Genomic DNA, 57,671 nt, shown 5'->3' on the forward strand with positions numbered 1-57,671 from the left:
CGCCCGTCACACCACGAGAGTTTACAACACCCGAAGTCGGTGGGGTAACCCGCAAGGGAGCCAGCCGCCGAAGGTGGGGTAGATGATTGGGGTGAAGTCGTAACAAGGTAGCCGTATCGGAAGGTGCGGCTGGATCACCTCCTTTCTATGGAGAATCGTTTCCTGCGATGGAAACATTCAAATATGAAGCGTAAGCTTCAAAAACTACTCACTCGTTGCTCAGTTTTGAGAGCTCAAACTCTCAAAAAAAGCTGGTTGTTTACAGCTTTGCACCTTGAAAACTGGATACCGAAACGAAATTGCGTTTTAGAATATTCCTTTAAGCTGATCTTGTGTAAACAAGTGAAATAAAGGTAGCTGCCTTGAATTTCATTCACACGTAAGTGTTGAACCGAAATTCAAAGCAAATCGTATTTACGATGTAAATACTAGGTTAAGCTACAAAGAGCACACGGAGGATGCCTAGGCGCCAGGAGCCGACGAAGGACGTGGCGAACAACGATAAGGCCTCGGGGAGCTGTAAGCAAGCTTTGATCCGGGGATGTCCGAATGGGGAAACCCGGCTGTCTTCATCGACAGTCACTACTCACTGAATTCATAGGTGAGTGAGAGGCAGACCAGGGGAACTGAAACATCTAAGTACCCTGAGGAAGAGAAAACAATAGTGATTCCGTCAGTAGCGGCGAGCGAACGCGGATTAGCCCAAACCAAGGAGCTTGCTCCTTGGGGTTGTGGGACGTCTCATATGGAGTTACAAAGGAACCGGTTAGATGAAGAGGTCTGGAAAGGCCCGCCAGAGAAGGTAAAAGCCCTGTAGTTCAAAACTTGTTCCCTCCGAGACGGATCCCGAGTAGTGCGGGGCACGTGAAACCCCGTATGAATCCGGCAGGACCATCTGCCAAGGCTAAATACTCCCTGGCGACCGATAGTGAAGCAGTACCGTGAGGGAAAGGTGAAAAGCACCCCGGAAGGGGAGTGAAATAGATCCTGAAACCGTGTGCTTACAAGAAGTCAGAGCCCGATCTATGGGTGATGGCGTGCCTTTTGTAGAATGAACCGGCGAGTTACGTTCCCGTGCAAGGTTAAGGTGAAGAGCTGAAGCCGCAGCGAAAGCGAGTCTGAATAGGGCGACTTGAGTACGTGGACGTAGACCCGAAACCGGGTGATCTACCCCTGTCCAGGGTGAAGGTGCGGTAACACGCACTGGAGGCCCGAACCCACGCATGTTGAAAAATGCGGGGATGAGGTGGGGGTAGCGGAGAAATTCCAATCGAACCCGGAGATAGCTGGTTCTCCCCGAAATAGCTTTAGGGCTAGCCTCGGAAAGAAGAATCGTGGAGGTAGAGCACTGATTGGGTGCGGGGCCCGCAAGGGTTACCAAGCTCAGTCAAACTCCGAATGCCATAGATTTAGTTCCGGGAGTCAGACAGTGAGTGCTAAGATCCATTGTCGAAAGGGAAACAGCCCAGACCATCAGCTAAGGTCCCCAAGTGTGTGTTAAGTGGGAAAGGATGTGGAGTTGCACAGACAACCAGGATGTTGGCTTAGAAGCAGCCACCATTGAAAGAGTGCGTAATAGCTCACTGGTCGAGTGACTCTGCGCCGAAAATGTAACGGGGCTAAACACACCACCGAAGCTATGGCTTGATGCTTTGCATCAGGGGTAGGGGAGCGTTGAATGCGGGTTGAAGGTGTACCGTAAGGAGCGCTGGACTGCATTCAAGTGAGAATGCCGGTATGAGTAACGAAAAGATCTGTGAGAATCAGATCCGCCGAAAGCCTAAGGGTTCCTGAGGAAGGTTCGTCCGCTCAGGGTAAGTCGGGACCTAAGGCGAGGCCGATAGGCGTAGTCGAAGGACAACAGGTCGAAATTCCTGTACCACCGTAATCCGTTATGAGCGATGGGGTGACGCAGTAGGGTAGTGACGCGGACTGATGGATGTCCGTCTAAGCAGTGAGGCTGGTGTGTAGGCAAATCCGCACATCGTAAGGCTGGGCTGTGATGGGGAGCGAAAATTGTAGTAGCGAAGGTCATGATCTCAGACTGCCAAGAAAAGCCTCTAGCCAGGAGAAGGTGCCCGTACCGCAAACCGACACAGGTAGGCGAGAAGAGAATTCTAAGGCGCGCGGAAGAACTCTCGTTAAGGAACTCGGCAAAATGACCCCGTAACTTCGGGAGAAGGGGTGCCTCGGTAGGGTGAATAGCCCGAGGGGGCCGCAGTGAAAAGGCCCAAGCGACTGTTTAGCAAAAACACAGGTCTGTGCGAAGCCGCAAGGCGAAGTATACGGGCTGACGCCTGCCCGGTGCTGGAAGGTTAAGGGGAGTGGTAAGCCCTTCGGGGCGAAGCTATGAACCGAAGCCCCAGTAAACGGCGGCCGTAACTATAACGGTCCTAAGGTAGCGAAATTCCTTGTCAGGTAAATTCTGACCCGCACGAATGGCGTAACGACTTGGGCGCTGTCTCAACGAGAGATCCGGTGAAATTTTAATACCTGTGAAGATGCAGGTTACCCGCGACAAGACGGAAAGACCCCATGGAGCTTTACTGCAGCTTGATATTGAATTTGGGTACGATCTGTACAGGATAGGTGGGAGCCGTAGAACTTTGAGCGCCAGCTTGAAGGGAGGCATCCTTGGGATACCACCCTGATCGTATCTAGGTTCTAACTTGGTACCGTAAACCGGTGCGAGGACAGTGTCAGGTGGGCAGTTTGACTGGGGCGGTCGCCTCCTAAAGAGTAACGGAGGCGCCCCAAGGTTCCCTCAGAATGGTTGGAAATCATTCGAAGAGTGCAAAGGCAGAAGGGAGCTTGACTGCGAGACCTACAAGTCGAGCAGGGACGAAAGTCGGGCTTAGTGATCCGGTGGTACCGCATGGAAGGGCCATCGCTCAACGGATAAAAGCTACCCTGGGGATAACAGGCTTATCTCCCCCAAGAGTCCACATCGACGGGGAGGTTTGGCACCTCGATGTCGGCTCATCGCATCCTGGGGCTGAAGTAGGTCCCAAGGGTTGGGCTGTTCGCCCATTAAAGCGGTACGCGAGCTGGGTTCAGAACGTCGTGAGACAGTTCGGTCCCTATCTGTCGTGGGCGTAGGAAATTTGAGAGGAGCTGTCCTTAGTACGAGAGGACCGGGATGGACGTACCGCTGGTGTACCAGTTGTTCCGCCAGGAGCACCGCTGGGTAGCTATGTACGGAAGGGATAAGCGCTGAAAGCATCTAAGCGTGAAGCCCCCCTCAAGATGAGATTTCCCAGTATGTAAGACCCCTTGAAGACGACGAGGTAGATAGGTTGGGGGTGGAAGTGCAGTAATGCATGGAGCTGACCAATACTAATCGGTCGAGGGCTTATCCTAAAGAATAAAACGCAAATAAGTTTCGGATCCAGTTTTCAGGGTGTAACCTTGAAGGTATGTACAAGTGACATACAACAAATGCATGGCTATTCGTTCACACGATATGTCGTGAAGCGAATAACCGTACGATAGAATTTGCGTAGCAAATTCATGTTTGGTGGCGATAGCGGAGGGGTTCCACACGTACCCATCCCGAACACGACCGTTAAGCCCTCCAGCGCCGATGGTACTTGGACCGCAGGGTCCTGGGAGAGTAGGACGTCGCCAAGCACGATAAAAAGAGCACAGCCCGTTAAGGCTGTGCTCTTTTTCCTATAACCGATTTATTTATCATTCACCTGAAAGATCACCATTATGGATTCGGTCAAAAGTTTTATGGTATCTTGGTTGTCCTTTATATAGTGGTGCCTAGTCAGCATTTTTAACTGAGGACAGTATTAACTGGGGCAGTTAATCTATTTCAACCTGTTCTGTCTGAAGGACACTCAAGGCTTGAAGTTTACGGGTAATTTCTTTTTGCCACTTGGTATCTCCGACTTGTACGGCAAGATTGAGAAGGTCCAAATAATCATCAATATGCAGGGAGGTTTTACTGAAAGTTTCTTTCACTGCGGTCCTGCCTCCTTTAAAGTCTATGTGTATTTATCATTTAATAATGATAATCATTATCAAATGATGATCTTATTCATATTATGCCTGTGTTCTAGATAAATTGCAAGTTATGATATGAATGAATTTTGAAGCACGCAAATGAGGGCTTGAAAAAACAAACCCTTCTCCTTAAGTTCACGCATTGTTCACGTCTTTTCTATGGAACATAATGAAAAGAACAAGCGGGCATTGAGTGTCCACCAATAAGGAGGGCAAATTGCGCAATGCTTCAACAAGAGGAGGAAAAAGACCATGAGCAGAACAAAAATGAAAGCGTTTGCTATTATGATGGCGAGCGCCTTGGCATTGACGCTGGCAGCTTGTAATAACGGACAAAGCGCAAGTCCGGGAAATTCAGGAGAACCGAGCAAAGGCACCGCAACGAAAGATGTTACGATTACCTTTCAGAACATCAATCCTGATCCGAGCACCCCTTCGTACAAAATGATTAAGCAAATTGTAGGTCAATACGAGCAGGATCATCCTCATGTCAAAATTGAATTGGATTCGCTAAATACAGATCAACAAAAGCTTAAGCTGAAAACACAGGCAGCGGCGAAGGAAGTGCCTGATATCACGATTGTAAACCCTGCTGCACAGATGAAGCCATTCGTAGATGCCGGGCTGCTAGCTCCATTAAACGATGTGGCTGATAAAGAGGGGTTAAAAGATACGTTCCAGAATGGACTTCTTAATTACTATAGCTTCGATGATAAGCTCTACGCTTTTCCGGACGGCAACAATATAGAAGTGGTGTTTTACAATAAGGAACTGTTCAAGCAGGCGGGAATCCAGAAGTTGCCGACCACCTTTGACGAGCTGATTACGACGGTCAAAACGCTGAAGGCGAAGGGAATTACTCCGATTGCCATTGGGGAAAAGGATTCATGGACGGGGTCCCTCCTTTTTATGAACATTTTGTTGCGTACGAATGAAGGACCGAATTTTCTCAATGATGTACTGGACGGCAAAAAGACGTTTAACGACCCGGCTTTTGTGGAAGCGGTGGATGCATTTCAGGAATTGGTGCAGGCAGGAGCTTTCCCGGATGGAGCTACGTCTATTGACTACAATGCAGGTGGTAATATTTTTAAAACAGGAAAAGCCGCGATGTATATCATGGGTACGTGGGAAACGGGGTCAATTGATGCTTCTTCGGTAGCGGGTAAGGTAGGAGCGTTTCAATTCCCTACGGTGAATGGCAAGGGTGATGTGAATGAGTACGTAATTGCGCCGGGCAGCGCATTTGCGGTATCTGCGAACAGTGAACATTTACAGGAGACGAAGGATTTTCTGCATTATTTTATTAAGGAGATGCCCAAAATTCAGTTTGATCTGAAAAATGCGATTGGCAGTGGTCAGAAAATGAAAGGGGACCTGAAGGAAGCGGGCTACTCCGAGTTAGCAATTAGTCTTAATGAGCTGTTCAAGAATGTAAAAGGGGGCGATCTCGCCTTTGATAATACGATGAATCCGGCTATTGCGCAGGCGCATCTGAGTAGCATTCAAAACCTGTTCGTACAAAAAGAAGACTCCGCACAAGTTGCCAAGGAACATCAAAACACTTTTGAAGCGAATAAATAAGTGAGGATTTTACAAAAATCCAGTAAGCGACTTCCGATGAACAGTATTATAGATCGAAATGGCCTAGTTCATCTAGATATTGCACTTTGGAATGACTGGAATGGAATTTTGCAAAATCCCGAAGTAGCAGGCACTAGGGAGGGGGCGGAATGCTTCTTCCCTGATCGGAAATCATGTAGGTTGTACATCCTCAGAAGATGTTCAGAATCAACATAAAGGAGATTAGAGCATGAATGTACTGAAGGTGCCAGCACGTACCATTGCCGTTTTCGTGCTACCCTGCCTGTTGCTGTATACCTGTATGGTATTTGTTCCGATTCTGGTGTCGGTGTATTGCGGATTGCTGGATTGGAACGGAATCGCCAAGGCAAAGTTTGTGGGGGTGGCTAATTTTGAGCGGATTTTCACATCAGATTCAGTGTTCTGGCCATCCGTGAAACGGACTATGATGTTCGCTGTGTTTTCCATGCTGGAAATTCCGTTTTGTCTGCTGCTGGCGATCTTGCTTAATCGCTATGTGCGTAAGGCCAATACGCTGGTAACGATGTATTTTCTGCCGGTTATTCTGTCGGTGGTCATTATCGGGCAGCTGTGGAAGACGATCTATAATCCAGCCTCGATGGGTGGAATGCTGAACGGTATTTTGCTGGCGATTGGGCTGGAAAGCTGGACACGCTCATGGCTGACGGAACCGCAGATCGCGATGTACGCCCTCTATTTTGTATCGTTATGGCAGTATTTTGGCTATCATTTGCTTATCCAGTTTACCGGGGTACAAAATATACCGAATGAGCTGTACGAAGCAGCCAAAATTGATGGAGCTGAAGGATTCAAAGCAGACCGCTATATTACGCTGCCGCTCATTGTACCTATTTTCAAGATATCAATTGTATTAGCATTTATCGGCTCCCTGCAATCGTTTGATTTGATTTGGGTGATGACGGGGGGAGGACCAGCCCATGCGACGGATACAGTATCTACGTATATGTACAATATGTCCTTTTTATCGATGAAATACGGATATGGCAGTGCATTGGCTTCAATTCTCGTAGTGATTTGCTTGTCATTTACAATTGTGATAAATTTTGTTTTCAAACGAATCGAAAATAAGGTAAGCTAAAGGAGATGGAACTGTTGAATGTCTTGAAGAAAACGGGAGTCTTTTCCTTATTGGCAATCTTAATGGTCACGCAGCTGTATCCACTCTTTTGGCTTCTGACCTATTCGTTGAAGACAAATGAAGAGATATTGAGCTCAAGCTTCTTTGCACTCCCTCAAGTGCCTCAGTGGCACAACTATCAGGAAGCCTATGAATCAGGGAGCTACTTGCGTTATTTAGGAAACAGTGTGCTGGTAACCGGGGTTACGATGATTTTCGTCATTTTATTAAGCTCGATGACTGCTTATGCGATTACACGTTTTCGTTGGCGCTTCGGGGCTGTTGTGCTGACCATGTTTCTGATCGGGATGATGATCCCGATGCAAGCTACACTACTGCCGCTGATGGTGATGTTTAAAAATGTCCATATTCTGAATACGTATTTCTCATTGATTTTACCCTACATTGCTTTTCAGACACCGATTGCGGTCTTCATCCTATCCGGCTTTATGCGGTCCATTCCCCACGAAATTGAAGAGTCCGCTTACATTGACGGAGCGAGCATTTATCGTATTTTCCGCAGTGTAATCTTACCCATCTCGATTCCGCCTACCATGACGGTATGTATTTTAACTTTCATTAATATCTGGAATGAATACATTATGGCTGCCACCTTTATCTCGTCCGAGAAGCTCAAAACTCTCCCTTTCGGCGTATATACGTTCGTCAGCCAGTATTCTGTGAACTACGGTAATATTGGCGCTTTTCTAGTCATGGGTGCCTTACCGGTCATTATTATTTATTTTGTTCTGTCCGAAAATATCACCAAGGGCATGGTTGCGGGAGCGGTTAAAGGATAGGCGGCCGATGCGAAAGGAGCGCAGAGAGGTATGATGCGCCGTTTTCAATCCATTCAATACCGCTTGTTTGTTCTATTCCTATTAAGCATGTCGGGCATTGTGCTGGCGGTCAGTCTATTATTTTACAACCGTACTACGGTGCAGTTCCATGATAAGGTCAGCGAGCTGGCGCGTAAAAATGTATCCCAGACGGCAGGACTGTTCGAATTGCTGCTCGGCAGCTATAATAGTCTCTCCAAATCAATCAGCAACAATATGGATTTGGTTCGTCTGTTGACGACGGATAGTAGTGATTTACCTGCTGTCAATTACATCAACGAACGTACGATTACGAATATTCTGGGGGCTATCTATTATTCGCGTGAAGATCTGATTGGCATCCATGTCATCACAGACACAGGCAAGGTATATAACTATGGCAATTATATGAATGTCATTGATACTCATTACGAACAGACGGAATGGTATAAGGAAATTCGAAAGTCGGCGGGAAAAATTGCATGGCTGGGCGTGTATCCTCACTCTGTCATTGATCAGGTGGAAACCAGACCCGTATTTGCGTTTGGACGGCAGCTCTATGATTTGGATGAGCACAAGCCGATTGGTATTGTCTTGTTTGAGGCTGAGCCGGGTTCTGTTTTGTCGGCTCTCCACAATTTGCGGTTAGGTACCAATAGTCAGGTATATCTGCTGGGTCATGAAAATCGAATTGTGTCGGCCACTTCCCCTGATCCGCCACCGGATTTGCGAAATCTAGAGCAGCAGGTGCCAGAGGGGGAAGTTATTGTAAATCGAAGTAATGAGAATGTTGTAATCGCTTCCAAGTTGCCGTTTGCCGACTGGTCTGTGATTAGTGTGACACCTAGTGAGGATCTGAACGTGGAGCTGGTGCAAAATCAAAGGTACCTATTTATCGTGGCACCTATACTTATTATTGTGTCGGCGTTAATTGCGTCCATCGTCTCCAGAAGCATTTCCCTTCCGCTCAAGCGAGTCATTCGGGAGATGAAGCGAGTAGAGACAGGGAATTTCCGCCATACGGTAAACACCAAATCCTATGAAGAAATCAATCAGTTAGCTACTTCCTTTAACCATATGGTAAGACGAATTGCAGAGCTAATCGAGCTGGTGCGTATATCATCGGTCAGTGAAAAAAATGCGGAGCTACACGCGCTACAGACGCAGGTCAATCCACATTTTCTGTATAATACGCTGGATATGATCTATTGGATGCTGGACGAAGAGGGACAGGATCAGCTCGGAGAGGTGATTCTCTCCTTATCCCATATGTTCCGTTACAGTAGCCATTGGGAAGAGGGGGCTGATGTAAGCCTTCGTGAAGAAGTGGAGCAGGTTGGCCACTATCTCACCATTATTCAAGCTCGGCTGGAGGGCAGGGTATCTGTAGACATTAGCATTAATGAACGATGGATGGATATCCGCTTGCCAAAAATGACCTTACAGCCCTTGATTGAAAATGCGGTGAAGCACGGACTGGAGCCTCTTCATGCGAATACAGGTGGCAAGCTGCTCGTCAGAGCGGAGGAATATGAGGGTGTATTGAGCCTGCACATCATCGACAACGGTGCAGGGATGGAGTACGAACGATGGGAGGTGGTCCAGGTCGCTTTGGCAGAACCCGGCAAACAGGCGGGCAGCGGGCAGGCGGGAGGCATCGGCCTGCAAAACCTAAATTTACGGCTACGGCACATGTTCGGAGAAGAGTACGGCCTACGGATCTCTAGCGCACCTGGGGCCGGAACAACAGCCACTGTAAGTGTGCCTCTGCCACAGAAGGAGGAGAAACATGAATATTCTGATAGCTGACGATGAAAGTATGATACGGCAGGGGATTCGGCGTACCATTGGCCAAGCTCTACCCACCTGCGGCATTCATCTCGCTGCTTCCACCGAGGAAGCAGCAGGCATTCTGGCGGAGCATCCTGTAGATATTGTATTAACTGATATCCTGATGCCTGGCATGGATGGTCTGGAATTCATGCGTATTTCTAAGCGAAAGCATCCTCATCTGCAGTGGGTTGTCATTTCGGCCCATTCCGACTTCCATTATGCACAAAGAGCAGTAAAGCTGGGTGCCAAAGACTACCTGTTAAAGCCGATTGGTAAAAGAAAGCTGCTGGAATGCATTGAAATGTTGGCAGCCGAGGCGCTTGTAGCCTCGCAGCAGGCGAACGAGGGTAGGCTTCTCAAATCCAATATGGTTTATTTGCGTGAGGCCGTTTTCCAGCGCTATGCCCTTGGATTGGATACTGGTAAGCTGGATATACAGCCTTTTGTCGAAAATTATCCGGAATTCCATCTCTTCATGGTTCGCATGGAACCTGATCACAAGCAGACACATCTGGAGCATTTTATGATTGAAAATGTACTGTCCGAACTCGTTGAGGCAGGGGGCAGCGGCTTTGTCGTTAGTCTAGACCGCCATAGTCTGCTGGGTATTGCAAGGCTAAGGAGTGAGGCAGAGGCCGCACGGCTAGAGACGTTGCTCGAATCCCATTTGAAGCGTTATGTGAAGGTGCCCCTACAAATTACACGTTCGGGTGTTCATCACAATTTTGCTTCCATACCTGAAGAGGTGGCGCGGCTAAGACGTACGCCAGAGGAGATTGCAGCCGCAGCAACGGATACAGGAGAATGTCTCCGCAAAGGCATGCATACGGTAGATGTGGCGTTGCAATACATTCGGGCTCACTTTACAGAGGAGCTGTCACTTGAAAAAGTGGCCTCAATTGTATTTTTAAATCCGGTGTATTTTAGCCAGTTATTTAAGCAAAAGACGGGACAAGGCTATAAGGATTACGTCATTTCCTTGCGTATGGAGGAGGCGAAGCGGTTGCTCAGTGATCCTCATTTGCGGCTGGCTGATATTTCAGAGCGGATCGGCTATCAGGATATGCGGCATTTTACACAGGTATTCCGGCGCAAATGTGGAATGACTCCAACCGAGTATCGACATCAGGGAGTCAAGTAAGGCGATATCAACGACCGAATGAAGGAAGTTTATCCAGCATCAGACTGTTTCAGGAGTAGAGCGGTAGAGCATCTACTCGGGAACAGTCTTTTTTGTGTTTTCAGCTTGTAGCAGTTCAACCAATTTGCGAGCTGCATTGGATAAATAACGATCCTTGCGCCATACGACGGCAGGCCGTGTGAAGGGGAACGGCTCCTTAATGGAGAGTGTGCGAAATCTGTCCCCGTATTCTTGTCCCAAGCCAGCGTCTGGAATGATGGTAATTCCCATGCCTGTGGAAACGAGCGAGAGAATGGTCGATATTTCAGGACAGTCCAGTACGACACGCGGAACAAGATGGTGTTCCTGAAATTTGCGTATGACGGTTTCGTATAGTCCGTGTCCCTCTGTTCGGCGTCCCAGCAAGAGGTCATAGTTGGCAGCTTCTTGTAACGTAATTTCCCCACTGGGATGACGATCTGCCCATTCAGACGGAAGTACGGCAACAAAGGAAACGCCCTCCAACTCAATTGAATGGTACGATTTGTCATCTACCGGAAGCAGCAACAGGGCCAGATCCACTTTATTTTGGTGCAGCAGCTCTTCCAAATGATGTGTGTCTCCGTGTCCTATTTTAATGTATACCTCTGGATAATCCTGATGAAAGCGGCTGAGTTGTTCAGTAATCAGAGACATACAGGCGGATGACGTGCCTATAGCAAGTGTGCCGGTTACTTTGTTTTCAAACTCCCCAATTTCTCTACAGGTGTCCTCCATTTCAGCCAATAATCGTTTGGCGCGTGTATACAGTGTATACCCGGCCTCGGTAACCTCCCACTTCTTTCCTTCACGGTAAATCAGCTTTACGCCAAGCTCGTCCTCCATATTTTTGAGTTGTTGACTCAGTGGAGGCTGGGCCATGTTGAGCGTTCTGGCAGCCTTGGTGATTTGCCCATCCTCCACGATGACACAAAAGTAATGCAGATGCTTCATATCCATTGGGATTCCTCCTTATTTCTAAACAACGCTTCAATTAGGATACTTTTAAAGTATGTATTACATATATTATATATATTTTTCGTGTGCAGGGAACAGGCGTATAATTTTTGACAGTAATGCATGGGTGAACATAAAACGATGGAGTGGAAGGAGGGGACATATGAAAAAAATGATTGTAGGAATATCGGGAGCGACAGGGTCGATCTTTGGTATCCGTATATTGCAACAATTACGAGAGGCTGGAGTTCAAAGCCATCTGGTACTATCCCCGTGGGCTATTGCGAACATTCCCTATGAGACAGGCTATACGGTGAAGGAAGTGGAGGCAATGGCGGATGCAGTCTACTCGTATAAGGATCAGGCTGCGCGTATTTCCAGCGGCTCCTTTCGGGTAGACGGTATGGTCGTCGCTCCTTGCAGCATGAAGACTCTTGCCTCTATTCGTATCGGTATGGCGGACAACCTGCTCACCCGATCAGCGGATGTGATGCTGAAGGAGCGAAAGAAGCTACTGCTCATGACCAGGGAAACACCATTAAGCAGTATCCATCTGGAAAATATGCTGGAGCTGTCACGTATGGGCGTGATGATCCTGCCGCCGATGCCTGCCTTTTATAATCATCCTGCAAGTATCGAGGAATTGGTAGATCATATTGTTTTTCGCGTATTAGATCAGTTCGGTATCGTCACAGCCGCAGCCAAACGATGGGATGGAATGAAGCAAACTGACTCCAGACTGCACCAGAATTGAGAAATCGAAAGACGAAGGAGAATGAATGATGGCTTATAAAGACTTTCGCGATTTTCTAAACACCTTGGAAAAAGAGGGACAACTACTCACGATCAGCGACGAGGTAAAGCCGGAGCCAGACCTGGCGGCAGCTAACAAAGCATTAAGCAATCTTGGTGATAAGACACCTGCTCTCTTTTTCAATAATATCTATGGATATACGGATGCTCGTATTGCAATGAATGTGATGGGCTCCTGGCCCAATCATGCCCTTATGATGGGAATGCCAAAAAATACGCCGCTGAAGGAGCAGTTTTTTGAATTCGCCAGACGCTATGAACAATTTCCGGTGCCCGTGAAGCGGGAAGAAACCGCTCCTTTTCATGAAGTCGAGATTACAGAGGATATTAATTTGTTTGATATTTTGCCGTTGTTTCGTTTGAACCAGGGGGACGGAGGATTTTATCTGGACAAAGCGATTTTAGTTTCACGCGATCTAGATGACCCGGACACCTACGGTAAGCAAAATGTCGGCTTGTACCGGATGCAGGTGAAAGGCAAGAACCGTTTGGGCATCCAGCCTGTACCACAGCATGATATTGCGATCCATATCCGTCAGGCTGAGGAACGCGGCGAAAATCTGAAGGTGGCTATTGCCCTCGGATGTGAGCCTGTGATTACAACGGCTGCTTCTACACCGCTGCTGTACGATCAATCCGAATATGAGATGGCTGGGGCCATTCAGGGTGAGCCTTATCGTGTGGTCAAAGCGAAGGACGCAGATCTGGATCTGCCTTGGGGAGCCGAGGTCATTTTGGAGGGCGAAGTGTTGGCAGGTGAACGTGAGTATGAAGGTCCATTCGGTGAATTCACAGGTCACTATTCCGGCGGTCGCGCGATGCCAGTCATCCAGATTAATCGTGTATATCACCGCAAACAGCCTATCTTTGAGCATCTGTACATCGGGATGCCTTGGACGGAAACGGATTATATGATCGGTGTGAATACAAGTGTACCGTTGTTTCAGCAGCTTAAGGATGCTTTTCCTAATGAAATCGTAGCCGTTAATGCTATGTATACGCATGGGCTGGTTGCTATTATTTCCACGAAAACCCGGTATGGCGGCTTTGCGAAGGCTGTGGGAATGCGTGCGTTAACGACTCCGCATGGATTGGGGTATTGCAAGCTGGTGATTGTGGTGGACGAGGGGGTCGATCCGTTCAATCTGCCGCAAGTCATGTGGGCTTTATCCACCAAGCTTCATCCAAAGCATGATGCTGTCATTGTTCCTGGCTTGTCTATTTTACCGCTTGACCCCGGCTCTGATCCGGCAGGTATGACGCACAAAATGATACTGGATGCGACGACACCTGTAGCACCGGATATTAGAGGCCATTACTCGCAGCCGCTCGATTCCCCGCTGGGTGTAGCGGAATGGGAGAAAAAGTTGAGCCAAATGCTTCGCTAAATATTTTTAAAAAACAAAGAAAGATTAAAGGAGTGCTGACAGATGCATATTTGTCCCCGTTGTGAGTCCAATCGTTCAGAAGTTGTTTCCCATTCGCCGGTTAAAGATGCCTGGGAGGTTTTGTTGTGCCCTGTATGCCTGTTCACATGGCGAACCTCAGAACCGGATAGCATTACGGATCCAGCAAAGTATAAATCGGCGTTCAAGGTAAACCCCAAAGATATTCCGAATGCTGCTCATGTTCCTCCTATTCCAGAGCGGTTATAGGGTCGTTCGTAAGTAGCCGTAAATTATGGTACTTTGAAGTTATAGGCCAAAAGTAAAGGGGATTATACTTCATGCAGACACCAAGGATCGGTAAGGAACTGTTCACGCTACTGGACGGCAAGGCATTGGAGAACAAGCAGCATGAAGCCATGATGCTGCTGACGGTCACGGAAGATCAGTGGCCGCACATAGCGATGATTAGTGTGGGCGAAGTTGTAGCGCTGGACGAGGGGAATTTGCGTCTGGCCCTATGGCCGGGTACAACCACGACGGGCAACATGATCCGCACTGGGAAGGCGACGCTTGCGGTGTTTACCGGGGGGAAGGCGCATTATGTGCGGTTGTCACTGGAACATCTGCCTGCTTTGCCCGGAGCCAAGCATGTACGTGAGCGATTTGCGGCTCATGTTTTTGCAGCCAGAGAGGATTCGGCCCAATATGCGGATATTTTGACAGGTGTCACGGTTCGTCTCAAGGAACCGGAATCGGTGATTCATCGCTGGAAGGAAACGGTGGCTGAGCTGTTAATGTAAAGCCATCTGATTATGATAAATAATCTATGTATTTACCAAGTTTACCGTTAAAATAAATGCGAGGGAATAAGCGCTTACAAGAAATCACGCTGAACTTGTTGGAACAAGAATTAGAGCGCGAGGGGAAGCTTGTTTCTTTTGAAGGAAAAATAGGAGGGATGAATATGTCTCGTTTTGACAAGGTAGATCAGCTATTGCAACAATTTATAGTAAATGGGCCGGCAGGTTGCGGTTGTGCCATTGCCCAGAATGGTGAAGTGTTGTATGAAGGGTATCATGGATATGCTGATCTGGAAGCCGGAAAGCCAATCACTGAGGATACAGTGTATCGCTTGTTTTCCATGACAAAGGTTGTTGTCTGTGCGGCTGCACTTATGCTGTACGAACGTGGGCAATTTTTGTTGAATGAACCCTTGTATGAATATTTTCCCGAATATCGTAATGCGCATGTATTCAAAACCGCTCCTAACGGATACACCTACGTGGATAAGGCAGAGAATCCCATTTTAATTAAGCATATATTCAATATGAGTATGGGTCTTCCTTACGCTTCCGAGTCTTCAGAAACAGGAAAAGCTATGCAGAAGGCCATTGCAGGATTAAAGGAAAAGCAGGGGAAATATGACCTACGCACAGAAATTGAAGCGCTTTCTGAAGTTCCACTTGCGTTTGAGCCGGGAACACGCTGGTTATACGGATATGGACATGATTTTGTTGCAGGTCTTATTGAAGTGATTTCAGGTAAATCAGTAGGACAATTTTTAAAGGATGAAATCTTTGATCCACTTGGAATGAACAATACAGGTTACCGTTATCGTGGAGATATTGAATCGCGGATGGCCTCCATGTATCAACGGACAGACGCCGGAAAACTTGAAAAAATGGAGGGTTTCCTGGATGAATATCATCAGCCAGATGCTATATATGAAGGCGGAGGCGCAGGTTTATATTCGACAGTCAAAGATTACCTCACATTTTCACAAATGATGTCAAATGGCGGCACGGTAAACGGTGTGAACTTATTGGGGAGAAAAACCATTGATTTAATGCGCACCAATCATCTTAATACAGCTCAACTATCGGATTTCACCAATTCATACCATACAGGTTATGGCTATGGACTTGGTGTGCGCACGTTAATGGATAAAGCGGCTGGGCATGCAAACAGCTCGATTGGAGAATTTGGCTGGACGGGAATGGCAGGCACCTGGGTTTCTATAGATCCGAGCGAACAATTCTCCGTCGTATATATGCATCAGCTCGATCCCAATATGGAAGAGTACCATCATTTGAGAGTTCGCGCGGCAGCTTATAGCTGTTTATAAATGCGGGATTGTGGATCTGTTGTGAAAACTCTTCACTATGGCCCTGAAGATACACAAATTGTAATGTCTAAATCTTTATCAGAAATGATCTAGTTAATAAGGACCAAATTTCCCTTGAAGCCTAAACTATTCTTTTCCATATGACGACATAAAACGTAGGTATAAGGATTTTGCGAAATCCTTAATTTAAGTTTTGAAATGGGAGGGAATTAGATTTTGAAGAATAGATGGTCCGGTTTTCTGGCGTTGGTCATCCTGATTTCAAGTTTTACATCATATGCAGGGTTTGCATCTGCAGCAGAAGCAGTGCTTTCCAAGATTGTCCTTTCGTCTAACGAGGTAACTTTGCAACAGGGGGATACAGCTGCATTGACGGCTACGGCTGTTTTTAGTGATGGGACAACCTCAAATGTAACCGTAAGCACGGATTGGAAAAGTGATAACACAGCTATTGCTACTGTGTATAATGGTACAGTTTCGGCCAAGGCTGAAGGGGAAGCCACCGTGGTTGCGACCTATAAAGATAAGGTACAATCGGTTCAGGTACATGTAACGAAAAAGGTTAAGGCGCTGACATCTAGTGTACAAAGCCTGAACTTGCGTTCAAGCGGTACAGGACAGGTTGATTTGACAGCGACATACAGTGATAATACAACAGCTCAGGTTTCGGGTGATGCTACTTGGACCTCGGATAATCAAAAGATTGCAACTGTAGTTAACGGTTTGGTTACCGCTCAGGGAGCAGGTACAGCCAATATTAAGGCCGTATATGGTCAGCAGACCGTAACCATTGCTGTACAGGTAGAGCAAGTTAAACGTCTTGATGTCAGTTCATCAGAGGTTTCTCTTTTGCTGAAGGATACTGAGAAGGTTAAACTTTCAGCGACGTTCCCGGATGGATCGGTACAGGACGTGACAGAGTCCGCTGAGTGGAGCTCCAGCAATGCAGCTGTGGCGGATGTACTGAAAGGCACCATTACCGGCTATAGCGCGGGAAAGGCGACAATTACAGGTAAATATGGCACGATGTCCGCTACGATTTCGGTGGATGTCGATCAAACGAATAAGCTGAAAGCCAGCGAATCCAATATTTTTCTCCGTCTGGATGAATCTAAAAAAATACAGGTTTCTGCTGTTTACCCGGATGGAACAGTAACGGATATCACGGATAAAGCTACTTGGGCATCAAGCGATGAAAAAATTGCAACGGTGAATAAAGGAACGATTATGGCCATCGGTGCGGGTTCGGCAACGGTGACCGCTAAGTATGGAGATAAGACCGTTTCGATCAAGACAGATGTCGAAACCTCTAGATTTCTGGATTTGAGCGAGGACAAGCTGAGCTTGAATGCCAAGGAATCCAAAAAGCTCAAGCTGACCGCAACGTACGTAACAGGTACGGAAGAAGATATCACAAGTAAGGCAGAGTGGAAGTCCAGCAATGAAGATATCGCTTTTGTCAGCGCGGGGGAAGTCACAGGTTATAAAACAGGTGAGGCTACCATCACCGCTTCTTATGGCGGCAAAACAGCTACAGCTACGGTATCCGTAAATGTACCCGGGGATCTGTCTCTGTCCTCCAAAACGGCAACAATTGATATTAATGAGGACTATACTGCAACTTTGACGGCTACTTATGCGGATGGGCGTAAGGAAGATGTAACACAGGATGCAGAATGGGCTTCAAGCGCGGAAGATATTGCCTCTGTGTCCAAAGGAACGATTACGGGTAAATCTGCTGGTAAAGCGGTTATTACAGCGACCTATAATGGCAAAAAACTAACAATTAACGTACAAGTGGGCCTTGTAGACCGTCTGGAAACAGACTCGCGTGTAATTGCGCTTGGTGCTCAGGAAACGAAGCAGCTGAAAGTAACAGGAGTTAAGAGTGGCGGTACAAAAACAGATGTAACCAAGGATGCCACCTGGACAACTAGCAATGTAAAAGTGGTTGAAGTTAGCGAAGGTTTGATCAAAGCGAATGGTAGTGGTAAGGCAACTGTGACTGCTTCATATGGCAAGCAAAACATTACGTTTACGGTAGAAGTGGACGTAGCGCAAAAGATTGAAGCGGATGCAATCGCGCTATCGCTCAAATCTGGAGATCAAAAAACCATCGCGATTGTGGTTAAATCGAGCGATGGTAAAGAAAAGGATGTTACAACCCAAGCTGAATGGAAAACGTCCAATTATAAGGTAGCCACTGTTAAAAAGGGTCAGGTTACCGCGGTCAGCTACGGTAAAGCTAACATTCAGGCGAAGTTCGGCGGGAAGATAATCAGCGTACCTGTAGATGTTGATACGCTTAAATATTTGCAAACAGACGAAGTCGCCTTGAATTTGAAGGCAGGACAGCTGGCTAAGGTTACGGCTACAGCCACGTATAAGGATGAGTCGGAGAAGGATGTTTCCAAACCGGCTGTCTGGTCCTCGTCCAGAATTATTGTGGCGACCGTCAAAGACGGTAACATTAAGGCACAGGGCAAGGGCAAAGCAGTAATTACTGTGAAATATGCAGGTAAAATGACGAAGATACAGGTAACCGTTCAGTAATCTGTAACCCGACTAAAAAGAAAAAGAGCAAGCATACGTCCAGCGACGATATGCTTGCTCTTTTCTTTATAAGGGCGAATTCTCTTTCCCTAGGACAATGTAGGGGAGAGGTAGTCGCCTTGTTTTATAGAGGAAAAGTAATTGGTTTAAAGCTTAGAAATTACGACTTATTCTTCTTGATTGATGCGTTGCGTGTAAGTGATTCGGTCAAACGCTTGCCAGTCGGCGTCTGAGCCAAGCCGCCTTTGGCGGTCTCGCGGTGCTTCGACGGCATCGCGCTGCCGACTTCAAGCATCACGTCAATGACTTCGTCAGACGGAATAGCGCTGCGCACACCCGCCAAAGCCATGTCCGCTGCGGCAAGCGCAGTCACGGCTCCCAGCCCGTTGCGCACGATGCACGGAATCTCCACGAGTCCGGCGACGGGGTCGCAAATCAGGCCGAGCGTGTTCTTAAGAGCGAGGCCCACGGCGTGAACAGCCTGTTCAGGCGTACCACCGCGTAGCTCGACCATAGCGCCAGCGGCCATCCCGATAGCTGAGCCAATCTCAGCCTGACAGCCTCCCTCCGCGCCAGAAATGAAGGAGTTGTTGGCGATCACGTAGCCAATGGCTCCAGCGGCGAATAGGCCGTTCACCATATGCTCATCATCCCAGCCGAACCGTTCCTGCGCACTGATGAACACACCAGGGATAACCCCACATGAGCCTGCGGTAGGAGTGGCGACAATGCGACCCATGGATGCATTAACCTCCGACACGGAGAGGGCATAAGCCATGGCGAGCGCGGAGGCATCACCGGAGCAGGTCTCCCCTGACCGCAGATACTCGGCCAGGCGCTTGCCGTCGCCGCCCGTCAATCCACTGCGGGATACGGTGTCTTGTGTCTGACCGCGATGAACGGCTTCCTTCATGATTTCATAATAATCAGACATTTGGCGAAAGATTTCTTCCTCCGTTGTATTCGTTTCTTGTACCTGCTCTTGAATCATCAAGCGGCCAATCGTGGTGGATTCTTCAGCGCATAAAGCGCTGATCTCATGCAGATGGCTAAACCGCATCGGATTCAGCTCCTTTTTTCAAATTAATCATCTTAATTTCATACATATGAGGTAAAGAACGCAGTTCCGCAATCAGTTCAGCTGGAGCAGAACTGTCCGTTTCAATGGCGGTGAGTGCTTCACCATCCCGGCCTTTGCGATCTACGTGCATATAGGCAATGTTAATGTGGGCCGCGCCCAGCGCTGAAGTTATTGCGCCCAATGTACCGGGCTTATCCGAGTGGAGAAGCACCAGCGTAGGCAGCTCCCCGGTCAGATTGACCCGGAATTCGTTGAGTTGCTGGACATGGATGCTGCCGCCGCCGATGGAGGAGCCCAGCAGTGTGCGCTGATCCTCGCCCTTCCACAACTCGAAACGGACGGTGTTCGGATGAGGAGCGGGGAGTCCACTGACGGCGAATTCCACGGTCATCCCGGCTTGCTCGGCCCATTGCTCGGCATCTGGAATCCGGTGATCGTCCGTATCGTAATTAAGCAGTCCTGCGATGAGCGCCAGATCCGTACCGTGTCCTTTATACGTATCGGCAAAGGAGCCGTACAGTGTCATACGGGCACGGTCAGGCTGCGCCCCGAGCCAGTGCCGGGCAACGCGTGCGAGTCGCACCGCGCCTGCGGTGTGTGAACTGGAAGGTCCGGTCATGGCCGGGCCGATAATAGAAAATACATCTTTGAAACGCATGGTGTGGCCCCCTGTATGTTCTAATACCATACTATATGGTATTTCCGCGTCTTTGCGCGGTTATGACGGTTCCTAATGCTGACGCACAATGTGAGCACAAAAAAGGACAGGATAAGGAAGTTTCCCTTATCTCTGTCCTCGTTACCTGAGAGTTTCGTGCGGTGTTCTTACCGCCTTACCCCTTGGGTGGCTTGCGCTCTCTCCAGAGTTGCGTCAGATGACGATACATGGACCTGAGAGATTATCCGCCAGCCGGGTGCTGGCGTCTTGCTCCTTCGGTGCCGCCAGAGTGTAAGCCCCCTGGACAGACTCTCCCGTCATCTTCATTCGCGTATACCGTTCTACATGTCTTTCTTAGCGTAATGTATGACGTGCTCGGTGTCAATCACAGGGTTTAATTTTTACATAAACAGGTGCATTTCCAATAAAAAAGATTAAAGTTTACATAATTACGGATGAAATCAGGAAGGAATTAGAAGATTGGCGGCTAATCTGATAGAGGACAAGTACATTTATGGAAATCATAGGAGGGATATTGACGTATGGTAAAAGGCTTGCGGTTCACAGGTTCACGCTTAAAAGGGATGCTGCATCTAGCAGCGATCGTTTCACTGCTGATCGGGATCTTCGTTCCGTTCGGTCAGGTCAAGGCAGAGGGAGCATTGACAGTAGCCGAAGCACTTCAGGGCCAAAGCAGTGGAGGTACGGTGACGGTAGAAGGTTATATCGTCGGACATGCTACCGGATCGAAAACGGCTAACTTTTCTTCTCCGTTTGCGAATGATTTTAACGTACTGATTGCTGACCAGGCTAATGAACGTAGCACTTCTAATCTATTGGATGTACAGCTGACATCCGCGTACAGAGGGCAATTTGGACTGTCAGGCCATCCTGAGCTGATCGGCAGCAAAATCCGTGTGACGGGTACACTTGGCGCCTACAATAATTTTGGTGGAGTGAAAAGCCCAAGCGCTGTTGAACTGGTGAACGGAAGCGAGCCAGGGGAACCTGGTGAACCTGAACCTGGCAACCCGGGTCAACCCGGTACTACATTGCCGGATGGAAAAGGCAAAAAGGTGCTGTTCGATAATACGCACGCACAGACCGCTGGTGCAGCAGATTGGGTCATTGAAGGCGCCTTCTCCGACTTTGCCAATGGACTGCGTAATGTAGGCTTTACGGTAGACCCATTAAATCGTCCCATTCCTTTTACTTATGGAGAGCAGGCCATAACCTATGACAAGCTGCGCCAATATGATGTGTTCATTATTGGTGAAGCGAATGTTGCCTTTAAGGCATCCGAGCAGGCTGCCCTGCTGCAATACGTGAATAACGGAGGGAGCGTCTTCTTCATCTCCGATCATTATAATGCAGATCGTAACAAAAACCGTTGGGATTCCTCCGAGGTTATGAATGGCTACCGTCGTGGAGCCTATACTAATCCGGCCAAAGGCATGACTGCAGAAGAGGCTGCATCACCGGCAATGCAAGGATTAACAAGCTCCGATTGGCTGGCGGCCAACTTTGGCGTTCGTTTCCGTTACAATGCGCTCGGTGATGTGAATGCTACCGACATTGTAGCCGCAGATCAATCTTTCGGTATTACCAAGGGTGTGCGCTCGATTGCCATGCATGCAGGATCTACGCTGGCTATTATTGATCCTACCAAGGCTAAAGGCATTGCTTATATCCCTTCAGGCACGAAAAAATGGGGGAATGCGGTAGATCAGGGGGTTTATAACGGCGGGGGCCGTGCGGAAGGACCTTATGCCGCTATCTCCAAGGTAGGCCAAGGCAAGGCGGCATTCATCGGTGATTCTTCCCCTGTAGAAGATGCTACACCGAAATATGTGCGTGAGGAAAACGGACAGTCGAAGAAGACATATGATGGCTTCAAAGAAGTGGATGATTCAACCTTCCTGGTGCAAACGGTTCAATGGCTTGCATGGAAGCAGGACTACACGAAATTGTCTGATGTGGCAGGTTTGACTCTGGATCAACCAACGAAGCTTCTGCCATTCGAAGAGCCTGCGGCGTCCACGGAACCACAGCCTGAGCCTTGGTCTGCTCCGGCAGCAGGCTACAAATGGTACGATCCTAGAACATTCAAGTCTGGCTCCTATGGAGCGGCTTCGTAAATTATATTGTCAGGAGCTCAATGTGAGCTTGGGTTAGTTAGTCGTTTGATCCCTGCTGAGGGATCAGGCGACTTTTTTTGTGATGAAAATTAACCTGTGGTTGGTTATTTCATTACATTTTGTGCCAGAAAGGCCGCACTATTGCTGGATCATTGATTTTTTAAATGATGTTGATAGCATAATCTTAATTGATATATCCATATACTGGTGATAGGATGTATTCAAATTATTCCGACAAAAACGGTATGTAATGTTCATGAGAGGTTTTAAACATCAAACATGGTGAGAATAAGCGGGACAAGACCATGGAGAATGGAGGAAGCGCGCATTGAATACCGAACCTGTGTTGGAAATTAAAGGATTATCCGTATCTTTTCGCATCCAGGATCAATATCACCCCGCAGTCGACCATCTGGATCTGACGGTCAACCCCAATGAAGTGCTGGCTGTAGTCGGAGAATCCGGCTGTGGCAAAAGCGCGTTAGCGCTTTCGATCCCGCAACTGCATGACATGGAACGCACGCGTGTAGAGGGGAAGGTCTTTTTTAAAGGAACGGACTTGAACCGTCTTTCCTCAGGGCAAATGAATAAAATCCGCGGAGCGGGAATTGGCATGATCTTTCAGGACCCGTTGACAGCACTCAACCCGTTGATGAGCATTGGCAAGCAGATTGAGGAAAATCTCGATTATCATACGTCACTATCTACGAAGCAAAAAAGGGAACGTGTGCTGGAGCTGCTGGAAAGTGTAGATATACCGAATCCAGTGCGTGTGTATGATCAGTATCCGCATGAACTGTCAGGAGGGATGCGGCAGCGTGTGATGATCGCGATTGCCATAGCTTGCCGACCTTCTCTTATTATTGCAGATGAGCCGACGACTGCGCTCGATGTAACGATCCAATCGCAAATTCTCGACTTGCTCAAACAGCTTCAACAGGAGACTGGGAGCGGTATTATCCTGATTACGCACGATCTTGGTGTTGTGGCAGAAGTAGCCGACCGCGTGGTGGTCATGTATGCCGGAGAAATCGTGGAGAGCGCTGATGTTTTTGAATTATTCAGGCAACCACAGCATCCGTATACGCGTTCTTTGCTTGCTTCCATGCCGGGATCGCATACCAAGGGGGAATCACTGCATGTCATCGGCGGCATTGTTCCCTCATTACAAGATATCCCCCGCAATAGCTGCCGCTTTGCTCCACGTATTCCCTGGATTCAGCAGAGGGTGCATGAAGACCATCCCCAATTAAATGAAATTTCCCCTGGACATTGGGTCCGTTGTACATGTTATCAGCATTTTCATTTTGAAGACGAGGCAAAGGGGGAGGCTGCTCATGGCACTACTGGAGTTAAATGATTTGAGGGTGCACTATCCGGTGCGCGGTGGTTTCTTCCAGCGTGTTATCGATCAGGTGAAAGCAGTGGATGGCGTGTCGATCAGCATTGAGGCAGGCCAGACCTACGGGCTGGTGGGGGAATCTGGCTGTGGGAAAACGACGACAGGCAGGACGATCATCGGTCTAAATAAGCTGACGAGCGGACGGACTTTGTTTAAAGGAAAGGACCTTGCAGCTCTAAGCCGTAACAATCGTCATCCATTGCGTAGAGATATTCAGATGATTTTTCAGGACCCATACTCTTCGCTTAACCCGCGTAAGCGCGTATTGGATGTCATTGCTGAACCGCTGCGAAATTTTGAAAGGCTGAGTAGTGAGGAAGAACGGAGAAAAGTACAGACGTTGCTGGAAAAGGTCGGCTTGAACGCCGATGCAGCCTATAAATATCCGCATGAATTTTCCGGGGGGCAACGACAGCGGATCGGGATCGCGCGTGCGCTGACATTAAACCCCAAGCTGATCATTGCTGATGAGCCAGTGTCAGCACTGGACGTTTCCGTGCAGGCACAGGTGCTTAATTTTATGAAGGATGTGCAGCAGGAATTTAATTTGACGTATTTGTTCATCAGCCATGATTTAGGTATTATCCGCCATATGTGCGACCAAATCGGTATTATGTATCGGGGCCGTCTAGTGGAGCAGGGGAGCGAGCAAGATATTTATGAGCGTCCACAGCATCTGTATACCCAGCGCCTCATTGCAACCATTCCCAATATTGATCCTACAAAACGGCTGGAAAATGCTCAAAAAAGGCGAATGCTTTTATCCTCCTACAAAACAGAGCTACCCAAACATCTAGACGCGAGTGGAAAACCGTTTGCACTAAAATCAGTAAGTCCATCCCATCAAGTCGCACTACCATAAGGGGGGTACAGAAATGTGGAAATTTACACTGCGTCGGCTACTGGTTATGATCCCTCAACTTTTTGCACTGAGCGTGCTTATATTTTTCCTAGCTAAGGCTATGCCAGGGGATGCCTTGACAGGGCTCATCACTTCAACTCCCAATCTAAATCCGGCTGCACTGGAAGAGCAGCGACAAAGACTGGGACTGAATGACCCGGTCTGGATGCAGTATGGGAACTGGCTCGTCCAGCTTGCTCACGGGGATCTGGGCAAATCTTATGTACATAAAATTAGCGTTACCGATCTGATTGGCAGCCGTCTGGGGAACACGTTCTTTCTGGGCGTAGTCATTCTGGTTCTGACGTATCTGATCGCCATCCCGCTCGGCGTACTCAGCGGTCGTTATCAGCATAGTCTGCTGGACAAAACCGTAGTGGGCTATACCTATCTCAGCTTTGCGACACCTCTATTTATACTCGCGTTGCTGCTGCTGTATGTATTCGGCTTTAGGCTCGGCTGGTTTCCAACCAGCGGCAGTGTGGATGTAGGTGTGGAGCCGGGGGCATGGTCATATTACGTGAACAAGTCGTATCATCTCATTTTACCGGCGGTTACAGGCGCATTGCTCAGTACAACGGCTACGATTCAGTATTTGCGCAATGAGGTCATTGACACAAGACTGAAGGATTTTGTGAAAACAGCGCGTTCCAAAGGGGTACCCGAAGGTAAAATTTATTCCCGCCATATTTTCAAAAACTCTCTATTGCCGATTGCTGCCTTTTTGGGCTATGACCTGACGGGAGTCATTGCAGGCAACATTTTTCTTGAATCTATTTTCGGTTATCCGGGGTTGGGCCAATTATTTCTTCAGTCCATCACTCAACGGGATTTTTCAGTCGTGAACGCGCTGGTCATGATTTCTGGCTTCTTGGCACTATTAGGGACCCTTTTATCTGATGTCATCCTGAGCAAGGTCGATCCCCGCATTCGAATTGAATAGCGAACAAGTCTAGAGAAAGGGAGGGATTATGGTGTCTATACAGGTGGAGGAGGTTTTCACGCCGGGAATCATTCGTAAATCACCATCCAGTTGGTCTGTACTACGTCGTGAGCTGGTGCGTGACAAAATGGCCTTGGTTTCCATTGGCTTTGTGATTCTGTTCTTGATCTTTATATATGCCTCTGTCCTGTTTGTAAATCAGGATGTAGTCACGACGGTCGATTTGGGCGCGATTCGTGAAGCTCCAGGCTCAGTGCATTGGCTGGGGACAGATCGAGCGGGCAGAGATATTTTCGGCCAACTGGTCATTGGAGCCCGCAATTCCTTCACTATTGGCTTTACGATTACATTGTTATCCGCCGCTATTGGCTTAACATTAGGTTTACTGGCTGGTTTTTATGGGGGAATGGTCGATAACATCATCATGCGGATTATTGATTTTATTTTGGTGCTTCCATTTTTGATGTTGGTCATCGTATTTGTCAGCATTGTACCCAAAAGCGGCATAGGGTCCTTTATTTTTATCATGACTGCCTTTTTATGGATTGGAAAAGCACGCCTGATCCGGGCGAAGGTGTTGTCGGAGCGCGAACTGGATTATGTGCAGGCTTCCAAAACCCTTGGCACACCCAATTGGAAAATCATCTGGTTTGGCGTGCTGCCCAATCTTAGCTCGGTCGTGATCGTCAATCTGACCCTCAGTCTCGCGGGGAATATCGGGATTGAGACCGGGCTTTCTTATCTCGGCTTTGGCTTACCGGAATCTACGCCAAGCTTGGGTACACTGGTGAGTTATGCCAATGACCCGGATGTTTTGCAGAATAGCTGGTGGATGTGGTTACCTGCCTCACTGCTTATTTTGGTGTTAATGCTGGCGATTAACTTTATTGGCCAGGCGCTCAAACGCGCCACGGATGCCAGACAACGATTGGGTTAACCGAAGTTCAAGGATAAGGACAATGACAAGGAGGGATTTACAATGGTTAAACACTGGAAAAAAGGGATTCTGCCTGTTCTAGCTGCAATTTTGGTACTTTCATTGGCGGCATGCAGCGGTTCGCCTTCCGCTTCAAATGGAGGGAAATCGTCTGACGGTACAGGCGGCTCAGGGTCCGACAGCAAACAGGTGAATGCGACAGCGCTGGCGAAGGCGATCAAGAACGATAAGGCCCCGATTAAGGGTGGCATCATCAATTATGCACTCGTGTCTGATACCCCTTTTGAAGGCATTCTGAATCCTGTATTTTATGAAGGCAATCCTGATTTTGAAGTCTTCCAGTTTTTTTATCCTTCTATGTTTTCGATTGACTCCAATCTGAATATTGACAATAAAGGGGCGGCGACGATTTCCTTTTCCCCAGACAATAAGGCGGTGACTGTGAAAATTGATCCCAAACTGAACTGGACGGATGGTAATCCCGTAACGGCGGAGGACTATGCTTTTTCCTATGAAGTGATCGGTCATAAAGACTACGAAGGTCCGCGTTATGATAGTTTTATGACGAATATTGTGGGTATGGAAGATTATCACTCGGGTAAGGCCAAAACCATTTCTGGCATCAAAGTGCTCAATGAGAAAGAGGTTACCATTCATTTCAAGGAACCTAATCCTTCGGTGAAATCGGGACTTTGGTCTACACCCCTGGAGAAAAAGGTGTTTCAGAATATCCCCGTGAAAGATATGGCCGGATCAGATCCTGTCCGTAAAAATCCGATTGGCTATGGGCCGTTCAAAATTAAATCCATGGTTACAGGTGAATCTGTGGAATTTGTCAAAAATGAGGATTATTTTCACGGTGTACCCAAGCTGGATGGCCTTCATCTGAAGGTGGTGAACCCGAATGTCATTACCGAGGCGCTGAAAAGTGGAGAAGTCGACTGGGCCAGCTATCCAACCACCCGTTACAATGAGGCCAGCAATCCGAAAAATGTACAGTTTCTCGGTCAGGAGGAATTATCTTATAGCTATGTAGGCTTTAAAATGGGAAAATTCGATCAGGCCAAGAGTCTAAATATCATGGACCCGAACGCCAAGCTGGCGAACAAGTCATTACGTCAGGCCCTCGGCTATGCGCTGAATAACGAGCAGGTTGGCAAGCAGCTCTATCATGGGCTTCGGACTCCTGCGACATCCTTGGTCCCGCCCGCCTTTAAGGGATATCATGATGTGAATGCGAAGGGCATTGCGTATGATCCGGACAAGGCAAAAAAGCTGCTGGACGAGGCAGGGTATGTGGACACCAATGGAGATGGATACCGTGAGGACCCTAAGGGCAAGGAACTGGTGCTACATTATGCGGCAATGAGCGGGGATGCGACAGCCGAATCGCTGGCGAAGTTTTATTTGCAAAATTGGAAGGATGTCGGGCTTCATGTCGAGCTGGTGGACGGCCGTCTGCTTGAGTTCAATTCTTTCTATGACCGTGTGCAGAAGGATGACCCTGGCATTGATATTTTTGGCGGCGCATGGAGTACAGGTACAGATGTAAACCCTAGTGGGCTGTATGGACGCGGAGCCAGCTTTAACTACTCGCGCTTTACCAGTGAAGAGAATGATAAGCTGTTGCAGGAAGGGGTGTCTGTGAAAGCCTTTGACGACAATTATCGTAAAGATATATACAATCAGTGGCAGGCGTATATGAGCGAGGAGGCACCCATTGTACCGACGTTATTCCGTTACTCGTTGGAGGCAGTGAATAATCGGGTAGCCAATTACGATATTACCCGTGGCAAGGAGTATGATGCAGACACGTTTGCGAATATTACGTTGACTGCGGAAAAAGCAGAAGTAGCCCAATAATCTAAAAAAAGCGCAATAACCTGAAGAAGAAGCGCGAACCGGTTTGATCCGATTTTGCGCTTCTTTTGACCTTTTATGCAATCATTCTGGGGATTCTCGAAGGGAGAGAAGGAAGACGGAGATACGTCAGCTTCAATACTTCATTGCGGTATGCGAGGAACTGCATTTTACGAAAGCTTCGGAAAAGATCGGAATCTCCCAACCCACACTTAGCTTGCAAATTAAGGCGTTGGAAGAGGAATTGGGCATGACTCTTTTTGACCGTGCAGGCAAGAAAATTAAGATGACAGATGCCGGGAAATTGTTGCTGCAACACAGTGCACATGCGCTCAAGGATTTACAGCAAGCAAAGGCTTCCATTGAGGAGTTGCGCACCGAGCAACGCGGGAGTTTGCGGATTGGTATCGCATTACCGGAGCTGGAGGAACCATTACAAGAAATGTTTATCCATTTTCATCAGTCATTTCCTAGAGTCAGCTTGCACATCCATCCATCATTTGATGTCACAGAACAGCTGCTGGATAACCGAGTGGATGTTGGCATCACGCTGCATTCGGGTACGGATGAAAGGCTTGTCCAGCTTCCTCTTCGTACGGAGAACTACTGTCTTGTTGTTCCGGTAGAGCATGTGTTTTCCAACCGTTCTTCCATTACGCTGGACGAATTGAGGCATGTACCCTGGGGGATGCAGCCAGAGTGTCATCCCGGCAGGAAACTGATTGAGAAGTGCTTCCGTGATCGCGGGTATCCTTTTGCAACCGTCTTGGAGACCAATTCCATACCTTCCATCCTGCGCTGGGTGCAGGATGGACTTGCCGTAACCCTACAGACGGAGTCCCTTGCAACAGAATTGGATCACTCACAATTTTGCACTGTACCTATTTTGTGCGACGTGCTCCAGGGTCAGCTAGAGCTGGTTTATCGGTCTGGCCGTTATCAGGGAGAAGCGTTGAAGCAATTGATTAAAGAGATACAAGCTGTACTAACCGTGCGTTCCAACTAGTGGCAACCCTGATGAGTATCACGAGCTTTAATGTGTACGAACTTCCAGCCTGCGTGCAATCAGTGACATACTGTAATTGACAGCAAAGTACAGGAAAGCTGCGAACAGCAGGGCTGGAATGACAAAGGATTGATTTTGCCCACCGACAATCTGAATATTATGCGTCAGCTCCGGCAAACTGATAATGACAGCCAGTGAGGTATCCTTGAATAGGGAAATGAACTGGCTGACAATCGGGGGCACCATGCGACGAAGCGCTTGGGGCAGAATGATATGCCATAAGGTTTGAGAATAGCTTAGACCAGAGGAACGTGCGGCTTCCACCTGTCCTTTATGGACCGAATTCAGACCGCTACGCACAATCTCAGCAATCATGGCTCCCTCGAAGATCGACAGGCCTGTAATGGCTGCCCACTTGAGGGAAATGGAAAGACCGATAGATGGTAAAACCATACCGATGAAGAAAATAATGAGCAATAATGGAAGATTACGAATGAGATCAATGATAAAGGCTGCAACCTGTGAAATGACAGGTAAGCGGGTATAGCGCAGAATGCCGAATAAGATACCAAGAGCGAAGCTGAACACGATAGAGTAAATAGCAACCTCCAGCGTGAGCAGGAAGCCCTCCAGTATAAAACGCACATTAGGCCACACAAACAATCCACCGAAATCCATACAGGCTTCCCTCCTTAGGATGTTTTGGACAGACGCCGTTCCATGTACAGTACAAGAAAGCTAAGCGGAACTGTCAAGATAAGATACAACAACGCCGTGATGGCGTAGACTGTGATGGGCAGGAAGGTATCCGAGTTAATGAGGTCCGAGTAATACATGAGGTCCAGCCCGGCCACAATAGCCAGCACGGAAGAGTTTTTGACCAGATTAATGAATTGGTTGCCGATCGCAGGCAGTACAATTTTGATGGCTTGCGGTAAAATAATGCTGATCATCGTCTGGTTGTAACTCAACCCGGAGGACCTTGCCGCTTCAAATTGCCCCTTGGGCACAGATTGAATGCCGGCACGTATGGCTTCAGCAATAAAGGAGGCTGTGTATACGGTCAATCCAAGCGTTCCAGATACGAATCCGTCCAAAGGGATGCCCAAAGTGGGAAGCCCGAGATAAAAAAACAGCACGACGATCAGCAATGGGATATTGCGGATGACCTCTACATAGACGGTACCGATCCAGTTTAGCCATTTAAAAGGCGCAATTCGGAGGATGGCAATAATAGCCCCCAGAATAAAGCTTCCGATCAAGGCAATGACACTAGCTTGAACGGTATGAAGCAAGCCTTCTCTGAAACGGTCGCTATGATCGAAAAGTACGTTGATATCAAAAGTAAGCATCTACAGGTATACCTCCTTATCCAGACTTAAGAAAGGAAGGAGCTCGCAATCGCGGCTCCTTCACAAGAATACTATTCGGGCTTAACCCCAAGCCATTGCTCGTGGAGCTTATCGTATTCACCGTTGCTTTTCAGTTCCTTGATCGTATCATTAATGGCTTGTAGCAGTTCGGTTTGTCCCTTCTTTACTGCAATGCCGTAAGGTTCCTCTGTGAAGTTCCCGCCGACAAGAATATAATTCGGATCTTGTTTCTGCATGCCGAGCAGAATAGAGTTATCGGTAGTTAACGCTTCTCCTTTACCTGCTTTGAGGGCATTGAAAGCATCCTGATAGTTTTCGAATTCTAATATCGTCGCTTCTGGTGCTTTTTCACGGATATTTTTGGCGGAAGTAGAGCCTTTCACGGCGAGCACCTTGGTATTCGGGGTCAGGGACTCCAGCCCAGTGATGGGGCTCCCCTTTTTCACGAGTAGAGATTGCCCGGCGTTAAAATAGACGTCGCTAAAATCAACCTGCTTTTTACGTTCATCCGAAATGGTCATCGTCGCGATAATGGCGTCGATGTCCCCGTTTTGCAATAAGGTGATTCGTGTTTTGGACGTGACTTCTTTTAGTTCAAGTTTGGTTTCATCGCCAAAAATATGTTTGGCTACAGCCTTGGCGATGTCGATATCAAAGCCTTCTACTTTTCCGCTAGCCGGGTCTTTCAGTCCGAACAGCTTGGTATCGTATTTCACACCAACGACTAGTTTGCCACGCTGTTTGATCGCTTCCAGCCCGTTGGCTGCTGCCGGCTCATTTCCCGACGTTGCCGCTCCTTCTTTGCCTCCGCAGCCTGCCAAGACGAGCAGACAAGATAAAGCTACCAGCACCAAAGTACTCCATTGAAATCTTTTTCTCATCCGAACATTCCCCTTTCGATTTACGCTACATTGGTAGTCTGTTTAATGATGAATCAGACGGCTCAGGAACAGGCGGGCCCGTTCTTCACCCGGATTCTGAAAAAATTCGGCAGGTTGGCTGTCTTCCAAAATCTGTCCTTTGTCCATAAAAATCACGCGGTCCGCCACTTCACGTGCAAAGCCCATTTCATGAGTGACAATGACCATTGTGATGCCCTGATGGGCGAGCGAGCGCATAACATCCAGTACCTCTCCGATCGTTTCGGGATCAAGAGCTGAGGTAGGCTCGTCAAACAACATAATTTTTGGATTCATCGCGAGCCCGCGGGCGATCGCGACCCGCTGCTGCTGTCCACCAGACAATTGGGCGGGGTAGCTCTGTGCCTTTTCCTCGATTCCGACGCGCTTTAGATAAGTGATGGCTGTTTGAGTAGCTTCTTCTTTCGAGATGCCCAGTACCTTCATAGGTGCCAGTACAATGTTTTCAATTACCTTTTTGTGGGGATACAGATTGAAATGCTGGAACACCATTCCGATATTGCGACGGAAGGCATTAATATCAATCTTTTTGTCATGTACAGGGATCTCGTTAACGATCAGTTCCCCATCCGATATCGTTTCCAGACGATTGATGCAGCGAAGCAGGGTGCTTTTACCCGAGCCGGAGGGACCGATGATGACGACGACCTCGCCCTCCTTAATCTGAAGATTAATGTCTTTGAGTACATGAAAGTGACCGTAATGCTTGTTGACATTGCGAAACTGGATCAGAGAGCTCACCCCTTTTAGGCTTGGATACATAGCTTAGTAGACGGATTGACATGACCAAGCTCTATTAGAATTTAAAAATTTCTCTCATGATACTATAAGCTTACAATAAAAAACAAGATTTTATGTCATAAAACTTCACGTGTAATGTATTTTGGTGTGATTTTTACTAGTGAACTATTATTTATATGATGAAAATGAGTAAACATCCGTATTTTTATGTTATTAAATTTCACATAAATTATTGATCCCCGACAAGCCAAGGGAGAAACGTGACAAAAGCAACGCTATGTTTTACAGTAGGGAAGAAGGAATTTAGGGTAAAGGAAGGTTAGACAATGACGAAAGCTATTTCACCGCTAGTCACGGCATTGGGCATGGAGCCCCATCCAGAAGGCGGCTGGTACAAAGAGATGTGGAAGGCCAATTTTCAAATTCCGAAGCCTGTATTGCCGGATGTATATTCTGGTCCGCGCTTTGCAGCTTCGTCTACGTATTTCTTGCTGCATCCGGGCGAGTTCTCCGAGTGGCACGTGGTCCATTCTGATGAGCTGTGGTTATATCATAGCGGAAGCCCTGTAGAGTTGAAATTGGGTGGAAGCGGAGAAGAGCCTGGTGAAGAAACTGTGATTATTGTTGGTGCAGATGTGGAGGCAGGACAGCATCCACAAGCACTCGTCCCAGGAGCAGTATGGCAAACGGCACGTCCGCTTGGGGATGAGCCCGTACTGGTAACCTGTGTGGTTGCACCAGGATTCCACTTTGATGATTTCAAGTTGATTGCCAAGAATCCAACTGAATCGTAATGTGAACATTGGCGGGTGTATTTCTGTAAATGAACAGGAATGGCCCGCCTGATTTATTTTTACTCATAAAAATAGGCGCTTTAATGGCTTTAGGTGCTTAGTTTGGCCTGAACAATGAGACGATGGGTGGGATTTATGAGAGGGTCACATGTAATCAGGGTGAGCAGCTTTTGTTTTTTGAAGCTTTTCAGAACAGACACGTCCGTAGGATCGACCATCTTCAGGCTATAAACGCTATATACATATTGGTTACCCCGAGTGTTAACAACAATCTTATCCCCGATCTTCAATTCATTTAGACGATTAAATAAACGTCCAGAGGTGCGGGCTCGATGAGCAGCAATGGCGGCATTCCCCGCCTGTCCCAGCGTCCCCGTTTCCGGCATATGTACAGCCGCGTGTCTCATATTTATCCTCGTTGCGCCTTCCAATACAGGGAGCTTTAAAGCAATACGACTTATACTAATAGTGGCTATGGGAGTTTGTTCATTAGCGCTTCCAATGGTAACAGGGGGTGTGGAAGTATTTTGTCGTGCTTCACGAGCCGGGACTTCCGTAAGAGTAGTGGACAAGCGAGCATAGCTGTCCGTAAGACTGGGGGGCCATAGCGCATCGCTTTTTCCTGATGGTAGTTCTGCTGCTTTTAATAGCTTGCTTTGTTCCCGATCCTCATTCCATTCCGTCGCTTTAGGAAACAAAATAAAAAGTAAGCCTAACAAAATAAATACGTAGGAAAGTTTACGCAGACTCAGCAATCTCGCCTCCCCTAAGCAAAGTACGGATTATACATATTTTTTTGAAAAATGCCCCATTCCCGGCTCATTCCAATCGGAAATGGAATGAGGCGAGAGATCAGGGCAGGTGATCCATTTTACTTTTTGTTCGTCCGTGTGAATTTCAACAATACGCCCCACATAACCAACGCTATGCCTGTCAAATAGAACGGAACGGGGCTGCTTTCACCTGTTTGGGGCAACTGATGTACCGCAGGTGGATCCTCTGGCTCTTCTGGCTCTTTCCCGGGAACCTTGACACGGATCTTAGGTTTGGGATCGTCTTTCGAATCCACCGGAGGAGAAGGATCTTGATGAGGCATGACGGCTGGCGGCTCCGGCGGTATAGGTGCAGGTTCCTCCTGTAGAAGGGCTATGTCCTCCGGAGACATTGGCAATGACGGAGGAACGGTTACAGACGGAGTATCGGGTATTTCCGGATCTCTGTCATGTTTCTTACCTGAGCCTCCAGACGGGGGTGACGGGTCTGGATGAGTAGGCGTTCCTGGTTCGTTTTTCTTTTCTTTACGGTTGGTGATCACAATCTTTTTTACACCAGAGCTTTGTCGCAGTGTTGCGTCTATTTTGATCTCAAGCTTGCTCTCGGTGATTTTATAGCCCTCCGGTGCTGCCAATTCCTCCAAGATGTAATCGTCATGAAGCAAGGAGGAAAAGATGATTTTGCCTTCCTGATTGGTGGTCTGAATGAGAGGGGCTCTTTTTTGACCTTTATCATAGAGTGCAAACTGTGCGCCAGGCAGTACCTTCTCAGGCATATCCTGGTCTACCTTGGTCAACTCAAGACTTTCGGTCACACCCCCGCCGGAACCGGAGCCGGAAGACGTTCGTACAATGATTTCCTGGCTGGTTTCCCGTATCTCTGTCGTCAAGCGATCCCCCTCAAAGGCAACCTTATTACTCACTTTGGCTTTGTCCTCAGCATGAATGAATGATTGGTATTCAAGAATAAAAGCAGAGGAAATATCCTTGGCAAAAGCAAGTTCAAAAGTTTGCTGGCCTTGAGCATCTGTTTTGATATACAGCTTGTAATCTTGGTTTCTAATCAACTCGGTGCCCTTGGTGGTATTTCCGTTGGCAGCGATGATTGTAGAGTACAAATGAAAGGAATCCTCGATTAAGATTTGATTGCTGCTAGGCTGATCTATAATTTTAGCGTTGGATACATGTGACTGTCCTTCATTGATGCGGATGCTCCAGTCGATCTTATTTCCATTTTGTGTACCGACTTTAGATACATATTCTCCACCATGAGGTACCGTGACTTGCGCTGCCCATTTGGAGACTGTTTTTTGTCCATCCAGTAGAAGGGCTTGATTATGAATTTCCTTGTCAATCAGTTCTCCTTCCAATGAAGTTTGAAAGGTAATCCAGTAGGGAGTCTGTATCTGCTCCTTGAACTGGATACGCAATTCATTCCCATTTTGCTCGGAGGGAGGGATAATGGTGTATTGATCTGCCGGGATTTCAGCCCCTTTTTGTACGCCATCCCACCATCCCAGCAAGGTCATATCGTGTACTTTCACGGAGCCGGGCAGTAACTTCTGACCTTGCAGCAAGGGGTCTCTCACTTCCGCGTGGTTTAGGATCTTGCGATTGTAGTTGGCTTTAATGTCCCAGGTAATGAGCTTGGAGGTCGCATTATAGCTTCCTTGCTTGGCACCGTTTCGTTGTGTCATAAAGTCCGGCCAGATCGGGCACTCCACGGCATGCGATGATGTTTCTCCGTCTTCAAACTGGTATTCTATAATGGATTTATTACGAAACTCAGGCTTCGTCGTATCCGTTTTCCAGTCATTGTTATAGGTGGTTGAATACTTGATCGTATAAGCTTTATGAATGGTTTTATGAAATTTGAGCGTAAATCCTTGTTTATAGTCCTGTGATAGCGGAATCAGCTCATAATCCGTGGGGGCACGTAGCTTCGTTGTTCCGTCAACAGTTTGAATTTTCAGGGTGTCCGGCAACAAGGCCAAGCCCCCGTTTGGAAACACATCGTGAATGACAATATTTTTCATGGTGTACAAGTCTGTATTAATGGTAATCACCCAAGGTATGATTTTGGTGTTGTAATTGGGTGTGTCATACATTTTAGTCATAACTCCGCTTGTGATTTCTGTCGATACGATCTTCTGGATTCCATCTGAGGTTATGATGTTTATAACTTTTCCATTTTCATAGACACGGCCTCTGGCTTGAGTCTGGTATCGGATGGTATAGGCTGAATCTACGTCAAAGTTAAATTGAAGTTTGAAGCCGTTGCGGTCCGGATAATCAACTGGGATGACAGTATACGCCCACGATGGGAGTTCCTCCAGCGTGTTTCCTTTAAATACTTTCAAGGAACCGGGTAGCAATTCTTGAGTTTTGTTGAAATGATCAATTAAAAGAGCTTTGGCTTCGGGGATTTTTGTCTCGCCGAAGTTGTATCGTATGGCCCACGAGAGTGTTTGTGTGGCATGATCATATTTTTCAACCTTTTTGGACAAAAACTCACCACGTTCTACCTGAACAGTACCGGTAGCAGCAACGTTCTCTATCGCATCTCCTGAAAGCGTTGCTGTGTTGGAAAAACGAGTTTCGTCGCCAGTAATGCGCGTGGAATATTGAATCTGGTAGGCCGTGTTCATGCTATCGTCTTGAAAACGAATCACAAACCCTGTCCCGGCTTGATCTGCTTCAATGGCATATTCACTCGCATTTACTAGGTCTCGAACAACGGTCGATCCGTCGATATTGACTTGGAGATGATAGAGCCGGATAGAGTCTCTTCTGAGTTCCAGTCCTAAAGGAATTGGATCGGTGATGAAGGCATGCTTTACGGTGTTTAGCTGTTTGTTCACATCAATGGTCCAGTCGATCTGATTTGTGCCAGCTAGTTTCCCTTGTTTGCTTAGGGTCGGCCCTGACTGGGGCTTTACATTCACGATGACCGTTTGCACCCCGCCTTTGATCGGAATCGCAATGATGACCTCTGTACTACCTTTCACTATTTCTTTTGTAAACTCGGTTTTGATTTGCAGTTTGCCGCTGACATTGGAATGAGTCTCTACATATGGGTTAAAGGTCATGATCACCTTGCCCTGACGATCTACTGTGAAGTATCCCACGGTTCCGTCGGTAGTGACTAACGGAGATGAGATATCAGTGTAGATGACAAACTGTTCTGGTAAGTGAAAGGTGAAAGTGTCTCCTGACTTATAGGTATTGTCAGGAAGCTCCCATTCATAGCCTAGTTGGATGGCTGATCCGATGTCGAATTGGCTGTCGGGACTATATACTGCATCAATGACATGCCCTGATTCGTCGGTCAGGCTCAACTTCGTTAGTATGCTCTGCGGAGTTGCATCATGTTGAGATTTTGAACTGACTGCTCCTTGAACGAAGGGGGGCGTGTTTGAAGGAATCTCCCTGGGAGGTTCAAGGTTTGGGACACCGTATACAGCATCCGTAACGGTATGTGTAGGATCGGATACAGCACTCTGCGGCAGTTCTGGGGCTGGAGCATCTGCGTAAGCCAGTGTTGCGTTGAAAAAGCTTTGGACAATGAGCAATAAGGCAATGATCATTACATTTATTTTTGTTCTCATGCTCCAAGTGATTCTCCTATTCATCGTAATATGGCAATGCTTCGTTCGAAATTAGTATATTCAGCATGCTAGGCTGACATGACTATCCCAATAGAAAAAAAAGCCCTGATCATAGCGATCAGGGCTTTTTTCGAGATAGGCATAGCAAATTGTGGTGGATCTATGTAAAAAAGGGCATAATAAAAAGCTCGTTCATCTGGTAGCTGGCTGCCATCCGGATAGGAAGGCCCTATAGTTTTGCGTCACTGCCTTTCGACAGCTTTGCCATTAACTTGAATAGCTTGTGCGTCTATCATCTATCAAACTGGTTTCATGTAACCTCTCATTTACAGCTTGGAACGGTTCCCCCACTTTTTGCGGAAGGAATGAGGTGTTTCTCCTACATGCTCCTTGAACAGGTTAATAAAATGGCTCGTATTGGGAATACCTACGTACCTTGCGATATCCACAATGGACATGTCACTGGTTTTAAGCCAGCTTTGAGCGGCCGTGATACGGACATTAATGAGATAATCAATCGGAGAGAAACCGATCTGCTTTTTGAAATTTTTAGCCAGATTAAACTTGTTTAATTCAAACATATCTGCCAGCGAGTCCAGTGTTATTCGCTCACAGTAGGACTGATCCAAATATTGCTGTACCCGACGTACTTCGCTGAGGGTTTCAGCATTCACATGCTGGTGATCATAGGGATGCTGCAAGATGCACATCAGTATTTCACCAATGAGCCTGGACGTTAGCAGTTCAGCGGAAAGACTTCTGTCAGACTGCCCACAAATCAGAGCATGCAGTTTGTCCAATATAATATACGGATTATGCATGGATATTACCGGTTTATTATGCTTGGCAAATTGTTCGTAAAAGTTTCCGATCAGGTTGCCGTACAGGTATAAGCTGATAAACTCCCAGGCTTCATGACCGGAGGTGCTATATTGCACATACTCCTCACAATTAATAAAAAACAAATCATGAGGCTTTAAAATATATTTCTTGTCCCGGTATAGTAATTCTCCCTTACCAGACAACGTAAAAACAAGCAAAAAAGAGGCGAGTTCTTTTCTTTCCACCGTAAAAGCAGAAGTTTTTTGGAAGTAGCCTAATTCCTGAATATATAAAAGGGATTGCTTGGCAAAAGCGGAGGGAGTGCGCACAATTACGACAGGTTCGCCGTTCCAGAGGCCCTCGTTGTTTTTTTGGTCTGTTGTCATATTCAATTCCTTTACAAAGAAGCAATTTTATCTAGCTTATCTTGGTTTGATTTAACCAATATATAATGGCTGATTAAACATGATTTACTATATAAAAGTTTATTTTATCACATGAAATATGTCTATATATCAAAATATGTTTGTAAGTTTTATAGAAGCCTCGCTCTTATGGACATCTAACCTGATCGTCCGTATAAAAGGTCGAATATTGTTGAAAGAATTCTGAGGTCATCATGGATTCAAATCCTTTCTGGGGTCAAAGATAGAATTAGTGCTGAAAAAGATATCTTACATGCCCATTCAACTTTTCCCTTCACTTCTCCTTTCGGTTTAAGAAATTTAGGACTTGGTTCTGATAAAATGGTTCGTAAGGCTTATTATTAAAAATGAGATTTTGGGCCTAGTGTTGTGATTTAGTTCACGAACATGAATGTAAAAAAGAGAGATATATGCATAAAAAATTACGCAAAAAGTGACCTTACGCGTTTCATCAAGAGTGCTTTCAACTTTGGAAATGACACGGGCAATGATATGATGGGTAATACAGGTATAGTGCTTTACTTACTCGACAGTCAGTTTGGAGGATTACAGGATGGGAAAACCCAAAAATACGAAAACCGCAGCGGCTTGGTCGCTTGTTATTCTAGGGGCAGGCTTTGCAGCCACATTGCCCTTCCAGCAATATGGCTGGGCTCGTTTGTTAGCCGGAGCTTTTGAGGCAGGACTTGTAGGGGGACTGGCGGACTGGTTCGCTGTCACTGCTTTGTTTCGTCATCCGCTAGGCATTCCGATACCACATACCGCGCTGCTTCCTAAAAATAGGGACAAGCTCACAAATGCCTTGGTGAGTACGGTGGAAAATAACTTGCTAAACAAAGACAGCATCGCGTCTAAAATTGCAGATATTCGTTTGGCCGATTTGGTGCTGGGTGGTGTGGAAAAAGGTTTGCGCACGCCGGAGGCGGCGGCATCCATAGATGTTCTTGCCAAGCGGCTCGTCCAGTCGCTCCCGCTCGCGGAATTGGCTCCGGTCATCGTGGCAGAGCTCAAGCGGCAGATGACTGACTTTGACGCCGGACCGCTGCTGGAGGCGCTTGCTCGTCAGACCAGCGAGAAGGGTTATGATCGCCGCGCGCTGGATTACACGCTGGAACAAGCCGAGTCCTGGCTTTTGCGACCCGAAACGGGCTATACGCTGGGTACCTTAGGTATGCAGGCTGTCAGCGGTTTGCAGGTGAGCGGACTGATGCAGTTTGCCTTGAACGCATTCCTCGGCTATCTGAACGAAGAGCGTATGGGTGAAATGATTCGTCATTTTTTGCTGGATCAGGTAGCAGAACTGCAACGGGAAGAGCACCCGCGCCGTCAGGCCGTGCTGGATGGTCTAAGAACACAGGTGACCCGATTGGCGACGAAAGATACGGTTCAGGAAGGGTTGAACGGCTGGAAGGATAGCCTTGTTGAAGCCTGGGAAGGTGATGCGTCGGTGCTGGGAAAAATGGAGGAACTGCGTATACGCTTATTGGACTACATGGAAGACGGAAGCTATGTGCAGACCTATATTTTACCGCTATTGGATCGAATGTTGACTGATTTAAGAGGGAATACCGAGCTGCTGGACAAGATTAATGTGCGAATTGTGGAAGGTATTACTGGACTGGTGGAAGCCAACCATAGTCGGATTGGTAACTTGGTGCGCGAAAATGTAGACAAAATGGATAACAAATCCCTGATTGCACTGATGGAGGACAAACTGGGACAGGATTTGCAGTGGATACGTATTAATGGCGCAGTTACAGGCTTCCTGATCGGCATTGTGCTGACAGGTATCCGTATGCTAATCCAATAGATCAGAAAAAGCTACAGATAGGGTTGTGGAAGCATGAGGCTTTGGCATGAACATTTAATCGACAAGTTACCCCGTCCGCAACTGCTGGGGCAACATCGTGAGTGCTGTGCCCTGCGCGGGAATGGGTGGGGCAAGCCACACGCCACGGTGAATTATGTGTTCGATTATCACCCCATGCTGCTGGTGCGCTATCATAGGCTCATTATGGACGAAATGAAAAGCAGAGGGTACAATGTTGACCCACTATGGGAACAGCCTTTGTATCGCGGTAAGCAGTGTGAGCCTTGGGAGGCAGAGCTGGGTGAGGAACTGGCAGGCGCGGGTGCATATGTGGAGCATGACGATGAGTATATGAAGGAGTGCCTGGATAACCTGGCTTCCAAGGGGATTTTAATAGAAATTGAAGTGACCTAAAAAAGACGGGCTGTGGTAGGTTCATCATTCAGATGAAGTGCCGCAAGCCCGCTTTTTTGATGCTTCAATGTTCATCGTTTGGGAGAGAATCGGGATATTAGATTACAGAATCCAGCGTGTGACCTTTTCCAGGGGTTGTCTGGATTTTTCACGTTTGGGTTCATGAGCGCGATAACCGAAGGCAGCAATGACTGAAATATCGAGCAGCCCGTTCTCCAGCAGTCCTTCTTCCTCCAAAATGGCATGCACCTGATCGTAGTTAAAACCCTCAATCGGACAGGAGTCAATACCGATCTGAGCCGCCGCGGTCATCATATTGCCTAAGGCAATATAGGTTTGCTTGGAAGCCCAGTCAAATAGCGTACGTTCGTTTTCCAGCAGGTGTTGACTTTCACCCTGGAAAATCTTATAGCGGCCTGTCAGTGAGGCAAATTCCTCCTCAGACATACCTTTAACCTCTTTATACATATACTCCACGTAAGGAGAATCATAACGAACATCCTTGCGCGCCAAAATCAGGATGACGTGGCTAGCCGCAGGAATCTGCTTTTGGCCACCGCTGGAAACCGCAGCCAGCTTCTCTCTTAATGCCTGATTTTGTACAACTACAAACTGCCATGGTTCAAAACCGACGGAGCTTGGAGAAAGTCGCCCGGTTTCGAGAATGAACTGAAAATCCTCTTCCGGTATGATGCGATTGGGATCAAATTCTTTCGTGGCGTGCCTGAACAGAAAGGCGTCCAGAATTTCCTGTTTTTTAGCTGATGTATTAGACATAAAATGTACTCCTTTGGGTATGGGTTTAGTTGGTGCTCTATGGGTTTTCTGCTACTATAATGAGAGCTGATATCGAATATATAGTTATCATATAGAAAGTTTTTGCAGGGAACAAGTACGCACATATTTGTTTCTTGTCATACGTCTGAGGCTATTGGTTTACACATTCTACAGAAAGAAGGGTATACATGGCACAGGAGATGGAACATGCAGTTAGCGTTAATTTTGGATGTCCGGTAGCGAAAACCGTCGGGGTTATAGGCGGCAAATGGAAGGGAGTCATCTTGTATCATTTGACCACAGGACCGCGGCGCTATAACGAAATTCGACGGACCTTGCCTAATATTACACAGCGGATGCTAACCTTGCAGTTGCGTGAATTAGAGAGAGATGGCATTGTGCACCGTGAAATTTATAACGAGAACCCACCGCGTGTGGAATACTCGCTTACCCCGTTAGGAGATACGTTAAGGCCATTGCTGGATTTTATGAGAGACTGGGGGATCTTCTATGGAGAACAGGGTTGCGAGCCTGTGACGACAACTTCCAAATCAGGCAAGCACTTTTGTTAAAGGGAATGAAGAAAGCCCGCCAGATGATTTCATAGAAGACTCATAAGAAATCATCTGGCGGGCGAAATAAGGTCGGTTTTACTTGGATAAAATGTACACTTATTTAAACTCGATGGCTTCGTTCATCTGTGACCAGGCCGTTTCTCCAATGATGCCCAAGCGCCAGATAGCGATTCCTTTGAGGTCATAACGTTTGGCTAAACCGATCTTGGCGTTAACGGTGCTGTCTTTTTCGCTACCCATCGAAATCCCCAAAATGAGCTTGTCCCGCGAGGTTTCCTTCAAGGCCAGTTGGATGGCTTCATCCACTTTTTCCAAAGGCTCAGGTGTAGCCTTTTGTCCGTAATCATAAGCCATGATGATCAGATCGTCCGCCAGATTGCCCAGCGTTTTGTAGTCATAGCCAGAGTAAGAGCTGTTCAGCGGATGCAGAACGACGGTGAGCTTGAGCCCGGCCTGATGCGCTTTGGTCGATAGCTTTTTAATAAAGGTGTTGTAGTCTGAACGAGCTTTGGCTTTGTCGCCGCTCCAGCCCAATCCTTCCAGGTCTAGCGTAATGCCTTTAAATTGTTTGTCGGTGGCGGTGCTGACAATTTGGGAAATGGTTTGTTCTTGAAGCTGCGCATTTTCCAAAACTTTGGTCAGCTCGTGATTGCCATCTCCGGAATAGACCATCAGGTAAGGGGAAGTCCCCTGGCTGTCTGCCTCCTGCACAATGGACTCTGGCGTTACAGTTCCAGCGGCTTGAGGCCATTTGTATTCTTTGCCGTTTGTGGTAAATTGTCCGTTCGTATCAATTCGACTCCAGCCGAAGGCAACGACGTTAAAATCCGGTATTTTGGATTTTTGGTCAAAGGAAGACAGCGCATAGAAGCCTACTGTATACATGGCTTCACGTGGCGATGTAATGGAGACCGTCCGCGTTCCTTGGTTCCAGTTCACCGTGGCTCCAAACTGCTGCCCGAAAAAGCCCAGCGGAATCATGGTGCTGCCGTGCACGGTTTGCGGAGCGGCTGTTAGTTGAACCGCTTGTCCGTCCACTGTGGCATTGCGGCTACCCATCTTTAGAACCACCTGCTTGGTAGAAGAGCCTTGCGCCTTGGTAGCAGTGATGCTTTGGCTGGCTTGATCCCATTTCACTGTAATGCCAAGAGCCTCAGAAATCGCACGAAAGGGAACCATGGTCGTGCCGTTCATCATGGCAGGTTGTACAGGGAACGGTAATGCATATCCGTCCAGCATAATGCTGATCTTGCCGGCTTCAGCTTGTGCCAAGGGGCTATAGATGCCCACTGTGGTACTCAGAAAAATAGCACTAGATAACAGAGCTTTATTTACGATTTTCATCCTATGATCTCCTATGCTCAATAGATTGCAATGCTATCATGTTAGAATCGTGAGGGTTCTACCTATTTTACCAAAAAAATGATAGAAAGGTGAATGTGAAATAATAGGATGAGATGAATCTGAGTATGTATTAAAGCTGACTATTAATCGTTTTCTTTCATACAAAAAAAGCTGACACCTTTTAAATAGGTATCAGCTTTTTCTTTTTAAAACGCTCTTAACTTTATACGTAACCCAGATTACTTGCGGCGCTTGAGTGCAATGCCGACAGCTGTGGCACCAAGAACGACTGCAATGATCGAGAGAACGAGTGCTGTCGTTTGTGCAGCAGAGCTGGCTGGAGCAGAAGCGGCAGGTGCAGCTTCTACAGCATTGTTCGAAGCAGGTGCGGGGTTGCTATCATTAGCCGTATCTGTGCTGGCGTGGCCTGCTGCCGTACCCGCCGAATCGTGTCCGCTGTCTGCGGCAGGGGCAGGAGTTGCGGACGTGGCATCCGCCGTGATTTCGGTAATGGAATGAGGATTGCTACTTCCTTCGTCGCCTGTCCATTCCACGATACTTCCGTCACTGTAATACTGGAAGGCGTCCCAGGCTGCTGCGGTATTCTGGTCTGCATTTTGCGCTACAAAGCCGAAACGCTGATACTGACCTGCTTGAATGCCGTCTTTTTCAGTCGTCCAGGTCACGGTGATTACTTTGCCAGAGCTGTCTTTTTCGGTGGCTACCTTCCAATCCGGTACAGGCTCGTATTGTTTGAAAACGACCTTATTCGGAATTTTCAAGGCGACTTTGGTGGTTGGAATGTTTTTTTCCACGGGTACTTTCAATGTGTACGTTTCCCACGCATTAGGTTGTGAAACAGAAGGCTTGACTGTCACATGTGCACTGGCCATACCTGCAAAAAGTAAGGCACCCGCTGCGATTAGACCCACAGAGGTCGCAAACCTGGAAAATCTGGATTTTGCTGTTTGAATTGTTGTATTCATATTCAATTCGCTCCTTTTAAGTGAGGATTTCACAAAATCCTGAAGTATAAAATAATTATTTTTTACCGCCTACATGCAGGGTGAATTCAGCATCAACCGCATCGAGTGAAGCCGTCAGAGCATGTACCTTTACCGCCCATGTTCCTTCGGAGGTCATCAATTCCTGACTGCGGAATGGCTGTTGCTGCTTCACAGGTAGAACAAATTCCTGTTGATCTTGGTCAGGGTCTGCTGGAGTGAGCGTTAATGTAACCTGCTGGATTCCTGAAACGGCAGCACCCTTGCTGTCCTGAACGGATACCTTAAATTCATTGCTGCCCACAGCATTGGGACTGACTGCCAGGGTAACGTTATATCCACCCGTAGTGCGAGTCTCCTCAAACGGTACAGCAGGTGCCTGACCGGGTGACAGGTGAGTGAGCACCGCAGTCAACAGCATCACGAGCAGGCCGACGGACAACTCGGCACGCAATCCCCGGGCGGCTTGCTTGCTGGGCGCCGCTTGCCGTGCGCTGCGGAACTGGCTGGCCGCGAAGGCCAGCATGACTAGCAGCAGCGCTGCTTTGCCGAGCAGAACGAGTCCATAGGACGTGTTCAGCAGCATGGAGGGAGCCGGAATGTACAGCACGGCTCCATATATACCGGTGGCGAGTAACGCCGCCACCATAGCAATGCCCCAGCCGGCGAAGCGGCGCAAGGCGGCTTGTCGTAGAGTTGCCCGCTCGGATACGGGCAACTCTGCTCCGGCAACCGGCAGGCACACGACCATGACGGCAAGTGAGCCGATCCAAAAGGCTGCTGCCGCGAGATGGACGAAGTCCGCCGCAATGGCTGGAGCTGGATGGGTAGCCGCTGCCGGGTGACCGACAAAGGCCTTGGACAGCATGAGGCATAGCGTTAGGAGAGCCGAGCTGTAGCCCCAAAGACGGCGCTGGCGACTCGAAATGCTGTAATCCAGCGCGTAAATCAGCGTTACGCTTAGGAGTAGCACGAGAATCATCTGGATAAACCAAATTTGTCCGGCTCCAGTAAACTGGAGAGCTTCTCCCAGAATCGGGAGTGAGAAGCCCTCCCTGATGGAAACCCCGGCATCCCATGAAGCCTGAAGTGGCAGGCTGATCAGAATGGCGGCAGACGTTATGCCGTAGCCGCTCCATAGCAGTTTATTCCAGCGGGGCGATGTTTCAAAGGGCCGCTGATTTTGCTTATGCTGTTCACTTTGATTCTTGTCTTGGCTTATGCTCGGTAAGATGAACAGCCGGAAACAAATCGCTCCAAAAAGCAGCGATAGTCCTATGTAAAGAAACCAACGGACAGCGATTAAGTCGATTCGTGATGTCCCTGAGCCTTCAGGTGCGGTAGCTTGATGGGTAGGCGCATTGGAACCGCTGCCTACTTGAAATGGAATAACTCCATTAACTGGATGTCCGTCTGCGGATAAAGCTCTCCAACTAACAGAGTAAATTCCATTTTTCATCCCTGGGATCAATTGGATTTCCATGGTGGCTTTGTGATTCGGGTCAAGCTGTGCTTTTCCTGTGTCGACCCGCTTGCCTGTTTCGTCGGTCACTTTGATCGACATGAAGGCAGATTGCAAATCTTCATTGAAGGTAATGGTCACCTGAGAAGGCGACTTGTCCAAAACCTGATTTTCGGTCGGACTGGATTCAATGACAAATGCATGAGCCCACGAAGAGTGAGGAAACAGGACCAGAAGGGGGAGACACAGCAATAAAAGACAAGCCACACGGGCTGGTCTGGACAGATATAACATGCTTGTGAAGTCACCTTCTCTCGATTACTTGAAGCGAGGATATCCCCATTTATAACATTTTATACAGGAGGATTTTGCCTGACGTACAAATCCATTCCTATCTTAATCATAGTGCATATAGCGCGAATAGATGGAGCGAATTATGACATTTATATGAAATTTGAAATAATAAGCATTATACAAAATGCCAATCATATGAAAACCCCTAGTGTGGTTGAATTCAGGACGATTTCAACCATGCTAGGGGAAAGAGGAAGAGCCTATGAAGGAATTAGAGCCCTGTTTCCATGAGATCCGTGAAAGCAGGTTGCTTGTGTTGAATATAATGGATAAAAATAGCCGTTAGTTTGGGATCGAATTGGCTACCCGAGCAAGCGCGTAATTCTTCAATGGCCTCCTCGAACGTTTTGGTGGGTTGATAGGGACGCTCGGTTGTCATCGCATCAAAAGAGTCGATGATCGTCAGCATCCGACATAAAAGTGGAATTTGCTCGCCCTTAAAGCCAAACGGATAGCCTCCTCCGTCATAACGTTCATGATGCAGCTCCACAAAAGGAATCAAATCTACGAATCGTTCGTTGGCTTCTACAATACGCTTGCCCCACATGACATGCGCTTGCACCATCTGCCATTCCTCACCGGACAGCTTCTCTTTTTTATTGAGGATATTCCAGGGAATCTCCAGTTTACCAATGTCATGAATGAGAGCTCCTAGTATGAAACGCCGCTTATCCTCCGGTCCGAGTTGAAGCACATCGCTCATGTCTGCTGCATATCTGAACACCCGTTTGGAATGCTTGAAGGTATTAATATCCTTGTATAAGAACAAATTAAGCTGCTGCTCAAGATCACGAATATCCTGCCCCAGATCCACCTCACGCTCCACTTCATTTAAGCTTCCATGCGTATGAACGATGTTTTTGCCCTGTTTCTTGGCGTAGTACAGGGCTTTATCCGCCAGATCGACCAATTGTGATTTGTCGTAGATGTCAATGCGGCTTTGGGCAATACCTGCGGAGAAGGACAGACAGCCATGTGGAAAAATTTCGACACCCTCATAACGAGAATCATTTAATCTTTTTCGAATAGCATTGACTATTTCATAAGCTTGTTCAGCGGTATGATCAGGCATAAGCAGGGTGAATTCTTCTCCACCGTAGCGGGATACGGTGATGGGGGTGTCGGAGGTTTCCTTCTTAAGAAACTCACCGAGAAATCCCAGTAGCTGATCGCCTTTAAGATGACCGAAATGATCATTGTATTTTTTGAAATCATCTATATCAATCAGCGCCAGACTGAGGGGAGTATTCTCGGATCTCGATATATTTAATTCAGCTTCAAGTGTATTTTCAAAGTAGCTGTGATTGTATAGCCCTGTTCTGCGATCCATGTTTGCTTTTTCTTCGATTTCCCGATACAGCGTGAACATTTGCTTGAATGCGTGAGATAGGAGCATGCTTAGCCCAAGGAACAGCAAAAGTCCTAGAATGCCATTGTTATAAATCAGTGTAGTCAATACCAAAGACAGAATGAGTGTACATAAGTATACGAGCAGGGATTCAGCCAAAAAAGCCTGTTTAAGCTCATTGAAGGACCCTTTGTATGCGATATAAAAGTAGATGCCCAGTGTGATTGTGTTCACCGCAAAGTAGCAAATTAACGCCAGCAGGTAGGAAGCGAAATGCTCTTGGTTTAAAGCTCCCTGCGTTCCGCCGCTTAGTTCAAATACTGTTGAAGACAGGAAAATGGAAAGGGCGTAAATAGAAAAATTGACGGTATGCTTCCACCAGGACAGTTCTGTGTGCCGGAACATAGCAATGATTACGTTTAACAGTAAAATTAGAATAGCAATTTCGGTGCCGTGCACAAAAATACAAGCCAGATACACGGAGGAATCCATGGACTGCTTGTTACTGGCTGGGGGTAGCTGAAATGTAAAATGCTCCAGAATTAGAACTGCTCCCAATAGGGAATAGATCGTGACCCACTCTGTTGTCGTATAGTGCAAAAAGGACCACTGATTCGTATACAGGAGGACGATCAAGCCTGCCAAACATATGAAAAACACATATATTCCCGTCGCGGTAACCCGTTCTTGCAGCTTTTTTATTATACTCATCATTTCTTCTCCTGCCTTGTCGTATCTTGATGTCAAAGCTACCAGGGGTGAATGGGATAATTTACAATTTTATAATCGAAAATTTCACATGAAAAAACAGGCCGGAATCCAGCCTGTTTTGTTGAGCCTGTGCTTCCTTTTTTTCTTATCGGTGACTAGCCCCCGATTTTGTAACCGGAAGTCAAAGCAATTATGACAGAAGCTACAATAATAGCATTGATAATCACACGGGAGTATTTCAAGTTTTTCATAGGGTTCCCTCCCTTCCTTGGAATAAGGTACGCACTAGGCGTGGCGGGGATTGGTTTCTTGCTGCTTATCCGTGGTCCTTTTCACGACCATAATGCTTTGGATAAACAGAAACATCCCGAAGTTCATGACAACATCTCCAATACTAATTACCTGCGTGCGGGGATAGGGCTTGGAGAGAGGAATAATGTCACCAAGCAATGATAGACGCGTGCTCGCATCCATCATGTAATGTTTCGAGATGACACTTCCGGATTTAAGCATATCTGTATAATAGGGACCCAGCACCTCCGAAGCGCTCAACGAGACTGGCATCCTGCCGCCATTCACCGCCATAACGATAAAATTCATCAATACGCCGATGATAATAAGCTTGAATCCCTTATGATGTCTGTTCAACCAGAGAAATATCAATCCAACCACGTAGACTCCCATAAATAGATACCCGTTAATGGCTGCCAGCCCAGTCCATTTTTCTTGGAAATAAAAAATAATGAATTGTACCAGTAGCAGCACGGGGAACATCCAGCCGGCTATAAGGCGAATTTGACTGAAACGGATCAGACCTTGCCGCCAGCCTCCTCTGAACAGACCTACAATGAGACCCAGTAGCACTCCATCATAGACCATTATCATTCTCCAGATTCCACAAATTTTTTGTTTTGGTTACCGTATAATTCGACCTGAAATTGGTAAATTCCTGCCTGATATATAGCAGTTTTGAAAAAAAATTGCGGATTAGCGTGTAATGATTCGAAGCCAGACGAAATGAGTGATATCATGATATATTGAAGTAATTATTTATATTTTTGTGAAAAGGATGATTATTATTATGAACCGGTTATCCAATACTGTTATGGTTGCCGCAGATATGACCAAATCGCGAATATTATGGATCGCCTTTGTCCTGGGTGCATTGAGTGCTTTCGGGCCGTTGTCCATAGATATGTATTTGCCGTCGCTGCCTACATTAGCCGACAATTTGCATACGACTACTTCGTTGGCGCAGCTTAGTTTGACCGCCTGTCTGTTGGGCCTGGCCGTTGGACAGATCGTTGCTGGTCCGCTTAGCGATGTAAGGGGGCGCAGAGGACCGCTGGTGATCTCGCTCATTCTGTACGCTGCTGCTTCGCTGTTATGCGTGTTTGCGCCGAATATCGGTATGCTCATTGCACTTCGCTTTATTCAAGGGCTTACAGGATCGGCAGGGATTGTGATTTCCAGAGCTGTAGCCCGTGATCTATACTCGGGCAAAGAATTGACACGCTTTTTCTCACTACTCATGCTGGTGAACGGCGTGGCCCCCATTGCTGCACCAGTACTGGGCGGTGCCATTTTGAACTTTGTTTCCTGGCGTGGTGTATTCATGGTACTTTGTGTGGTCGGCGTGGCTATGCTGATTGCCGTCGTATTGGGTTTGCCAGAAACGTTGCCAACGAACCGCCGCTCATCCGGTGGTTTGAAGCAGACGCTGGGGACACTCGGTCACTTGTTTGCCGATCGACGCTTTATGGGCTATGCCTTCTCACAGGCGCTGATTACGGGAGCGATGTTCGCGTATATTGCTGGCTCACCATTCGTGCTTCAGGATATTTTCGGGGTTTCCCCTCAGACGTATAGCATCATTTTTGCAGTGAATGGTTTGGGGATTGTACTGTTTTCCCAGTTAACGGGTAGACTTGTGGGTCGCTTCAGCGAACGACAGTTACTCTTGTCGGGTCTGGTCATTGCGGCTGTAGCCGGAATCAGCTTGCTTACTGTAGCCTTTACTGGAGGTCAATTGTTTGCTGTTTTAGTTCCTCTGTTTTTTGTCGTTTCCTGCGTAGGGATTGTAAGTACAACGACGACTTCATTGGCAATGCAGAGTCAGCAGCGCTCCGCAGGTAGTGCGTCCGCCATGCTTGGTTTGCTGCCTCTATTGCTTGGTTCCATCGCTTCACCGCTAGTAGGTTTGGGGAGTGGAACCACCCCCGTACCGATGGCGATCGTTATAGCTATAGCCGAGGTTGGTGCGCTAATAAGCTTTGCCGTACTTGCTAAGGAAACACGCGCGAAGGCTTGAAATAAGGCGAATTGAACTAAAAAACTCCCATGGACTGATACGTGAACCATTTCAGTCCATGGGAGTTTTTTACCGTTTTGCAATCGAGATATCCTCGGCTTCCTTTGCGGGCAGAGGTGTCTGCTTTAAGTACATACGAGATGGTTTGTGAACCAGAATTGAAATAAGCATGCAGATATGAACGGGAAAGAAAGGGTCTATTCCGTTGATGTTTAAACCAAAAATGGATACGAAAAGCAGTAAAGTAAGGGTAAGTTTATACTTTTTTGTCGCAATAAACAGCAAGATCATTATTGTAGGAAGTAATCGAAAGAGCAATTTTCCGAATACAAATCCGACCATATGAGCGGTAGAACCTTCAAGTGGAGGTGTGATGGATAGCGTGCGGGAGGCCATATGGATTAACCGAGACTCCCCACCTATCGGTTGGGCTGAAATAAATACACATCCTGCGATAATGATTACAAGGATTTTAAACCACAACAGGCCTTGGATAAGCCGTAACAAGGGTGTAATCTTTATTTTCATTGACTTCTAATAAGCTCCTTCGACGTATGATTTGTTATGATTGCTCGTTTGTATATATACAAGACAAGTGGGAATTGCAACTTTAATATTATATCAATATATTACCAAAAGAGTAGTCCTGCTAAAGAATGATTATGCGGAGACTATTTTCCTGATGTTGAGACAGAATCGAACGATATTTCGGTTTCCTGCCAAATATATAGATGTGAGATGAAAGAAAGGGGGAGATCAGGATTGGACAACGCAAGGAGGCGGGCAAATTTGACAAAGAATGATTTGATGGTTGCTCTTGTTACGGAGACGCTGGCTGGCAGTCGTGAGGCTTACAGAGAACTGTATGATCAAACAATTCATACAGTCTATAGAACGGTGCATTTTTTGTTGGAAGAGAAAGTGGATGCTGATGATGTGGTGCAGGAAATTTATATTCATGTATATAAATCACTTGAGCAATTTGACGAAAGACGTCCTTTTCAGCCTTGGCTAATGGGGGTCGTTATGCGTCAGATGCGGGCTTACCGTAGAAAACAATGGATGAGGCTACGAATCACAAGCAAAGCAAAAAGGCTCGAACTTCATACATCTCATGATTTTTCTGAGGAAATTGTGGACAAGGTTGCAAATCATGTATTGCTCCAAGCAGTTCAGCAGCTTTCGTTCAAGCTTAAACAGGTAATTGTGTTGCACTATTTGCAGGAATATTCCCAAGAGGAAATCTCCAATATTTTAGAGATACCGTTAGGCACGGTGAAATCACGAATTCACGCGGCTTTGCAAAAGCTTCGATCGAAAGAGCAGCAGGAACATTTTCTAATCGGAAAGGTGGAGAAGATCCATGAAGCTTGAGCAAGAACTACGTAGGGTGATGCAGCAGGATGATGACCACATATTGGCTCCGGCTGAATTAAAAGAAAACATTATGGGTCAAATTGAACGGCTTGAAAAAGGAGGACCTAAACCTATGAAAAGGTATATTGTGATAACTCTTCTCGTAGTGTTATTACTAATTCCAACAGGTGCTTTTGCTACTTACACTTATTTGGCGGATACAATATATGGTTCACAGGAAAAGCTAATTGAAATGGGAGGATCGCCAGAGGAATATAATAGAGTAGAATCCAAGTTGCAGCAGGTGCAGGGGCATTTAACGAAAGAGGAGTTCACTGTTTTTATAGGGTTATTGAGAGAACTCGGGGCCTATAATCTGAAAATGACGGATGAAAACGGCGCACTCCACAAGGAGCGCTTAAGCGCAGAGGAACAGCGTGAATACGATCATATATCTGCCAAGCTGGAGCCGTATTATGACAAGTTGAATCAGGGGAAAGCGCTAACCCAAACGGACGATGGTAAAAAAGATGGCGGTGATTCTGCCATTACGGGCACATTAGATGCAAAGGCCCACGCAGGCATCGATTTACAGGTCGAGCTGGACTATGCGAAAAAGGTTCTGACTGAGGATGAATTTGTAAAGTTTCGTGTACTGTTCACGAAGTTCTACGAGTATGTACCCCGCATTACAGGGGCCAAAGGTGTACTATATCCAGATCGTTTATCTGAGAGGGATAGAAAAGATTATGAGGAACAGTTAGAGTTGCTACAGCCTTATTTTGATCAATTTAATTCGCTTGAGTAGAAACAGTGGCGAAAATCAAGGCGAAAAAGTGACATTTTCCTGGAATGTTGACATACCCCGTGGGGGTATATTATGATGGGGATATAACAAATGTTTAAATGCATATATACACCACACAGGAGGCTGATGTATGGCTGAGGAGCAATCTGCTTCCCACACTGAAGTCCATGAGAATCACTGTGGAACAGACGGGGAAAAGACAATTAGAAAAAGTCATCATTCGGCAGAGTTCAAGAACAGCCTCGTATCCCGGTTGAACCGCATTGAAGGTCAGGTTCGCGGAATTAAAGGCTTGATTGAGAAGGATACCTACTGTGACGATGTACTGAACCAGATTGCGGCTGTCCAGTCCGCGCTGAATGGTGTCGGTAAGCTGCTGCTGGAAGGGCATATGAAAAGCTGTGTCATTGAGCGCATGCAGGCAGGAGAGCAGGAAGTGATTGACGAGCTGCTGGTTACGGTCAAAAAGCTAATCCGTTAAGAGTAGTATTCATACACATTATGGGTACGGAAGTACCCCAGAGGAGGAAAAGAAAATGGCACAAGTTACATTGAATGTAGAAGGCATGAGCTGCAATCATTGCGTGAAGGCAGTAGAAGGAGCTTTGGAGAAAGTTGGCGCTACCGGCAAGGTCAGCCTCGAAACGAAACAAGTGAATGTAGAATATGACGAGTCCAAGCTGAACGTCGAGGCGCTGAAAACAGCCATTGAAGACCAAGGCTATGATGTTGTTTAAGCTGAAGCTTTATGTGTGAAAAAACTTGTTTCGAAGAGGAAGCTTCCATATTAGAAGCTTTTTCTTTTTGGATATAATATACCCCACTGGGGTATGGGAGGAGGATGGCCATGGAAAACCGTGCGACCGACGGTGACAAGCAGACAACGCTTCACATTACAGGGATGTCCTGTGCTGCCTGCGCAAGCCGTATTGAGAAAGGTTTAAAGCGAATAGATGGTGTGGCACAGGCTAATGTGAATTTGGCTTTGGAGCAGGCGTCGATATCCTATGATCCCAAGCAGGTGGAGATCCCTGAGTTTCGCGACAAAATTGCTTCTCTTGGGTTTGGAACTGTAAGTGAAGAAGCCAATCTGAATGTAACGGGTATGACTTGCGCGGCCTGTGCAACCCGGATTGAAAAGGGATTGAACCGGATGCCGGGTGTAACAGGCGCCACGGTAAATTTGGCGATGGAAACAGCTCATGTGGAATATGCCGCGGGGAGTATTGCGGTCGGTGATCTGGTGAGCAAGATCGAACAGCTGGGCTACGGAGCGATCCCGCAGAGCGCAGAGGACAACATTGCGGATGTGCGAAGTAAGGATATTCAGCGTAAAAAATGGAAGTGGATTGTGTCCGCAGTACTGTCGTTGCCGTTGTTGTGGGCGATGGTGGCTCATTTTTCCTTTACATCATGGATTTATGTGCCAGAACTGTTCTTGAATCCATGGTTCCAACTAGTGCTGACAACGCCGATTCAGTTCGTCATTGGTTGGCAGTTTTATGTGGGCGCGTACAAAGCGCTTCGTAACGGCAGTTCGAATATGGATGTGTTAGTTGCACTGGGTACGTCTGCGGCTTATTTTTACAGCTTGTACCTTACTCTGCGTCCGGCTGATGTTATGGAGGGGATGGCGGGAATGCCTGTCATGACCATGCCGGAACTGTATTACGAGACAAGCGCGGTGCTAATTACGCTTATTTTGGTTGGTAAATGGTTCGAAGCGGTAGCCAAAGGGCGTTCGTCCGAGGCGATCAAGAGCCTGATGAGTCTACAGGCGACAACGGCACGTGTAGTACGTGATGGGCAAGAGCTTGATATTCCGATTGAACAGGTACGTGTGAAGGATATCTTTATTGTACGACCCGGCGAGAAAATTCCTGTCGATGGTGTGGTCGTAGACGGACGTTCGGCAGTGGACGAATCCATGTTAAGTGGTGAGAGTCTTCCGGTTGAAAAAGAAGCTGGTTCCGCAGTTACAGGGGCGACGCTCAATAAAAACGGGGTTCTACGTATCCAGGCTGAGCGTGTGGGTGGTGATACGGCGTTGTCCCGTATTATTAAGGTCGTGGAAGATGCGCAAAGCTCCAAGGCTCCCATTCAGCGGATTGCGGATCAGATTTCCGGTATTTTTGTCCCCATTGTTGTTGCTATCGCTGTGTTGGCCTTTATCGTCTGGTTTTTCCTTGTGACGCCGACTGATTTTGCAGGCTCACTGGAGAAAATGATTGCAGTTCTCGTCATTGCTTGCCCTTGTGCGCTCGGATTGGCAACTCCAACGTCCATTATGGCAGGATCGGGACGTGCCGCTGAATATGGTATTCTGTTCAAGGGCGGCGAGCATTTGGAGATGACCCGTTCAGTCAACGCAGTGGTGTTGGATAAGACAGGTACGGTTACGAATGGCAAGCCCGAGCTGACGGATGTTATGGTTGGAGCAAGCGGCATGGCTGAAAAGGATCTGCTGCGGTTGCTCGGTGCGGCAGAAAAAAGCTCGGAGCATCCGCTGGCGGAAGCCATTGTAAAGGGGATTGCAGATCGAGGCATTGAGCTGGTAGGACCGACAGATTTTGAAAATATTCCGGGTTATGGTGTGAAGGCACATGTGGAAGGTAAACAGGTATTGGCCGGTACACGCCGATTGATGAGCAGGGAAGGCATCGCAATAGATGACTTAGCTGAGCAGTATATGAATGATCTGGAAAACGCAGGGAAAACCGCGATGCTGGTCGCTGTGGACGGTTCCTATGCCGGACTGGTGGCCGTGGCGGACACGATTAAAGAAACGTCACGGGAGGCCGTTGCCCGTCTGCGGGCGATGAACATTGAAGTCATCATGATTACGGGTGACAATGAACGGACTGCGCGGGCTGTTGCCGCCGAGGCTGGAATTGAACGAGTGCTGGCGGAGGTATTGCCTGAAGGAAAGGCTGAAGAAGTGAAACGACTTCAGGAACAGGGCATGATCGTAGCTATGGTTGGGGATGGTATTAACGATGCGCCTGCGCTGGCTACTGCTAATATTGGGATGGCGATGGGCACGGGAACGGATGTGGCCATGGAGGCGGCGGATATTACCCTCATGCGCGGCAACCTGAACAGTATTCCTGACGCGATTGAAATGAGCCGCCGGACCATGACAAACATACGGCAAAATCTGTTTTGGGCGCTCGGGTATAACGTGATCGGTATTCCGATAGCTGCTTTGGGCTTCCTTGCCCCATGGTTGGCGGGAGCGGCCATGGCATTTAGCTCTGTTTCAGTTGTGCTGAATGCGCTGCGTCTCCAACGAGTAAAGCTGTAAGTGTATGGATGTATCGGCAGGATAACGTACTGTCGGATTTCTGTTTCGAGATAAAGTTATTAATCAGAGTATAGAGCAAGTACGCGCAATTGGTTGGTTTCTCTGCGTGCTTGCTTTTTGTTGTGTTTGGTTTTTTAAAACCATCAACTTTCATTACGTCAGGTTGCTTATCATTCGCGAAAGTTCCATAATATTTGTAGGAGTGCCATGCAAGCATGCAAGAACTTCTTCGTATACTCACAGCTTGAAGTAGATAAAGAGCTTATATTATGGATTAGGAGTGAAGCAGTCATGAATGATACGATTTCCTTGTTGATGAATCACCGGTCTGTGCGAAAATTCAAGTCAGACCCCATTACCGACGAGCAGCTCGCAGCTATTGTGGCAGCTGGCCAAATGGCTTCCTCGTCCAGCAATGTGCAGGCATATACCGTTATCGCCGTTACCGAGCCTTCTTTGAAAACAAAACTGGCGGAGTTGGCAGGAGGGCAGGCTTACGTTGAGCAATGCCCTGCGTTTTTGGTATGGTGCGCAGACCTGTATCGCTTGAAACAGGTCACGCTCCACCATCAGCCAGGTCAGCCTTCCTATGAGGGGTCCGTTGAAAATTATACGGTTGCGACCATTGATGCCGCGTTAGCTGCACAAAATGCAGCGGTAGCCGCTGAATCACTGGGCTTGGGCATCGTCTACATTGGCGGCATTCGTACTAACATAGCAGAGGTGTCTGAGTTGTTAGAGTTGCCAGAGCTGGTGTATCCAGTATTCGGTATGTGTATTGGTGTACCGGATCAGGAAACGGGCTTGCGTCCACGCCTTCCGCTGTCCGGTGTTTTGCATATGAACGGCTACGACAAAAATCAGACGATGAAAGCTGTAGAGGTATACGATCACACATCAGCGGAATATTTGAAGGAACGTACGGGCGGTCAACGCTCTACGCCATGGTCTGAGCAAATGGCCGGAAGATTGACCGAGCCAGCACGCTTGCAGTTGAAGCCATTTTTGGAACAGAAGGGTTTCCTGAAGCAATAAAATTTGAGTAGCGACAAAAAACTCTGCAAAATACAAGTACATTTGAGCTATATACGTTTGAAAATACAAGAACCTCCTTATTTACGTATGATGAAGTTCCGCGTAAATAAGGAGGTTCTTTGCTTTGGTTGCATGTTGTGGTTGTAAACCTTCCAGTCAGTAAACAGCTGGTATACCTTTATCCATCAGATAGTGAGTAAAAGCGTCTCGTATTTTCATAAAATAATTGATGGACGGCAGATTCATCTTGCTGGGTCAGCTTGCTGTACGCGCGAA

At 47.3% G+C, this 57,671-nt stretch carries 48 protein-coding genes, 3 rRNA genes and 2 riboswitches (2 of these 53 running past the window's edge); of the genes, 32 read left to right on the forward strand and 19 right to left on the reverse strand.

All coding sequences use genetic code 11. The features are described 5' to 3' along the window. The 3 genes from NSQ57_RS01900 to rrf all read left to right on the forward strand — a co-directional run. Positions 1–145, forward strand: a 16S ribosomal RNA gene (locus NSQ57_RS01900); it begins 1,411 nt to the left of the window's first position. A gap of 286 nt (positions 146–431) precedes the next feature. Next, a 23S ribosomal RNA gene (locus tag NSQ57_RS01905) occupies positions 432–3,360 on the forward strand. A gap of 153 nt (positions 3,361–3,513) precedes the next feature. After that, positions 3,514–3,630 (forward strand): 5S ribosomal RNA (gene rrf / locus NSQ57_RS01910). The 16S, 23S and 5S rRNA genes sit together here, the layout of an rRNA operon. Positions 3,631–3,810: 180 nt before the next feature. Here the strand turns inward: rrf and NSQ57_RS01915 are convergent. Next, entirely contained in the window at positions 3,811–3,969 is a 159-nt protein-coding gene (locus tag NSQ57_RS01915; RefSeq protein WP_165147892.1) for a hypothetical protein, read from the reverse strand. 294 nt (positions 3,970–4,263) lie between these two features. Between NSQ57_RS01915 and NSQ57_RS01920 the strand changes: the two genes are divergently transcribed. The 5 genes from NSQ57_RS01920 (at position 4,264) to NSQ57_RS01940 (ending at position 10,546) form a co-directional block, all read left to right on the forward strand. Next, positions 4,264–5,595, forward strand: coding sequence for an extracellular solute-binding protein (locus tag NSQ57_RS01920; protein WP_029514650.1), 1,332 nt, complete (start codon positions 4,264–4,266; stop codon positions 5,593–5,595). 229 nt (positions 5,596–5,824) lie between these two features. Then, complete coding sequence (locus NSQ57_RS01925) at positions 5,825–6,715, forward strand: sugar ABC transporter permease (RefSeq protein ID WP_342425562.1); 891 nt, start codon at positions 5,825–5,827, stop codon at positions 6,713–6,715. A gap of 14 nt (positions 6,716–6,729) precedes the next feature. Next, on the forward strand, positions 6,730–7,554 hold the full coding sequence (locus NSQ57_RS01930; RefSeq protein WP_141695461.1) for a carbohydrate ABC transporter permease: 825 nt from the start codon (positions 6,730–6,732) through the stop codon (positions 7,552–7,554). Between the two features lie 30 nt (positions 7,555–7,584). After that, complete coding sequence (locus NSQ57_RS01935) at positions 7,585–9,381, forward strand: sensor histidine kinase (RefSeq protein ID WP_322251947.1); 1,797 nt, start codon at positions 7,585–7,587, stop codon at positions 9,379–9,381. Further along, positions 9,362–10,546: a response regulator gene (locus NSQ57_RS01940; RefSeq protein WP_029514654.1), complete on the forward strand. Its 1,185-nt coding sequence runs from the start codon at positions 9,362–9,364 to the stop codon at positions 10,544–10,546. The genes NSQ57_RS01935 and NSQ57_RS01940 overlap by 20 nt, the downstream gene beginning before the upstream one ends. A 72-nt stretch (positions 10,547–10,618) precedes the next feature. On the opposite strand, the gene NSQ57_RS01945 is transcribed toward NSQ57_RS01940, so the two are convergent. Further along, the gene (locus NSQ57_RS01945; protein ID WP_029514655.1) at positions 10,619–11,524 is read right to left on the reverse strand and encodes a LysR family transcriptional regulator; all 906 of its coding nucleotides are present in this window, start codon (positions 11,522–11,524) and stop codon (positions 10,619–10,621) included. A 160-nt stretch (positions 11,525–11,684) separates the two neighbouring features. On the opposite strand from NSQ57_RS01945, the gene NSQ57_RS01950 reads away from it, so the two are divergent. The 6 genes from NSQ57_RS01950 (at position 11,685) to NSQ57_RS01975 (ending at position 18,400) form a co-directional block, all read left to right on the forward strand. Next, on the forward strand, positions 11,685–12,275 hold the full coding sequence (locus NSQ57_RS01950) for a flavin prenyltransferase UbiX (protein ID WP_069010725.1): 591 nt from the start codon (positions 11,685–11,687) through the stop codon (positions 12,273–12,275). A gap of 28 nt (positions 12,276–12,303) precedes the next feature. Continuing rightward, a complete protein-coding gene (locus NSQ57_RS01955) occupies positions 12,304–13,722 on the forward strand; it encodes a non-oxidative hydroxyarylic acid decarboxylases subunit C (protein WP_029514657.1) in 1,419 nt (472 codons plus the stop codon). 42 nt (positions 13,723–13,764) lie between these two features. Next, positions 13,765–13,989, forward strand: coding sequence for a non-oxidative hydroxyarylic acid decarboxylases subunit D (locus tag NSQ57_RS01960; RefSeq protein WP_029514658.1), 225 nt, complete (start codon positions 13,765–13,767; stop codon positions 13,987–13,989). 71 nt (positions 13,990–14,060) lie between these two features. Next, positions 14,061–14,522 carry a hypothetical protein gene (locus tag NSQ57_RS01965; RefSeq protein ID WP_029514659.1) on the forward strand — a complete coding sequence of 154 codons (462 nt, stop codon included), beginning with the start codon at positions 14,061–14,063 and terminating at the stop codon, positions 14,520–14,522. Between the two features lie 164 nt (positions 14,523–14,686). Continuing rightward, positions 14,687–15,847 (forward strand): serine hydrolase domain-containing protein, encoded by a 1,161-nt coding sequence (locus tag NSQ57_RS01970; protein ID WP_342425563.1) that lies wholly within the window; start codon positions 14,687–14,689, stop codon positions 15,845–15,847. A gap of 216 nt (positions 15,848–16,063) precedes the next feature. Next, complete coding sequence (locus NSQ57_RS01975) at positions 16,064–18,400, forward strand: Ig-like domain-containing protein (protein WP_029514661.1); 2,337 nt, start codon at positions 16,064–16,066, stop codon at positions 18,398–18,400. 160 nt (positions 18,401–18,560) lie between these two features. On the opposite strand, the gene sdaAA is transcribed toward NSQ57_RS01975, so the two are convergent. Then, a complete protein-coding gene (gene sdaAA / locus NSQ57_RS01980) occupies positions 18,561–19,460 on the reverse strand; it encodes an L-serine ammonia-lyase, iron-sulfur-dependent, subunit alpha (RefSeq protein ID WP_069010728.1) in 900 nt (299 codons plus the stop codon). After that, positions 19,450–20,139 (reverse strand): L-serine ammonia-lyase, iron-sulfur-dependent subunit beta, encoded by a 690-nt coding sequence (gene sdaAB, locus NSQ57_RS01985; RefSeq protein ID WP_069010729.1) that lies wholly within the window; start codon positions 20,137–20,139, stop codon positions 19,450–19,452. The genes sdaAA and sdaAB overlap by 11 nt, the downstream gene beginning before the upstream one ends. 122 nt (positions 20,140–20,261) lie before the next feature. Next, a riboswitch (glycine riboswitch) is annotated at positions 20,262–20,355 on the reverse strand. 326 nt (positions 20,356–20,681) lie between these two features. Here sdaAB and NSQ57_RS01990 point away from each other — a divergent pair. From NSQ57_RS01990 to NSQ57_RS02020, 7 genes are all read left to right on the forward strand, one after another. Further along, entirely contained in the window at positions 20,682–22,277 is a 1,596-nt protein-coding gene (locus NSQ57_RS01990; RefSeq protein ID WP_342425564.1) for a DUF6359 domain-containing protein, read from the forward strand. Between the two features lie 328 nt (positions 22,278–22,605). After that, entirely contained in the window at positions 22,606–23,637 is a 1,032-nt protein-coding gene (locus NSQ57_RS01995) for an ABC transporter ATP-binding protein (RefSeq protein WP_342425565.1), read from the forward strand. Beyond that, a complete protein-coding gene (locus NSQ57_RS02000) occupies positions 23,615–24,541 on the forward strand; it encodes an ATP-binding cassette domain-containing protein (protein WP_342425566.1) in 927 nt (308 codons plus the stop codon). The genes NSQ57_RS01995 and NSQ57_RS02000 overlap by 23 nt, the downstream gene beginning before the upstream one ends. A 13-nt stretch (positions 24,542–24,554) precedes the next feature. After that, the gene (gene opp4B, locus NSQ57_RS02005; RefSeq protein WP_029514667.1) at positions 24,555–25,523 is read left to right on the forward strand and encodes an oligopeptide ABC transporter permease; all 969 of its coding nucleotides are present in this window, start codon (positions 24,555–24,557) and stop codon (positions 25,521–25,523) included. Positions 25,524–25,551: 28 nt separating this feature from the next. Continuing rightward, on the forward strand, positions 25,552–26,460 hold the full coding sequence (locus NSQ57_RS02010; protein ID WP_069010733.1) for an ABC transporter permease: 909 nt from the start codon (positions 25,552–25,554) through the stop codon (positions 26,458–26,460). Between the two features lie 42 nt (positions 26,461–26,502). Then, positions 26,503–28,323: an oligopeptide ABC transporter substrate-binding protein gene (gene opp4A, locus NSQ57_RS02015; RefSeq protein ID WP_029514669.1), complete on the forward strand. Its 1,821-nt coding sequence runs from the start codon at positions 26,503–26,505 to the stop codon at positions 28,321–28,323. Positions 28,324–28,366: 43 nt separating this feature from the next. Next, the gene (locus NSQ57_RS02020; protein WP_029514670.1) at positions 28,367–29,326 is read left to right on the forward strand and encodes a LysR family transcriptional regulator; all 960 of its coding nucleotides are present in this window, start codon (positions 28,367–28,369) and stop codon (positions 29,324–29,326) included. Positions 29,327–29,353: 27 nt separating this feature from the next. Here NSQ57_RS02020 and NSQ57_RS02025 read toward each other — a convergent pair whose 3' ends face one another. The 4 genes from NSQ57_RS02025 to NSQ57_RS02040 form a co-directional block, all read right to left on the reverse strand. Then, positions 29,354–30,004, reverse strand: coding sequence for an amino acid ABC transporter permease (locus tag NSQ57_RS02025; RefSeq protein ID WP_029514671.1), 651 nt, complete (start codon positions 30,002–30,004; stop codon positions 29,354–29,356). A gap of 14 nt (positions 30,005–30,018) precedes the next feature. After that, positions 30,019–30,678 carry an amino acid ABC transporter permease gene (locus NSQ57_RS02030; protein WP_023986681.1) on the reverse strand — a complete coding sequence of 220 codons (660 nt, stop codon included), beginning with the start codon at positions 30,676–30,678 and terminating at the stop codon, positions 30,019–30,021. A gap of 71 nt (positions 30,679–30,749) precedes the next feature. Further along, positions 30,750–31,580 carry a transporter substrate-binding domain-containing protein gene (locus tag NSQ57_RS02035; protein ID WP_029514672.1) on the reverse strand — a complete coding sequence of 277 codons (831 nt, stop codon included), beginning with the start codon at positions 31,578–31,580 and terminating at the stop codon, positions 30,750–30,752. 42 nt (positions 31,581–31,622) lie between these two features. Continuing rightward, positions 31,623–32,360, reverse strand: coding sequence for an amino acid ABC transporter ATP-binding protein (locus NSQ57_RS02040; protein WP_029514673.1), 738 nt, complete (start codon positions 32,358–32,360; stop codon positions 31,623–31,625). A 326-nt stretch (positions 32,361–32,686) separates the two neighbouring features. On the opposite strand from NSQ57_RS02040, the gene NSQ57_RS02045 reads away from it, so the two are divergent. Then, entirely contained in the window at positions 32,687–33,154 is a 468-nt protein-coding gene (locus tag NSQ57_RS02045; RefSeq protein WP_029514674.1) for a cupin domain-containing protein, read from the forward strand. 89 nt (positions 33,155–33,243) lie between these two features. On the opposite strand, the gene NSQ57_RS02050 is transcribed toward NSQ57_RS02045, so the two are convergent. The 3 genes from NSQ57_RS02050 to NSQ57_RS02060 form a co-directional block, all read right to left on the reverse strand. Further along, positions 33,244–33,909, reverse strand: a complete 666-nt coding sequence (locus NSQ57_RS02050) for a class D sortase (protein ID WP_069010736.1) — start codon at positions 33,907–33,909, stop codon at positions 33,244–33,246. Positions 33,910–34,025: 116 nt separating this feature from the next. Next, positions 34,026–37,535 (reverse strand): collagen binding domain-containing protein, encoded by a 3,510-nt coding sequence (locus tag NSQ57_RS02055; RefSeq protein ID WP_342425567.1) that lies wholly within the window; start codon positions 37,533–37,535, stop codon positions 34,026–34,028. A 195-nt stretch (positions 37,536–37,730) separates the two neighbouring features. Then, positions 37,731–37,811: riboswitch (cyclic di-GMP riboswitch) on the reverse strand. A gap of 50 nt (positions 37,812–37,861) precedes the next feature. Continuing rightward, positions 37,862–38,743 (reverse strand): AraC family transcriptional regulator, encoded by an 882-nt coding sequence (locus tag NSQ57_RS02060; RefSeq protein WP_029514677.1) that lies wholly within the window; start codon positions 38,741–38,743, stop codon positions 37,862–37,864. Positions 38,744–39,335: 592 nt separating this feature from the next. Between NSQ57_RS02060 and NSQ57_RS02065 the strand changes: the two genes are divergently transcribed. Together NSQ57_RS02065 and NSQ57_RS02070 are read left to right on the forward strand one after the other, a co-directional pair. Next, entirely contained in the window at positions 39,336–40,592 is a 1,257-nt protein-coding gene (locus tag NSQ57_RS02065; RefSeq protein WP_069290903.1) for a DUF445 domain-containing protein, read from the forward strand. Positions 40,593–40,625: 33 nt separating this feature from the next. Beyond that, positions 40,626–41,006, forward strand: coding sequence for a TIGR02328 family protein (locus NSQ57_RS02070; protein WP_029514679.1), 381 nt, complete (start codon positions 40,626–40,628; stop codon positions 41,004–41,006). Positions 41,007–41,108: 102 nt separating this feature from the next. On the opposite strand, the gene NSQ57_RS02075 is transcribed toward NSQ57_RS02070, so the two are convergent. Further along, positions 41,109–41,783 (reverse strand): NAD(P)H-dependent oxidoreductase, encoded by a 675-nt coding sequence (locus NSQ57_RS02075; RefSeq protein WP_342425568.1) that lies wholly within the window; start codon positions 41,781–41,783, stop codon positions 41,109–41,111. 188 nt (positions 41,784–41,971) lie between these two features. Here NSQ57_RS02075 and NSQ57_RS02080 point away from each other — a divergent pair, with 188 nt between their 5' ends. Continuing rightward, positions 41,972–42,355, forward strand: coding sequence for a winged helix-turn-helix transcriptional regulator (locus NSQ57_RS02080; RefSeq protein ID WP_023986690.1), 384 nt, complete (start codon positions 41,972–41,974; stop codon positions 42,353–42,355). Between the two features lie 99 nt (positions 42,356–42,454). Here NSQ57_RS02080 and NSQ57_RS02085 read toward each other — a convergent pair whose 3' ends face one another. The 5 genes from NSQ57_RS02085 to NSQ57_RS02105 all read right to left on the reverse strand — a co-directional run bounded on the left by NSQ57_RS02085 (position 42,455) and on the right by NSQ57_RS02105 (position 49,460). Next, on the reverse strand, positions 42,455–43,702 hold the full coding sequence (locus NSQ57_RS02085) for a stalk domain-containing protein (protein ID WP_341038443.1): 1,248 nt from the start codon (positions 43,700–43,702) through the stop codon (positions 42,455–42,457). Between the two features lie 239 nt (positions 43,703–43,941). Further along, positions 43,942–44,688, reverse strand: coding sequence for a DUF1775 domain-containing protein (locus NSQ57_RS02090; RefSeq protein ID WP_342425569.1), 747 nt, complete (start codon positions 44,686–44,688; stop codon positions 43,942–43,944). A 55-nt stretch (positions 44,689–44,743) separates the two neighbouring features. After that, positions 44,744–46,462 carry a copper resistance CopC/CopD family protein gene (locus NSQ57_RS02095; protein WP_069010748.1) on the reverse strand — a complete coding sequence of 573 codons (1,719 nt, stop codon included), beginning with the start codon at positions 46,460–46,462 and terminating at the stop codon, positions 44,744–44,746. Between the two features lie 271 nt (positions 46,463–46,733). Beyond that, on the reverse strand, positions 46,734–48,584 hold the full coding sequence (locus NSQ57_RS02100) for a diguanylate cyclase (protein WP_049816859.1): 1,851 nt from the start codon (positions 48,582–48,584) through the stop codon (positions 46,734–46,736). A 282-nt stretch (positions 48,585–48,866) separates the two neighbouring features. After that, complete coding sequence (locus NSQ57_RS02105; protein ID WP_165147924.1) at positions 48,867–49,460, reverse strand: DUF5317 domain-containing protein; 594 nt, start codon at positions 49,458–49,460, stop codon at positions 48,867–48,869. 202 nt (positions 49,461–49,662) lie between these two features. On the opposite strand from NSQ57_RS02105, the gene NSQ57_RS02110 reads away from it, so the two are divergent. Next, positions 49,663–50,892: a multidrug effflux MFS transporter gene (locus tag NSQ57_RS02110; protein ID WP_318627668.1), complete on the forward strand. Its 1,230-nt coding sequence runs from the start codon at positions 49,663–49,665 to the stop codon at positions 50,890–50,892. Between the two features lie 69 nt (positions 50,893–50,961). Here NSQ57_RS02110 and NSQ57_RS02115 read toward each other — a convergent pair whose 3' ends face one another. Further along, the gene (locus NSQ57_RS02115; RefSeq protein WP_318627667.1) at positions 50,962–51,420 is read right to left on the reverse strand and encodes a hypothetical protein; all 459 of its coding nucleotides are present in this window, start codon (positions 51,418–51,420) and stop codon (positions 50,962–50,964) included. A 279-nt stretch (positions 51,421–51,699) separates the two neighbouring features. On the opposite strand from NSQ57_RS02115, the gene NSQ57_RS02120 reads away from it, so the two are divergent. From NSQ57_RS02120 to nfsA, 6 genes are all read left to right on the forward strand, one after another. Next, on the forward strand, positions 51,700–52,266 hold the full coding sequence (locus NSQ57_RS02120) for a sigma-70 family RNA polymerase sigma factor (protein ID WP_341040376.1): 567 nt from the start codon (positions 51,700–51,702) through the stop codon (positions 52,264–52,266). Beyond that, positions 52,256–53,056: a DUF3600 domain-containing protein gene (locus NSQ57_RS02125; protein WP_039270283.1), complete on the forward strand. Its 801-nt coding sequence runs from the start codon at positions 52,256–52,258 to the stop codon at positions 53,054–53,056. Before NSQ57_RS02120 ends, NSQ57_RS02125 begins: the two co-directional genes overlap by 11 nt. Positions 53,057–53,186: 130 nt before the next feature. Next, the gene (locus NSQ57_RS02130) at positions 53,187–53,537 is read left to right on the forward strand and encodes a metal-sensitive transcriptional regulator (protein ID WP_029514687.1); all 351 of its coding nucleotides are present in this window, start codon (positions 53,187–53,189) and stop codon (positions 53,535–53,537) included. Between the two features lie 55 nt (positions 53,538–53,592). Then, complete coding sequence (locus tag NSQ57_RS02135) at positions 53,593–53,793, forward strand: copper ion binding protein (RefSeq protein WP_013308457.1); 201 nt, start codon at positions 53,593–53,595, stop codon at positions 53,791–53,793. Positions 53,794–53,903: 110 nt separating this feature from the next. Further along, positions 53,904–56,360 carry a heavy metal translocating P-type ATPase gene (locus NSQ57_RS02140; protein ID WP_341038448.1) on the forward strand — a complete coding sequence of 819 codons (2,457 nt, stop codon included), beginning with the start codon at positions 53,904–53,906 and terminating at the stop codon, positions 56,358–56,360. Positions 56,361–56,651: 291 nt separating this feature from the next. Beyond that, positions 56,652–57,395 (forward strand): oxygen-insensitive NADPH nitroreductase, encoded by a 744-nt coding sequence (nfsA, locus tag NSQ57_RS02145; RefSeq protein WP_341038450.1) that lies wholly within the window; start codon positions 56,652–56,654, stop codon positions 57,393–57,395. 178 nt (positions 57,396–57,573) lie between these two features. Here nfsA and NSQ57_RS02150 read toward each other — a convergent pair whose 3' ends face one another. Next, a protein-coding gene (locus NSQ57_RS02150) for a TatD family hydrolase (protein WP_342426110.1) crosses the window boundary here: on the reverse strand, positions 57,574–57,671 show its 3' portion. 715 nt of this gene lie beyond the right edge of the window; the window shows 98 of its 813 coding nt (coding positions 716–813); the start codon falls outside the window, past its right edge; its stop codon occupies positions 57,574–57,576.

This window comes from Paenibacillus sp. FSL L8-0502 (assembly GCF_038593055.1).
GTDB classification, from domain to species: Bacteria; Bacillota; Bacilli; order Paenibacillales; family Paenibacillaceae; genus Paenibacillus; species Paenibacillus polymyxa_D.

Coding starts and splice junctions, on each gene's coding strand:
- NSQ57_RS01920 (WP_029514650.1), top strand. CDS start 4,264: ATGAGCAGAACAAAAATGAAAGCGTTTGCTATTATGATGGCGAGCGCC.
- NSQ57_RS01925 (WP_342425562.1), top strand. CDS start 5,825: ATGAATGTACTGAAGGTGCCAGCACGTACCATTGCCGTTTTCGTGCTA.
- NSQ57_RS01935 (WP_322251947.1), top strand. CDS start 7,585: ATGATGCGCCGTTTTCAATCCATTCAATACCGCTTGTTTGTTCTATTC.
- NSQ57_RS01940 (WP_029514654.1), top strand. CDS start 9,362: ATGAATATTCTGATAGCTGACGATGAAAGTATGATACGGCAGGGGATT.
- NSQ57_RS01945 (WP_029514655.1), bottom strand. CDS start 11,524: ATGGATATGAAGCATCTGCATTACTTTTGTGTCATCGTGGAGGATGGG.
- NSQ57_RS01950 (WP_069010725.1), top strand. CDS start 11,685: ATGAAAAAAATGATTGTAGGAATATCGGGAGCGACAGGGTCGATCTTT.
- NSQ57_RS01955 (WP_029514657.1), top strand. CDS start 12,304: ATGGCTTATAAAGACTTTCGCGATTTTCTAAACACCTTGGAAAAAGAG.
- NSQ57_RS01960 (WP_029514658.1), top strand. CDS start 13,765: ATGCATATTTGTCCCCGTTGTGAGTCCAATCGTTCAGAAGTTGTTTCC.
- NSQ57_RS01965 (WP_029514659.1), top strand. CDS start 14,061: ATGCAGACACCAAGGATCGGTAAGGAACTGTTCACGCTACTGGACGGC.
- NSQ57_RS01970 (WP_342425563.1), top strand. CDS start 14,687: ATGTCTCGTTTTGACAAGGTAGATCAGCTATTGCAACAATTTATAGTA.
- sdaAA (WP_069010728.1), bottom strand. CDS start 19,460: ATGCGGTTTAGCCATCTGCATGAGATCAGCGCTTTATGCGCTGAAGAA.
- sdaAB (WP_069010729.1), bottom strand. CDS start 20,139: ATGCGTTTCAAAGATGTATTTTCTATTATCGGCCCGGCCATGACCGGA.
- NSQ57_RS01990 (WP_342425564.1), top strand. CDS start 20,682: ATGGTAAAAGGCTTGCGGTTCACAGGTTCACGCTTAAAAGGGATGCTG.
- NSQ57_RS02000 (WP_342425566.1), top strand. CDS start 23,615: ATGGCACTACTGGAGTTAAATGATTTGAGGGTGCACTATCCGGTGCGC.
- opp4B (WP_029514667.1), top strand. CDS start 24,555: ATGTGGAAATTTACACTGCGTCGGCTACTGGTTATGATCCCTCAACTT.
- NSQ57_RS02010 (WP_069010733.1), top strand. CDS start 25,552: ATGGTGTCTATACAGGTGGAGGAGGTTTTCACGCCGGGAATCATTCGT.
- opp4A (WP_029514669.1), top strand. CDS start 26,503: ATGGTTAAACACTGGAAAAAAGGGATTCTGCCTGTTCTAGCTGCAATT.
- NSQ57_RS02025 (WP_029514671.1), bottom strand. CDS start 30,004: ATGGATTTCGGTGGATTGTTTGTGTGGCCTAATGTGCGTTTTATACTG.
- NSQ57_RS02030 (WP_023986681.1), bottom strand. CDS start 30,678: ATGCTTACTTTTGATATCAACGTACTTTTCGATCATAGCGACCGTTTC.
- NSQ57_RS02035 (WP_029514672.1), bottom strand. CDS start 31,580: ATGAGAAAAAGATTTCAATGGAGTACTTTGGTGCTGGTAGCTTTATCT.
- NSQ57_RS02045 (WP_029514674.1), top strand. CDS start 32,687: ATGACGAAAGCTATTTCACCGCTAGTCACGGCATTGGGCATGGAGCCC.
- NSQ57_RS02055 (WP_342425567.1), bottom strand. CDS start 37,535: ATGAGAACAAAAATAAATGTAATGATCATTGCCTTATTGCTCATTGTC.
- NSQ57_RS02060 (WP_029514677.1), bottom strand. CDS start 38,743: ATGACAACAGACCAAAAAAACAACGAGGGCCTCTGGAACGGCGAACCT.
- NSQ57_RS02065 (WP_069290903.1), top strand. CDS start 39,336: ATGGGAAAACCCAAAAATACGAAAACCGCAGCGGCTTGGTCGCTTGTT.
- NSQ57_RS02070 (WP_029514679.1), top strand. CDS start 40,626: ATGAGGCTTTGGCATGAACATTTAATCGACAAGTTACCCCGTCCGCAA.
- NSQ57_RS02075 (WP_342425568.1), bottom strand. CDS start 41,783: ATGTCTAATACATCAGCTAAAAAACAGGAAATTCTGGACGCCTTTCTG.
- NSQ57_RS02080 (WP_023986690.1), top strand. CDS start 41,972: ATGGCACAGGAGATGGAACATGCAGTTAGCGTTAATTTTGGATGTCCG.
- NSQ57_RS02085 (WP_341038443.1), bottom strand. CDS start 43,702: ATGAAAATCGTAAATAAAGCTCTGTTATCTAGTGCTATTTTTCTGAGT.
- NSQ57_RS02090 (WP_342425569.1), bottom strand. CDS start 44,688: ATGAATACAACAATTCAAACAGCAAAATCCAGATTTTCCAGGTTTGCG.
- NSQ57_RS02095 (WP_069010748.1), bottom strand. CDS start 46,462: ATGTTATATCTGTCCAGACCAGCCCGTGTGGCTTGTCTTTTATTGCTG.
- NSQ57_RS02100 (WP_049816859.1), bottom strand. CDS start 48,584: ATGATGAGTATAATAAAAAAGCTGCAAGAACGGGTTACCGCGACGGGA.
- NSQ57_RS02105 (WP_165147924.1), bottom strand. CDS start 49,460: ATGGTCTATGATGGAGTGCTACTGGGTCTCATTGTAGGTCTGTTCAGA.
- NSQ57_RS02110 (WP_318627668.1), top strand. CDS start 49,663: ATGAACCGGTTATCCAATACTGTTATGGTTGCCGCAGATATGACCAAA.
- NSQ57_RS02115 (WP_318627667.1), bottom strand. CDS start 51,420: ATGAAAATAAAGATTACACCCTTGTTACGGCTTATCCAAGGCCTGTTG.
- NSQ57_RS02120 (WP_341040376.1), top strand. CDS start 51,700: ATGGTTGCTCTTGTTACGGAGACGCTGGCTGGCAGTCGTGAGGCTTAC.
- NSQ57_RS02125 (WP_039270283.1), top strand. CDS start 52,256: ATGAAGCTTGAGCAAGAACTACGTAGGGTGATGCAGCAGGATGATGAC.
- NSQ57_RS02130 (WP_029514687.1), top strand. CDS start 53,187: ATGGCTGAGGAGCAATCTGCTTCCCACACTGAAGTCCATGAGAATCAC.
- NSQ57_RS02135 (WP_013308457.1), top strand. CDS start 53,593: ATGGCACAAGTTACATTGAATGTAGAAGGCATGAGCTGCAATCATTGC.
- NSQ57_RS02140 (WP_341038448.1), top strand. CDS start 53,904: ATGGAAAACCGTGCGACCGACGGTGACAAGCAGACAACGCTTCACATT.
- nfsA (WP_341038450.1), top strand. CDS start 56,652: ATGAATGATACGATTTCCTTGTTGATGAATCACCGGTCTGTGCGAAAA.